This window comes from Sphingopyxis sp. NFH-91 (assembly GCF_021401285.1).
GTDB lineage: Bacteria > Pseudomonadota > Alphaproteobacteria > Sphingomonadales > Sphingomonadaceae > Sphingopyxis > Sphingopyxis terrae_A.
This window is the reverse complement of sequence record NZ_JACBGA010000013.1, coordinates 1-55,156: the sequence shown is the minus strand read 5'-3', so window position 1 is coordinate 55,156 and position 55,156 is coordinate 1. Positions and strand designations below refer to the sequence as shown.

The following is a 55,156-nucleotide window of genomic DNA, read 5'->3' as shown; positions in this document are numbered from 1 at the left end:
ATACGGGCCCGCAGCCTCCGATGCTGCATTGCAAGGCCGGACAGATGGCCGCATCCGACTACGTGCACTACCTCCAAAAATCGCTTGCGTCTTTTGGGGCGTCCACAGATGGGAAGCGGACATCTTTCTGTAAACCCTGAGCCACTAGTAAGAACCGCATGGCCCGAAACAAATTTCCTGCTGTCATGCTCTATGCCTTGACCTTACAATGGCATTGGGTGCCTTTCTTGTATGGGGTCTCAGTGCCCGGCCAAATCAGCGCGATTATCTTTGGCGCTTTGTGGTTGATCGCTGCGACGGTCACATATCGTCAGGCCGTGACGTTACCAAATTTCGTGGCCGCCTTCATAGTTCTCTATGCCGTCGATATCAGCGTCACATTATGGGTTTTTAGCGCAGACGTCGGCACTCATGCGCGAGATGTGCCTATCGAATGGCAACTCCTTCTCGGTCTAATTCAAAGCTCTATGTTCGCCGCCGCACTCGCGTTGCCAATTTTCGTTCGTCTAATTCGAAGGGTTTAAGCGAACGGCCGCAAACGGTCGTTTCCGGAAAGGTAGCTTTCCGAACGAACTGGCGGTTAGCTGCAGTCCCTGCGGCGTTGGAATTTGTCCGCGCGGCCTAGCGCTTGCCGCCGAAGGTGTAGCTCAGCGCGATCCCGAATGCTGGCTGGTTACGCGAACCGAAGGCGCGGGTGACGGGCGAGTCGGCAGCATCGCCGACGAGGCGGTCGTAGCGCGCAAAGGCCGCGACGCCCCAATTTCGCGTCAACTGGCGCATATAGCCCGCTGTGACGCCGACCGATTGCACGCCGCCCTTGGGATCATAAGCGGGCAGGCCCGAGGCGGCGACATCAGTAGGAGCGACGCCGAAATAGGCGCGGCTATATTTGCTGTCACCGAGCGAGACGCGCGGACCGATCGAAAACAGCCAGTCGTCGCCCTGGCGCGCGACATAATCGGCCCCGACATCGCCGACCCAGCCGCCATGACCGCCGAGGCCCTTGCGCGCTTCGACCCGCACGCGCAGCGCCGGCGCCACCCAGGCTTGGGCGAAGGCGCCCGCTTCGACGGTCAGTCCGACCTTGGGCAGGTTGCCGCCGACGGCTTCGGGCTTGCGCTTGCGGATTATGCTGGCGGTCGGGCCGAAGTCGAATTTCTTGTCGTCGACAAGGTCGAAGCCAAAGCTCTGGTCCGGGGCCTCGAAGGCGAAGTCCTCGCCGGGCTTGGCGCGCGAGAGGTCGACGAAGGGCCCGAGGACGAGCTTTTTCGATCCGGGCGTTTCGGGCCAGAATTGCGGCCCGGCGAAGACGCGGGTGCGCTTGCCGGTCGTTTCGCCTTCGTCCTGCGCGGCGGCCGGGACGGCGGTGAGCGCCGTGGCCGCGGCCAGGCAGAGCGAGAGAGGCGCGTGCAGGGCGCGGGACGCGTGGGGAGGCATGAGGAACTCCTTGTTGTTCCGCGATCAAATGCCCCGCGGACGCGTTTCGTTCCGCGCCGGCCGCCGCGACGTCAAAGCGGCGACCAAGCGCCTTCGTCGTCGGCGTCGTCGCGATGGTCGGCCGCGGGGGCGACCGGGCCGATGGCTTCGAGCAATTTGTCGAGCACCGCACCGACACCTTCGCCGCTGGCGCCCGACAGCGCCATGACCGGATAGCCGCTTGCTTCTTCGAGCTCGGCCTTGAGCGCGGCGATCAATTCCTCGTCGAGCGTATCGACCTTGTTGAGCGCGACGACGACCGGTTTGTCGGTCAACCCCGCGCCATAGGCGTCGAGTTCGTCGCGCACGATGTGATAGCTGGTCGCGACATCGGCATCATTGGCATCGACCAGATGCAGCAGCACGCGGCAGCGTTCGATATGCCCCAGAAAGCGGTCGCCGATCCCCGCGCCATCGGCGGCGCCTTCGATCAGGCCGGGAATATCGGCGATGACGAATTCGCGCCCCTTGTGGCTGACGACGCCGAGTTGCGGCCGCGTTGTCGTAAAGGCATAGGCGCCGACCTTGGCCTGCGCGTTGGAGACGGCGTTGATGAAGGTCGACTTGCCCGCATTGGGCAGCCCGACGAGCCCGGCGTTGGCGAGCAGCTTCAAGCGCAGCCACACCCACATCTCCTCGCCCGGCCAGCCGGGGCCGTGCTGACGCGGCGCGCGATTGGTCGAGCTTTTGTAGCTCGCATTGCCGCGCCCGCCGTCGCCGCCGCGCAGAAAGACGATGCGCTCGCCCTCCTTGGTCAGATCGGCGAGCAAGCTGCGATCTTCGTCGTCGGCCAGGATCTGCGTGCCGATCGGCACCTGGATCACCAGATCGTCGCCGCCCGCGCCGGTGCGATCGCGGCCGGCGCCGGGGGTGCCGCGGCGGGCCTTGAAATGCTGGGTATAGCGAAAGTCGATCAGCGTGTTGAGCCCGCTCACCGCCTCGAACACAATGTCGCCGCCCTTGCCGCCGTTGCCGCCGTCGGGGCCGCCATATTCGACATATTTCTCACGGCGAAACGAAACGGCGCCGGGGCCGCCGTCGCCGGACTTCACGAAAATCTTTGCCTGATCGAGGAAATGCATCGGCGCTCTTTAGGGCGAAGGGCGGCTTTTGGCTAGGTCGCGATGGCGTCGCTCAATATGCCTCTGCCTTTGCTGCGCGCCGCGATATTTTCCGGCCTATCGCGACGCCCAATAATCGAACGCAATCTGTTGCTGTTCGCGGATGAAACGCGCCGCGGCGGCGCCTTCCCACGGGCCGTCGTAGCCGAGCAACAGCGCCGTGCCGCCGACCCACCAGCCTTGACCGGGCAGCCGGTCGCTCTCGCGCACCACAAGTACGGCGAGATCGGGTTCGCCGTCGAGCGCGCACATCCGGTCGACCTCGCCCAGCGTCTTGCACAGCGCGCGCATCTTGGGCCGCGTGAATCGGAAGCCCAGGTCGCCGAGTATTTCGGAATAGCTGACGCTGCGTCCGTCGCGCGCCGCGGCGGTCAGGATCGCGCGAATGCGCGGCGCGTCGCCCAGCGCGCTCGCATCGGCGGCGGCCGTCTCTTCGCCTAGCCCCTGGTCTTTGGCGGCCATGGGAAAAAGCCCGAGGTGCGCTGGACATAGTCGGCATAGCCGGGTCGCGTCTTGTGCAGGCCCTTTTCGAGCAGCGCCTTGCCCGACCAGCGCGTCAGGGTGAAGGTCAGGAAAATGGGGCCGATGACGCTCGCCACGGCGGCCCACAGCCCGATGTCGGCGGCGATCAGCCAGATGCCCCACCAGGTCAGCGCATCGCCGAAATAATTGGGGTGCCGCGTATACCGCCACAGGCCGGTGTCGAGCACCTTGCCCTTGTTCGCCGGATTCTTGCGAAAGGCATCGAGCTGCGCGTCGCCGATGCTTTCGAACGCAATACCTATGAGCGCCGCGGCGACGCCCGCCCAGCCGATGACGCCAAGCGCCGGCACCGGATCGGCCACGCTGGCCCATATGCCGATCTGCGCGGGCAGGCAGGTGAGAAACAGGAGCGGTGCCTGCGTCAGAAAGACGGTTAGGAGCGCCGTCTGCGCCCAGCTCCAGCCGCGGCGTTCCATCGTGCGCGCCATGATCCGTGCGTAGCGTGGGTCTTCGCCATGCGCGCGCCAGCGCACGAAAAGATGGATCGAGAGGCGCAGCCCCCACAGCGCCGTGAGCGCGAGGATCGCCGCCGCGTGCACGCCTTCGATACCGACCTGCGCCGCGCTTGCGAGTGCCAGCAGCACCATGCCGAAGGCCCAGAAGGCATCGATGAACGAGACGTCGCGGATCGCCACCGCGATACCCCAGAGGACAAGGATCGCCGCGATCAGCGCCGCGAAATTGATCGCCAGAAGCGTCACCATGTCGGTCATCGGCCCCGTGCCTCCTCGCCCTCTGCCTCGGTGTCCTGCGCTTCCTCGTCGCGGCCGACGATATCGTCGATCGACCGGACGGCGCGCTCGGGTATTTTGGGAATACAGCTTTTATAGACGTCGAACACCTTCATCATGTCGGCGCGGAAATCGCCCGTCGGCCAGATCAGCGGCCCCAGGCCGCCGGTCTTGGTGCCATAATCCATCAGGCCGACGACCATCGGCACCTTCGCGGCGAGCGCAATCTGGTAAAAGCCGGTGCGCCACTTTTTCGCCTTGCCCCGCGTCCCTTCGGGCGCGACGGTCAGCATGAACTCGCGCCGCCGCGCAAATTCCTGCACCATCTGCCGTACGACATTGCTGCTGTTCCGGCGATCGACCGCAATCCCGCCCATCTGGCGCATGAAGCCGCCGAGCGGCCATTTGAACAGCGACAGCTTGCCCATGAAATGGGCGCGCACGCCTAGGTCGGCGGTCAGGCCGAGATAGTTGACGAAATCCCAGTTGCTGGTGTGCGGCGCCGCGATGATGATGAAGCGGCGCGGTTCGGGCACCTCGCCCACCGCGGTCCAGCCGCGCAGCCGGTACAGCAGCAATAGCAGGCGGCGCACCGCGCGCGCGACCGGCCCAGGCTGATCGTCTTCGATCGGCGTCACGTCTCTCTCCCCATCCTCAGCGCGACTTGCGCGAAAGCGGCGCCGCGCGCAAGCGGCTTGCAGCGCGCGGCGCTTTCTGCTCCTTTCGCGGCCTGTTCAGGGGAGGCCAACCAATGAAAATCTTGTCCGCCTTGCTGTCGTCGGCGCTGCTCGTCGCCGCGCCCGCCACCGCGCAGCAGACGGCGCCGCGCGCGGACCAGCTCGCCTTTCGCGATCTTTACAAGGAACTGGTCGAAACCGACACCACGCTGTCGGCGGGAAGCTGCACGCTCGCCGCCGAACGCATGGCGGCGCGCCTCAAGACAGCGGGCCTCGGTGACGAACAATTGACGCTGTTCGCGGACCCCGATCATCCGAAGGAGGGCGGCCTTGTCGCCGTCTATCCCGGCACGTCGAAGACCGCCAAGCCGATCCTGCTCATCGCGCATATCGACGTCGTCGAGGCGAAACGTGCGGACTGGGAACGCGACCCGTTCAAGATGGTCGAGGAAAACGGCTATTTCTATGGCCGCGGAACGCTCGACGACAAGGCGCAGGCGGCGATCTGGACCGACATGCTGATCCGCTTCCGCACGGAAGGGTACAAGCCGAAACGCACCGTCAAGCTGGCACTGACCTGCGGCGAGGAAACCAACGGCGCCTTCAACGGCGCCGAATGGCTGGCGGCGAACAAGCGCGATCTGATCGACGCCGAATTCGCGCTCAACGAAGGCGGCGGCGGCGACAGCGACGGCAAGGGCCATGTGATCGGCCAGTCGGTGCAGGTCGGCGAAAAGACCTTCGCCAACTTCCGCCTCGAAACCCGCAACGCGGGCGGCCACAGCTCGGTGCCGGTGCGCGACAATGCGATCTATCAGCTCGCGCGGGCGCTGACGCGGATCGACGAATATGAATTTCCGGTCGAAATGACCGACACGACGCGGCGCTTCTTCAGCGAAGCGGGCGCCGCGCGCGGCGACGAAACGGGCAAGGCGATGGCCGCGCTCGCCGCTGACCCCGACGATAAGGCGGCGGAGGCGATCGTCAACAAGGATCGGTTCCTCCACGGCAATATCCGCACGACCTGCGTCGCGACCCTGCTCGACGGCGGTCACGCCCCCAATGCGCTGCCGCAGCGGGCGGGCGCCAATATCAACTGCCGCATCTTCCCCGGTCATCCGATCGAGGAGATCAAGGCCGAGCTGGAAAAGGTGATCGGCGACCCCGGCGTCACCGTGACGCAGCTTCCGCCCAAGCGCCCTGCGCCGCCGGCACCGCCGCTCGATCCCAAGGTGATCGGCCCGATGGAAAAGCTCGTCGCGCGCTATTGGCCGGGACTGAAGGTCATCCCGTCGATGGCGAACGGCTATACCGATGCGACCTTCCTCGGCGCGGTGGGCATCCCGACCTATGGCATTCCCGGCATCTGGGGCGACCCCGACGGCAACGGCGTCCATGGCCTCAACGAAAGGGTCGAAGTGAAGGCGGTCTATGTCGGCCGCGACTTCATGCACGATCTGGTCAAGGCCTATGCCGACAAGCCTTAGGGCCCTGTCCCTACGCGATCCTCCCAAGCCCTTTGCGTTGATGCGCTAGGATTGCTATCGCGCCGCGACAATGGCCAGCACCACCGACGACCTTCCGCCTCCTGAACCCGGCAACATCGACACCCCCTTCGGCAGCGCGCTGTCGGAGCGCTATCTGGTATATGCGCTGTCGACGATCACGGCGCGGTCGCTGCCCGACCTGCGCGACGGGCTGAAACCCGTGCATCGCCGCCTCTTGTGGGCGATGCGCGCGATGCGGCTCGACCCGTCGCAGGGCTACAAGAAGTCGGCGCGCGTCGTCGGCGACGTCATCGGTAAATTTCACCCGCACGGCGACACTGCGGTCTATGATGCGATGGTCCGCCTCGCGCAGGATTTTTCGCTGCGCTATCCGCTGGTCGACGGGCAGGGCAATTTCGGCAACATCGACGGCGATAACGCCGCCGCCTATCGTTATACCGAGGCGCGGCTGACGCGCGTCGCGATCGACCTGATGCAGGGGCTCGACGAAGGCACGGTCGATTTCCGTCCCACCTATAACGGCGAAGACGAAGAGCCGGAGATCATGCCCGGCCTGTTCCCCAACCTGCTTGCCAATGGCGCGAGCGGCATTGCAGTGGGCATGGCGACCAACATCCCGCCGCACAACGCCGCCGAGGTGATCGACGCCGCGCTCGTCCTGCTCGATAATCCCAGGGCCGAGCTTGCCGAGCTGCTGACGCATGTGCGCGGCCCCGATTTCCCGACCGGCGGCGTCATCGTCGACAGCGCAGAGACGATTGCCCACGCCTATGAAACCGGACGCGGCAGTTTTCGCGTCCGCGCGCGCTTTTCGACCGGCAAGCAGGACGGCGCGTGGGAGGAGACGGGGATCGAGAAGCAGGCGGGCGGCACATGGCAGCTCGTCATCAGCGAGATTCCCTATGGCGTTTCCAAGGGCAAGCTGATCGAAGCGATCGCGCAGCTTATCGCCGACAAGAAGCTGCCGATCCTCGAAGATGTCCGCGACGAAAGCGCCGAGGATATCCGCATCGTGCTGGTGCCCAAGAGCCGCAACGTCGATCCCGACATCCTGAAGGAAAGCCTTTACCGGCTGACCGAGCTCGAAAGCCGCTTCGCGCTCAACCTCAACGTCCTCGATGCGACGCGCACGCCCAAGGTGATGGGGCTGCACCAACTGCTCACCGAATGGCTGCAGCATCAGATCATCGTCCTCGTTCGCCGCGCGGAGCATCGCATCGGCAAGATCGACGATCGGCTGGAACTGGTCGGCGGCTACCTCATCGCCTTCCTGAACCTCGACCGGGTGATCGAGATCATCCGCACCGAGGACGAGCCGAAGGCGGTGATGATGGCCGAATTCGAGCTGACCGACCGGCAGGCCGAGGCGATCCTCAACATGCGCCTGCGCAGCTTGCGCAAGCTTGAGGAAATGGAGCTGAAGCGCGAGCAGGCCGACCTGATCGCCGAGCGCGAAGAGCTGGCGAAGCTCGTCGCCAGCAAGGACCGCCAGAAGACGCGGCTGCGCAAGGATCTGGAAAAGCTGAAGGCCGTCTATGGCCTCGACACGCCGCTCGGCGCGCGGCGCACCGCGATCGCTGAAGCCGCGCCGGTGCGCGACATTCCGCTCGACGCGATGATCGAGAAGGAACCGGTGACGGTGATCCTGTCGAAGCGCGGGTGGATTCGCGCTCAGCGCGGCCATGTCGCGGCGGACCAATGGGGCGAGTTCAAGTTCAAGGAAGGCGACGAACTCGCCTTTGCGGTGCATGCCCAGACGACCGACAAGCTGCTTGTCGCCGCGAGCGACGGGCGCTTCTATACCGTAGGCGCCGACAAGCTGCCCGGGGGCCGCGGCTTCGGCGAGCCGCTGCGCCTGATGGTCGACATCGACCCCGACGCCCGTATCGTCGCGCTGATCCCCGCGAGCGCCGACGGCCGGCTGCTGCTCGCTTCGACGAGCGGGCACGGCTTCGTCGCGCAGATGGCCGATGTGATCGCCGAGACGCGCAAGGGCCGCAATGTCGTCAATCTGAAGCCCAGGGCGCACTTGTCGGTCGTTCGCACGATCGCGGCGGACCATGACAGCGTCGCGGTGATCGGCGAGAACCGCAAACTTGTCGTCTTCCCGATTGCCGAAGTGCCGGTGATGGCGCGCGGTCAGGGCGTGATGCTGCAGAAATATCGCGATGGCGGCCTGTCCGACGCGACGAGCTTCGTCTTTGCCGAGGGGCTGAGCTGGACGATGGGCGGCGAGACGGGGCGCGTGCGCACCGAAACCGACCTCGGGCCGTGGCGCGTCGCGCGCAGTGCGTCGGGGCGGATGCCGCCAACCGGTTTCCCGCGTAACAATCGCTTCGACTGATCGCAATTTACGTTGCCGTAAATAGCTTCTTTACCTCCGGTCACTTAGGCATCGACCAATGGGGAAAGGTCGCATCAAACCCTTTATTATGCCAATAGATAGAACCGGTGAAGACCGGCCATCCTTGTTTGTCGGCTGGATCGACGCCTTACCGGTCCCCGCCGCGCTTGTGCGGCCGCTGGCACGCGGCAATTTTCGCCTGCACGCCAGCAACGCCGCCTTCGACCGGCTCGACCTGTCCCCGGCGGGTGTCGAGGCGCCGATCGAACTGCGCCGCGCGATCGAAAAGGCCGCGCAGCATATTGGCGGCGTCCACGAATTTTCCTGCCGCCTGGGCGAAGGCCCGGCGGCGCGCGACCTGCGCGGATCGATCGGTCCGCTGTCGGACGAGAGCGGCGACGATTCGCTTTTCCTGCTGACCCTGATCGACCGGACGCAGGAAATGATGACCGAGCGCAATCTGCGCCGCGAACTTGTTTCCGACAGCCTGACGGGCCTCCCCAACCGCGCCGGATTCGAGGAGCTGGTCGAACAGCGCAGTGCCGAGCAGGAAGCGGGCGATCACGCCATCCTGTTGCTCGATCTCGCGCGGTTCAGCCGCATCAACGAACATATTGGTCCGCTCGCCGGCGACGAGCTGATCATCACCGTGGCGCGGCGCCTGAAATCGAGCCTGCGCAGCGGCGACATATTGGCGCGAACCGGCGGCGACGAATTCGCCATCTCGACGCGTATCGCTGGCGGCAAGGCCGACGTCCGCGAAATGGCGCGCCGCATCCGCGGCTGCTTCGACCACCCCTTCCGCATCGGCGAGCTGAAGGTCAGCGTCGATTGCGCGCTGGGGTGCGCCATTCAATCCGCGCCCGACACCGATGTCGCCGATCAGATCCGCCACGCGCAGATCGCGCTCAAGCGGGCGAAGCAGACCGACCGAATCGAAATCTACGAACCCGAGGCGGCGCTGCTCGCCGACAATCGCTTCGGGCTCGAAACCGAATTGCGCAACGCGATCGAGGAAGACCGGCTGCACCTCGACTTCCAGCCGCTCGTCGAACTGTCGACCGGCAAGGTGGCGGGCTTCGAGGCGCTGGCGCGCTGGAACAACAGCGCCGGCCGCGCGGTGTCGCCCTCCGAATTCATCCCGGTGGCAGAGGATTCGGGGCTGATCGTCCCGCTCGGCCAATGGGCAATCGCCAAGGCTGCCGAAACGCTCGCCGCGTGGGACCGCGAGAATGATGCCCCGGTCAATTGCTATATCTCGGTCAATGTCTCGGCGATCCAGCTCGTTCGTGATGATGTCGCGGCGGTGGTCCGCGAAGCGCTGGCGCGGCACGGCATTGGCGGCGACCGGCTGATGATCGAACTCACCGAAAGCGCGATCATCGGCGATCCCGACCTGGCGCTGTCGGTGCTGAGCGAACTCAAGGCGGTCGAGGCCCGGGTCGCGATGGACGATTTCGGCACCGGCTATTCGAACCTCGCCTATCTCCAGCGCCTGCCGCTTGACGTCCTCAAGATCGATCGCAGCTTCGTAGACCATATGGTCGAGGACCGCGACAAGGCGGCCATCGTCCGCACGATCCAGAGCCTTGCCGAAGTGCTCGGCATGCGTACCACGGCCGAGGGGGTGGAAACCGCCGACCAGGCGCGCCTGCTTTCGGCGCTCGGCTGCGATTTCGGTCAGGGCTTTCTGTTCGCGCGGCCGATGGATGCCCGCGCGGCGATCGCCTATTGGCGTCAGTCGCTGCTCCGCCCGATCATCTGATCGACCAGCTCCGCGACGCGCGCGGCGTCCGGATAATCCTCCGCCACCCATTGCGCCTCGACGCCTTGCAGGATGCGCGCAACCTCCGGCCCCGCCGCGATGCCGCGTGCAACGATGTCGCCGCCGCGCACCGGAAGCTGCGGCACGGTCCAGCCGTCGAGCGCCGCGACCGCAGCCGCTGCATAACCCTCATTCCCACCGAGCAGCCGCGCGTCGCGCGCCGCCTCGATCCCGATGGCATGGGCAAGCTGACGAACCGGCCGCGCGTCGTGGCGATACGCGCTGATCGCCGACAGATGCTTGCGTTGCCGCGTCGACAGGCGCAGCCGGCTCGCGACCTGATCGGCGATGCCGGCGTCGGCGGGCAACAGCGCGGCGAGCCGCCGCAGCGACGCGGGTGCAGCCGCCGCCGCGCTTTCATTGGCGAGCAAGCGGTCGAGCGCGGTCGCAAACCCCGGATCGAGTTCGGGCAGGATCACCGTGAAGATGCCGTCGGCTGCCATCTGGCCGACGATTGCGCGCGGATCGGGAAGCGACAATATCTTGGTCAACTCGTCGGCGATGCGCTCGCGCGACAGACTCTTGAGCGACTGGCGCGCGGCGGTCACCGCGGCGTGGCTGACGGGTTCGAGGTCGCCGTCCCCGAAACGCGCCGCAAAGCGATAGAAGCGCAGGATGCGCAGATGATCCTCGGCGATCCGGGTTGCTGCATCGCCGATGAAGCGGACGCAGCCGGCCTGCAGATCGGCAAGCCCGCCGAACCAGTCATCGACCGCGCCGGTCAGCGGATCGGCGTAGAGCGCATTGATCGTGAAGTCGCGCCGCGCCGCATCCTCGCGCCAGTCGTCGGCGAAAGCGATCGTGGCGCGGCGGCCGTCGGTTTCGACATCGCGGCGCAGCGTCGTGATCTCGTGATGATCGCCGCTCGCGATCGCGGTCACCGTGCCGTGCGCGATGCCGGTCGGAATGACCTTGATATCGACCGCCTCGAGCCGCCGCGTCACCTCTTGCGGCAACAGCGGGGTCGCAAGGTCGATGTCGGTCACGGGCAGGCCAAGCAGCGTATCGCGCACCGCCCCGCCGACGATCTTCACCGCATCGGCGCCGAGCGCGGCGACGATCCGGCGCAACCCGGCGCGGCCGCGCCACGCGGCATCGGGCAGCATCGTTACCCCCATCTCAGCGATGCCAGCCGGGCGGCAGCCGCCGCGCCAGATTGATGATGATATCCGCCGTCACGCCCCAGATCCGCCGTCCCTGCCAATGCATGTCATAATAGCGGCGCACCTGCCCTTGCCAATGCGCCTGCTGGCGTTCGTAATTGGCGGGATCGAACAGGATGTCGAGCGGCACTTCGAACCAGTCCTCGACCTCGTCGGGATTGGGATCGAGCGGCAGGTCGGGCGGGATGACGCCGAGGACCGGGGTGATGTGATAGCCGCTGCCCGAACGATAGGCGTCGGTCGTCCCGGCGACCGCGACATCGCGGCGGTGCAGGCCGATTTCCTCTTCGGCTTCGCGCAGCGCCGCATCGACCGCATCAGTATCGCCGGGATCGATCTTGCCGCCCGGAAAGGCGACCTGTCCCGCATGGCTGCGCAGCCATTGCGGCCGCTGGGTCAGGATGACGCCGGGGTCGGGCCGGTCGGTGAAGGCGATCAGCACTGCTGCGTCGCGCAGCGAATCGCCGCGATGGAGCAGATAGCCCTCATCTTCGCCATGATCGGGAAGCAGATTGTCGAGCGCATCGCGCAGCTTTGCCGAGAGCATCAGCGGCCCACCAGCGGAAAGCAGGCGCCGTTCGACCAGATGGCAGGCGGATCGCCGCCTTCGGCCAGCGCCATCTCGACAATCTCGTAATAGAGCGCGCGGTCGATGCGCGCCTCCAGCCCGTTGCCGATCGCGCCGCGCACATGGAGCCGCGGGTCGGGCCGGTCGGGGTCGTGTCCGAAGGACAGCGGATGATCGGCGCCCGCCATGACCAGATCGTCGGTGTCGAGACGGAACAGCAGCGTGCGCGCCGCGCCGTCGCCCTCGCTTTTCATCTCGACGGCGCGGAAGGCGGTATCCTCGACGGCAATCGCCAGTTTTTCGGCCGGGGTGACGAGGACATGGCCGCCATCGGGTTCGCGGCGCAGGATGGTCGAAAAAAGCTTCACCATCGCCGGGCGGTTGATCCGGCCGCCTTCATGATACCAGCTGCCATCGGCGCGGATTTCCATCGCGCTGTCGCCCGTACGCGTCGGATGCCAGCTTTCGACCGGCGGCAGTTTGCGCGCCGCGAGCAATTCGGCGGCCTCGGCCGGCGAAAGCTGCGCAAAGGATTTGGGAAGCGAGGGCGCGGGGCTGACCATCAAACCGACATAGGAAGGTGGATGGGCAAGTAAAGGGAGCAGTCTCGTGCGGGGTGCTGCGCTGCCAAGATAATGGCATTCCTCAGCCGCTTACCGCGGACGATTCATCACCCAGCTGAACGCCATCGCGTTGAAGATGGTGTAGAGGCCATAAAGCAGCATCGCGGTGAACCAGTTGCGCGTCGCGATCGCCATGGCGCCGACGAGGAGCAGGAATTCGAACACGTAGGTGATGTGCGGACCCACCTTGTCGGCGAGCGGCCGGACCATCTGCTGTACCAGCGGATCGTCGCTTTCCATGAAGGCGCGGTGCATTGCGAAATTGCCCACCCCGGCGCAGAAAATGGCGATGATCGCGATCCACATGCGCATCAAATGGGGCCTAATGGGTGGAAATGCCAGCGGCTTTGCGGTTAAGAGCGGCGGCACGGCTCTACGCCCGATCGGAAAACCGGTCCCGGGGACAATCACCCGGGGCATCCCCACAAGAAGGATCCCGTTCGATGAGACAGTTCGCGCCGCTGCCGGTTGCCATTCTCCTGACCGCTGTCGGCGCGCCGCCGGCGCATGCCGCCGTTACCGGTCCGGCGCTGCCCGCCGCGACGGTGCCGGCGGTCACGGCGGCGATGGAGGTGCGGCCCTTGCCCTTGCCCGATCCGGTGCGCGCGATGATTGGCGCCGCTATCGATAGCGGCGAGCGCAAGGATGTGGAAACCGTGGTGGCGCTCGCCAAGGCGACCAATCCGCGATCGCTCGATGAAATCGACGCGATCCTCTCGGCCTGGCGCGCGCGAACCAAGCGGGAGCCCGAGCGTGATCCGGTCCTCCAGATGCTGGCCGCCGCCATGGCGAGCAAGAAGGACGGCGATGTAGAAGCGGTGGGGGCGCTTGCCAAGAAGACCAGCCCCGCACAGGTCGCCGACATCGATGCGCTGCTGGTCGATTATCGCGCCAAGCGCGCGGCCGAGAAGCAGGCGGCGGCCGATGCGGCGCGAGCGCGGCTGGCGAGCGCGAAATTCTGGCAGCATTGGAAGGGCGAGGGGCAGATCGGTGCCTCGCACAGTTCGGGCAATTCGAGCTCGACGGGGCTCAGTGCGGGGATCGCACTGGCGCGCAAGGGGCTGGACTGGGATCAGCGCTTCCGCGTTCAGTCCGATTATCAGCGCACCAATGGCAAGACGACGATCGAGAAATATCTTGCCGAATATGAACCGCAAATCCGCATGGGCGACCGTGCCTTTGGCTTTGGCCTGGGCCGGTGGGAGCGCGACCGGATGCAGGGGTTCGATGCGCGCTGGAGCGCGTCGGGCGGGCTTGGCTACAAGCTGATCGACGGCAAGAAGATGACGCTCAACCTGAAAGCCGGCCCGGCGTGGCGGCAGACCGAACTGGTTGCGGGTGGGCATGAGAGCGAGCTCACCGGGCTCGCGGGGCTCGATTTCGGGTGGCAGATGTCGCCGAACCTGCGGCTGACGCAGGTCGCCTCGACGATCGTCGGCGATCGCACGACGACCACCAGCTCGCTGACCGCGCTCAATGCGAAGCTTTCGGGCGCGCTGTCGGCGCGGGTTTCCTATTCGGCCGACATCGACACCCATCCGCCGGCGGGAGTCAAGACGGTCGATACGCTGACCCGCTTCACCCTCGTTTACGGCTTTTAATCGAAGATTTCGGCGCCGCCCATCTCGCGGCCCGCTTCGAGCAGGCCGACGCCGGGGACGTGGTTGAATTCGATGCGGATGCCGTCGGGGTCTTCAAAGAGGATCGAATAATAGCCCGGCGCCCACGGCTCCTCCTGCGGGCCGTGGACGAAGACGATGTCGCTGCGGTCCTTCAAAAAGGCATAGAGGCGGTCGACCGCGTCCCGATCGCGCATCCGGAAACAGGCATGATGCAGCCCCGGCGCGCCCTGATCGAAGCGTTTTCCGGCATTTTCCGGGCTGCCGGTCCGGATGCCGATCGCGGTGCGGCCGCCGACGCCGTAAAGCATCGCGTCGCTGTCGAGTACGACCTTGAGCTCGAGATAGCCGATGAGGTCGCGCCAGAAAGCCGTCGAACGCGCGAAATCGCCGGCGGTCAGGATGACATGGGCGACCCCGTTGAGATCGCCGGTCATTTGATCGCGGCGAGAGTATAGAGAAATTCGGCGAAGCCCATCGTCGCATCGACCATGCCCGCGACCTTGGGATTGGTCGAATCGATCAGATAATATTCGTTCGGCGCGTGCGCGCCCGACCCGTGGCCAATGCCGAAATGGGCGGCGGGGATCGACACGGGCGGCGCGGTGAAGGTCGCGCCCGGCCAGCTTCCCGCCAGACGCGCGTTGATGTTCGCCTTGACGCCCAGCGCCTTGTAGGTGGCAAGCTCGGTACGGACGAGGCGGCTGTCCTCGGCGACTTCGGTCGGATCGTAACCGCCCGACACGTTCATCTCGACATCGGTGAAGCCATGCTTGTCGAGGTGGGCGCGCAGCTTCTTTTCGGCCTCGGCGCGCGTCTGGTTGGGGACGAGGCGCAGGTCGAGCTTCGCCACCGCGCGGCCGGGAAGGATCGTCTTGCCGCCGGGACCGGTGTAGCCCGCGACCAACCCTTCGATATTGACCGTCGGTTCCTGCGCGAGCCGGATCAGCGCATCGTCATATTTGAGGTTGTCGATCCAGACATTGACGCCGAGCGCCTGCTTTTCGGCCGCCTCGTCAGCGCCCTTTGCGGCTTCGCGGATCAGCATCTTTTCGCGCTCGGTAAGCGGACGGACATTTTCGAACCAGCCCTCGATCGCCGGCGTGTTACCGTCGGGCGTGACGAGCGTCTGGAGCGCCTGCACCAACCGCCACGCCGGCGAATCGAGCATCGCCTTCAGGCTGGAATGAACGTCGCCCTGGGGGCCCCGGCCCCATTTTTCACCGCTGGCGATCAGTTCAAGTTCGATGATGCCCTTCGACCCCAGATTGACATCGACTGCGCCGGTCTTGTCCTGCGAGGCGAAGGGGATGAAAATGCCGTCGCATTTCTTGAGCGCGGCGAGCACGTTCGGTTTGGTCGCGACCTGGCGGAAATGTGGCGATCCGATCTCCTCCTCGCCCTCGCAGATCAGGACGATGTTGACGGGCAATTTCGCCTTGGCAGCGCGGATCGCGTGAAGCGCCGCGAGGAAGGTCGCCTCGGGCCCCTTCTGGTTCACCGCGCCGCGCCCGACGATCGACAGACCAAAGCCCGGCTTGTCGACCATCTTGCCTTCGAGCGGCGGCGACGACCATTCGGCAGGGTCGAACTGTTTCACATCGTACATGAAATAGATGCCAAGGGTGCGCGGCGCGCCGACATCGATGGTGCCGAACACTCCGGGCTGGCCGTCGGTCGGAACGATCTCGACATTTGAAAAGCCCGCGTCCCTCGCAAGTTCGGCCATATAGGCCGCACCTTCGGCCATGTTGCGATTTTCCGCCGCGATCGAGGGCAGGCCGATCCAGTCGCGCAGCCGCTTGACCGACGCCTCCTTGCCGGCCTCGGCCGCCTTGCGGATCGCCGCCATCGGGCCGCTTGCGGCGAGCGTCGGCAGCGGCCGCATCATCATCGCACCCGCGCCCAGCATCGCAGTGCCGCGCAGCAATGCGCGGCGGTCCAATCGGTCAATCTCCCGGAAATCCATCACGCGTCCCCTATGCTGTGTATGCCGTGAGGGAGTGTTCTTCAAATTGGAGGGGATGGCAAGGATGCACCGGCGAGACCCCGATCTTTGCCGGGGTGACGGGAACGAAAGAGCAGCTTTTGATGGTTAGGCTTTCTCGAGCAGCCCTTCGTCCTTGATCCGCTTTTGCCAGATTTTCGGCGCGTTGACGTGGACATTCTGGCCTTCGCTGTCGACCGCGACGGTGACGGGGAAGTCCTTGACCTCGAATTCGTAGATCGCCTCCATGCCGAGGTCGGCGAAGCCGACGACCTTGCTGCCCTTGATCGCGCGCGCCACGAGATAGGCTGCGCCCCCGACCGCCATCAGATAGGCGCTCTTGTGCTTGGCGATCGCCTGCGTCGCGGCGGGGCCGCGTTCGGCCTTGCCGACGCAGGCGAGCAGCCCCTGATCGAGCATCATGTCCATGAACTTGTCCATGCGCGTCGCGGTGGTGGGGCCGGCGGGGCCGACGATTTCTTCGCCCACCGGATCGACCGGGCCGACATAATAGATGACGCGGCCCTTGAATTCGACGGGCAGCTCTTCGCCCTTGGCGAGCATGTCGGCGATGCGCTTGTGCGCGGCATCGCGGCCGGTGAGCATCTTGCCATTGAGAAGGATGCGGTCGCCCTGTTTCCAGCTGGCAACGACTTCGGGCGTCAGCGTGTCAAGGTCGACGCGTTTCGCGGCGCTGTCGGGAGCCCAGTCGATCTGCGGATAGTCGGCGAGCACCGGCTTTTCGAGATAGGCGGGGCCGCTGCCATCAAGCGTGACATGCGCGTGGCGGGTCGCGGCGCAATTGGGGATCATGGCGACCGGCTTAGACGCGGCGTGGGTCGGCCAATCCTTGATCTTGATGTCGAGCACGGTCGCGAGGCCGCCAAGCCCCTGCGCGCCGATGCCGAGCGCATTGACCTTTTCATACAGCTCGATGCGCAGTTCCTCGGTCGGATTGCTCGGCCCGCGCGCGAGCAATTCGGTCATGTCGATCGGGTCCATCAGCGACTGTTTGGCCAGCAGCATCGCCTTTTCGGCAGTGCCGCCGATGCCGATGCCGAGCATGCCGGGGGGGCACCAGCCGGCGCCCATCTGGGGCACCATTTCGAGCACCCAGTCGACGATCGAATCCGACGGGTTCATCATCTTGAACTTCGACTTGTTCTCGCTGCCGCCGCCCTTCGCCGCGACGTCGATATGCACCTTGTCGCCGGGGACCATTTCGACATTCAGCACCGACGGCGTGTTGTCCTTGGTATTGACGCGGCTGAACGCCGGGTCGGCGAGGATCGAGGCGCGCAGCTTGTTGTCGGGGTGGAGATAGGCACGGCGGACCCCTTCGTCGACGACCTGCTGCAGGCTGCGGGGGCTGTCGAGGCGGCAGTCCATGCCCCATTTGACGAACACGGTGACGATGCCCGTGTCCTGGCAGATAGGGCGGTGCCCCTCGGCGCACATGCGGCTGTTCGAGAGGATCTGCGCCATCGCGTCTTTCGCAGCGGGCGAAACTTCGCGCTCATAGGCAGCGCCCAGGGCGCGGATATAGTCCATCGGGTGAAAATAGCTGATGTACTGGAGCGCGTCGGCGACGGTTTCGATGAGGTCGTCCTCGCGGATGATGACGGTGTTCATGTGCAGCCCTTTGCCCGGTTTCGTGAGTCGCGGTTTCCCTAGACCCGCATCGCGGCAACGGAAAGGGGTCAGCGCCTGCGGCGCCCGAAACCGGTCGCGGGCGGGCTCGCCGGGCGGCGCGCGGACGGGCGGACGACAGGGCGAAGGGGTAGCTCGGTGGGTGCGACGAGGAGTGGACGGCCCCGCATTGCGGCGACGCGCCCGGCCTGCCGCGCGTCGCTATCGGGTCCGAAGATCGCGAGAAGATCGTCCTGCCCACCCGCGAACTCGAAGGCAAGCACCGGTGCACCGTAGCCCGGCTCGGCGGCGAAGCTGTCTTGCGGGAAGCTTTGGCTCAGCCAAAGGCCGACCGTTATGGTGCCGAACCGAGGAAAAGCGCCGCGAGCCACCAGCGTACCGCTGGCGGCGCGCCCGCATTCAATCTATTGGCACTCGGCGCATTTGCCGCGCACCTCGATCACCGGGCGCTCGGCGGCAAATCCGGTCGCGGCGGCGGCAGCGCGCACGCCGTCGGACAGCTTGTCATTATCGACATGGACGGCATTGCCGCAGCTGTCGCAGATCAGGAAGATGCAGTCGTGCAGGCAGCCGGGATGGCTGTTGGCTACAAAGGCATTGGCGCTTTCGACCCGGCGGACGAGATTGTTGGCAACGAACAGGTCGAGGATACGATAGACGCTGTTGGGCGCGACCCGCTTGCCGCGTTTTTGCGAGACGATGTCGGCGATTTCATAGGCGCTCGCTGGCTTGCCAATTTCGGCGACCGCATCGAAAATCTGCGCGCGCATGTCGGTCCACGCTTCGCCGGCCTTTTCGAGCGCGTCCTGCGCCGCATTGGCGAGCGAGGCGCCGCTGGCCTCGATATGCGCATGTTCGTGCTTGCCCATGGGGATAATGTAGGCGCTTTGGGGGGCGCCCGCAAGCTGCGGGCAATGCGTATCAGTGCGCCGCGCGGCGATTGAGATCGTGCCCGAGCGCGACGACCGCGACCCCGATCATCGTCGCGAGCACTTCGCTGCCGTCATGCGGCCTCGACAGAGCGCCCGCCATCATGCCCAGCCCGAAGCTGCCGACCGCGAAAGGCATCATATAGCCGTGGCTGAGCACCCCTGCGACGAGCGTCACCAGCGCAAAACCGATCGCGACGACCAGCCCGATCTCGTGAAAAGCGGGATGCAGCAAAGCGCCGCCGACCGAGGCGATCGAGGCAAAGAAGATCGTGCTGGCAAGGCAGTGGACGAGGCACAGGCCCGACAGGCCGATGGCGAGCTGATCGCCCGTCAAAGCGGTCAGCGGCCGCGAATCGCGCGCAGCCCGAACCAGCGCGCCAAGGCGCGTCAGAACAGGGGCATGGCTGGCGACGTGCGTCACCCGATTCTCCAAGGAAAGCAATTGCGGGCCTTGATATGGCATAACATGACAAAGGTTACAATATCACATTATGACATTTCTATCCTGCCGCTTCCGGTCACCCCCGCGAAGGCAGGGGCGAGGAGGGGCGGTTGTCATCCCCCCGTTTCGGCCCGCAAGGCCTTGCGGTCCAGTTTGCCAATCATCGTCTTGGGCAGATGATCGCGCACCTCGACGGCGCTCACGCGTTCATGCTTGCCGAGTTGCGGGTTGAGCCAGGCGGCGAGCGCGTCGCCCGAGACGTCATAGCCCTCTTCCAGCGTGACGAAGGCCTTGGGGTGTTCGCCGCGATAGGGATCGGGGACGCCGAGGACGATCGCCTCCTTCACCGCCGGATGCTGGTAGAGTTTGTGCTCGATCTCGCTCGGATAGACCTTGAAGCCGCCGACCGCGATCATGTCCTTCAGCCGGTCGACAATGCGGATATAGCCGTCGGCGTCGATCGTTGCTACGTCGCCGGTGCGCAGCCAGCCGTCGGCGGTGAAGCTGTCCTGGTCGGCATCGGGGCGGTTCCAGTAGCCGCGCATGATCTGCGGCCCTTTGACCGCGAGCTCGCCGGGCTCGCCCATCGGCGCGTCCTTGACCGGATCTTCCTTGTCGAGCAGGCGGATATGGGTCGCGGGGATCGGCTGGCCGATCGTCCCGGCCTTGACCGGTCCCTCATAGGGGTTGGTCGCGACGACCCCGGCGCTTTCGGTGAGGCCATAGCCTTCGACGAGCGACGCGCCGGTTGCTGCAACGAATTTCTCACGCAGCTCGGCGGGCATCGGCGCGCCCCCCGAAATGCAGACCCGCAAGCTGGAGAAATCGGTCTTGGCAAGGTCGGGATGGTCGAGCAGTGCCTGATACATGGTCGGTACGCCGGGCAGCGCCGTCGCCTTCGTCCGGGTGATCGTCTGCAGCGCCTGTTTCGCGTCGAAGCGGGGGAGCATCGCGATCATGCCGCCGTTCAGCACCGTCCGGTTGAGGACGCAGGTATTGGCGAAGACGTGGAAGAAAGGCAGCACGCCGAGGATGCGGTCGTCGGCGTCGCGGTCGGGGTCGATCGCATTGACCTGCCGCGCGTTGGCGGTCAGATTCTGGTGCGTCAGCATCGCGCCCTTCGGCGTGCCCGTGGTGCCACCGGTATACTGGATCAGCGCGACATCGCCTTCCGGGTCGATGGCGACCGGATCGGGGCGAGCATCATTGTCGGTCAGCGCCGAAAAACGGATGATGCGCGGATCGTCGGGCACCGCCGCCGTCTCCTTGCGCCGGAACAGGCGGTAGAGGATCGACTTGGCCGCGGGCAGCCCGCCGGCGATCGAGCCGACGACCAGCCGCTTCAGGCTCGACCCCTCGAGCACCGCGAGCGCGGTCGGCAACAGCGCCGAGGCGCTGATCGTGAACAGCGTGTCGGTTCCCGAATCCTCCACCTGCGCCTCGAGTTCGGCGACCGTGTAGAGCGGCGAGAAATTGACCACGGTCGCACCGGCGGCAAGCGCGCCATAATAGGCGGCGACATAATGCGGGACGTTGGGCAGGAACAGGCCGACCCGGCTGCCCTTGCCGATACCGCGCTTCTGCAGGCCGCGCGCGACGCGGGCGACCCCGTCCGCGACTTCGGCATAGCTGAAACGGCGCCCCATGAAGTCGAGCATCGGCGCTTCGCCGCGCCGCGCGACGCTGTCGGCGAGCATGGCAGGCAGCGAGAGGGGCGCGAACGACTGGTTCCATGGGGCGGGATGGCGATAATCGGTCGACCAGTCGTAGAGCGTGCCCATCGGGGGATGGCGTCCTTTCGCAAAATGAGGCGGGATTTCCTTACACTAGGGTCAGTAAGCCGATATCGCAATCGGCAGCGCGCTTGCGGGCCGACGCCGCGGCGGCTAGGCAGGGCCATCGTCTTTGCAGGGGGATTGTCATGTCGCAGCTTTCATCTCGGATCGTCGCGGCCGTTGCCGTCATGGGCTGTCTGGTCGTGACCCCGGCGTCTGCAAAGGACAAAGACAAGGCGGCGCCCCGCCCGGCGCAGATCGAACAGCTCTATGCTTGCCGCGACATCGCCGATCCGACGCAGCGTCTTGCCTGTTTCGACCGCGAGGTTGGGTCGCTTGCCAGTGCGGACGAGGCCCGCGAAATTGTCTTTACCGACCGCGAAACGGCCAAGAAGACGCGCCGTGGCCTGTTCGGGTTCAGCTTTCCCAAGCTCGGCGGCATTTTCGGCGGCGACGAGGATGAGGTGCGCGAGATCGATACGGTCATCAAATCGGTGAGCATGGACCGGTCGGGGAAATATACGATGACGATGGAAGACGGTGCCGTCTGGTCGCAGATCGATACGACGGTATTGCCGCGGCAACCTAAGCCCGGCCAGAAGATCCATATCAAGACCGCGACGATGGGCAGCTATTTTGCCAGCGTAGAGGGTGGGCGGTCGATCCGCATGAAGCGCGACCGCTGACCACCTGGCGCCTTTGACTGCCGTGCCATGACCACGACCGCGCGATTGAGCCGGCCGACGGCTGGCGCTTCGCCCTTTGTACTGCTCGACGACGCGCGGGCAGAGAATGCAGCGTGCGCGCGGCTGTTCCGCGATCCGATAGAAATCCTCTGCGCCCGCGCGGTGCGGGACGTGGCGGCTCTGCTCGATGGGCTGGCGGCCGCGCGCGCGCGCGGGCTGCACGCCGCTGGCTACCTCGCTTATGATGGAGGCAAGGCGCTGGCGCCCGCCTCGCGGCACCGCTCTGCCGCGCCGACGAACTTCGATGCGCCGCTCGGCTGGTTTGGCCTGTTCGAGCGTGTTGAGCGGATCGATGCCGACGCAGTTGCGTCGCTTCTACCCGACCCCGGTGCCGCCTGGATCGGCGCACCACGTCCGCGCGTGGCGCGTGCGGATTACGAAGCCGCTGTCGCGCGGGTTCTCGATTATATTCGCGCCGGCGACATTTATCAGGCCAATCTGACCTTTCGCGCCGACGTGCCCTTCGCGGGCGATCCTCTCGCCGTCTATGCGCGGCTGCGGCAGACGGCGCGCGCGGGATATGGCGGTTTCATCTGGACCGGCGAGCAGGCGATCGCGTCGCTGTCGCCCGAGCTTTTCTTTACGCTGCGCGGCGGCGCGGTGATGGCGCGGCCGATGAAGGGCACGGCCGCGCGCCGCGCCCATCCCGAAAGCGACGCGCGCGCGGCGCGGGCGCTCGCGCTGGATCCCAAGCAGCGTGCTGAAAATCTGATGATCGTCGATCTGCTCCGCAACGATCTGTCGCGCGTTGCCGAGGCCGGATCGGTCGCGGTGCCCGAACTGTTTCGCGTCGAGACCTATCCCACGATTCATCAGCTTGTCTCCGACGTCACCGCAGCGCTCCCTGCGGACAAGGGCGGCGCTGACGTGCTGCGCGCCGCCTTTCCATGCGGGTCGATCACCGGCGCACCCAAGGTGCGGGCGATGGAGATCATCGACGAACTGGAGGCCGAGCCGCGCGGGATTTACACTGGTTCGATCGGCTTCATCGCGCCCGATGGCGAGGCGGCGTTCAATGTCGCGATCCGCACGCTCGTCTTTCCGTCGCAGCGCGACTTGCGCGACGGAGCGCATTGCGCCACGCTGGGGCTGGGTTCCGGAATCGTCGCCGACAGCGAACCGGCTGAAGAATGGCGCGAATGTCTGGCCAAGGGGGAATTTGTGGTCGCTGCCGGGCAAAGCTTCGATCTGATCGAGACGATGCACTTCGATCCCGTGGACGGCGTCCAGCGGCTCGAGGGGCATCTGGCGCGCATGAAGGCGAGCGCCGAGGCACTGGGTTTTCATTTCGATCGCCACGGCGCGCGCAACAATCTGCAGTCGGCGACTTTTCGCCTGCGCAGCGCCGCGCGCGTGCGGATGCGGCTGGCGCCCTCGGGCGCGCTCGCGGTCGAGGTGTCGCCGCTGCCGCGGCTTGCCGAGCTGCCGGTACCGGTCGCCGTCGCGCCGGCGCCGCTCGCTCCGGGCGATTTCCGTCTGACCCACAAGACCAGCCTGCGCGGCGCCTATGATGCGGTGCGCGCGGCGCACGGCACCGCCGAAGTCGTGTTCGTCGACGAACCGGGATTCGTGACCGAAGGAAGCTGGAGCAACATCTTCGTCGAGCGCGACGGCCTGTTGCTCACACCGCCGCTGTCGCTCGGCCTCTTGCCCGGCGTGCTGCGCGCCGAACTCGTCGAAAAGGGACGGGCGGTCGAGTCGCATCTGCGCGTCGCCGATCTGGCGGAAGGCTTTTTCATCGGCAATTCGCTGCGCGGGCTGATTCCGGCACGGCTGGCGCAGCCCGCAGGCTGACTTTCGGCTTGCATAGCTAATTTATGGCGCCGCCGGCTTGCCTATTGCGGGCGGAGGCTTTAGGCGCGGCCCCGCGCAATTTCCTGTCATTTTGCAGCCTGTCCGCGCAAGCCACGGAAAGTATCGTCATGTCGCTGAAGCCGCACACCTCCGCCGCCCTCAATCGCATCCAGCCCTCGGCCACGCTCGCAATGACCGCGCGCGTCACCAAGCTGAAAGCGGACGGCGTCGACGTGATCGGCCTGTCGGCGGGCGAGCCCGATTTCGACACGCCCGATTTCGTCAAGGAAGCGGCGATCGAGGCGATCCGCGGCGGCCAGACCAAATATACGCTCGTCGACGGCACGGTCGCGCTCAAGGAAGCGATCCGTGGCAAGTTCCGCCGCGACAATGGGCTCGAGTTCGGGCTCGACCAGATCACGGTCAATGTCGGCGGCAAGCATACGCTCTTCAACGCGCTCGTCGCGACGGTCGATCCTGGTGATGAGGTGATCATCCCGGCGCCCTATTGGGTCAGCTATCCCGACATCGTCGCCTTTGCCGGCGGCACGCCGGTGACGATCGAGGCGTCGGCGGCGCAGCATTACAAGATCACGCCCGAACAGCTCGACGCCGCGATCACCGCGAAGACGCGCTGGATCATCTTCAATTCGCCGTCGAACCCGTCGGGCGCCGCCTATTCGCCCGGAGAGCTCGACGCGCTGGGCGAGGTCATCCGCCGCCATCCGCATGTGATGGTGATGACCGACGACATGTACGAACATGTCTGGTACGCCGATTTCGCCTTCTCGACGCTGGCGCAGCGCTGCCCCGACCTGATCGACCGTATCCTGACCGTCAACGGCTGTTCCAAGGCCTATGCGATGACCGGCTGGCGCATCGGCTATGCCGGCGGTCCCGCATGGCTGATCAAGGCGATGGGCAAGCTGCAGTCGCAGTCGACGTCGAACCCCTGTTCGGTGGCGCAGGCCGCCGCGGTGGCCGCGCTCGGCGGGCCGCAGCAGTTTCTCGAGGAGCGCAACGCCGCGTTCCGCAAGCGCCGCGACATGGTGGTCGCGATGCTCAATGACGCGCCAGGGCTGAACTGCCCGGTTCCCGACGGGGCCTTCTATGTCTATCCCGACGCGAGCGGCTGCATGGGCAAGACGACCCCCGACGGCAAGCCGATCGACAGCGACGAAGCGCTGATCGACTATTTCCTCGACACCGCGCGCGTCGCGGCGGTGCATGGCGCGGCCTTCGGTCTGTCGCCAGCCTTCCGCGTTTCCTATGCGACGTCGGAGGCGGTGCTCAAGGAAGCGTGCATCCGCATCCAGCAGGCCTGCGCCGCGCTGCGCTGACCGCGGCGCCGGACGGGCGCTGCCTGAACGCTGCCCCGCCATCCGGTTCACCGGATAGTAAGCCATCATCTTTATGGGTGATGGCGGTCACTGCACGGCGGCACGGGGCGCGCCATATCGTCGCTGTAACCGAGGGGGCCTCCCCCGCGAAAACGACAATATGACAAAAAGAGGCTTTTATGTTTTCGATGTTCCGCTCCGACTGGTTTCCGACCATGCTCGCCGGCTTCGCCATTGGCGCCTTGATCGTCGTGCTGAATCAGCCGGCGGTCGCCATGCCGATCTGACCGCGATGCGGCGCCCCTTCGCCGCGCTGATCGCTGCCGCGGTGCTGGCGCAGTGCGCGCCCGCGCAGGCGGAAGGCGTCGTCAAGCTCCCCGCGGCGGCCGTCGATCCCGCAGTGAAGGCGAAGCGCGCCGTTGCGGTGCTCGCGGGCGGATGCTTCTGGGGCGTCGAAGGTGTCTTTTCCAATGTGAAGGGCGTCGTGTCGGTCGAATCGGGCTATCATGGCGGTAGCAAGGCCACCGCCGAATATGACCAGACCTCGTCCGGCACGACCGGACACGCCGAGTCGGTTCGCATCGTCTATGACCCGTCGGTGGTCAGCTATGGCACCTTGCTGCGCATCCTGTTTTCCGTGGTCGCCGATCCGACGCTGAAAAACCGCCAGGGGCCCGACAGCGGCACCCAATATCGTGCCGCGATCGTGCCGATGGATGCCGCGCAGCGGCAGGTTGCGACAGCGTATCTCGCGCAGATCGGCAAGGGCCATTATTTCAAGGCGCCGATCGTGGTCCCGGTCGAAAGCTACAAAGGCTTTTACCGCGCCGAAGCCTATCATCAGGATTTCATGCGCCTGCATCCCGACAATGGCTATATCCGCCGCTGGGATGCGCCCAAGCTGGCGGCGCTGAAACGCCTCTATCCCGAATGGGTGCGGGCAACCCCGGCGCCCTGAACGGCGCCGCACGCGGCAAGCCGTTCAGCGTTCCGCCATTTATCGCGCGATAGGAATCATTCACCGCAAATCGCTGGTCCGCGCAGGCGGAGTGCGGGACGCATGGTGCCGGCCAAAAGGTCGGGCGATAAACTGGTCGCGGGTTGCGGGGTTATGATGGCGTTGGGATTTTCGAGCAGGCGGCTGCTCGGTATGGCGATCGGCGGAATGGCGCTGGCGGGCTGTGTCAGCGGTGCGGCACTGGTGCCGACGCCGCGGCAGGCGCAAACGGCGCCGCGCGGAGCGGTCAGCGTGCCCATCGGGCCGCCGGTCAGCACCGCAACGCCGGCGCGCGCCGTGAATGCGCCCCCCAAGGACGTCGTCGATCCGGGCTTCCGGCGCCCGCCGAGTGGCCTGAGCGACCGGATTTCGCAGCTTTGGCGGACTTTCCCCGGCAAGACCGGCATCGCCGTCCAGCGCATCGACGGCGAATGGTCCTTTTCGGAACGCGGCGGGGAATTATTCCCGCAGCAGAGCGTGTCGAAACTGTGGGTGGCGATGACCGTGCTCGATGCGGTCGACCAGGGCAAGCTCAGCCTCGACCGCCGGGTGGACATTGGCCCCAACGACCTCACCCTGTTCCATCAGCCGCTCGCGGCGCGCGTGCGGTCGGAAGGCAAGGTGACGATGAGCGTGCGCGAGCTTATCGAAACCGCGATCACGCACAGCGACAACACCGCCAACGACAGCCTGCTGCGCACCGTGGGTGGTCCCGAGGCGGTCCGGCGCTTCATCGCGAAGAAGGATCTGGGATCGATCCGTTTCGGTCCCGGCGAGCGCCTGTTGCAGAGCGCGACCGCCGGCCTTGCGTGGCAGCAGAGCTATTCGCGTGGCAACGCCTTTCAGCAGGCGCGCGCCGCGCTTCCCGATTCGACGCGCAAGTCGGCACGCGAGGCCTATCTTGCCAATCCGATGGACGGCGCCGCGCCGGCGGCGATCGCGAGCGCCTTGACCCGGCTGGCGCGCGGGGCGCTGCTGTCGCCCGAATCGACGCAGTATCTGATGAGCGTGATGAGCCGGACGCGCAGCGGGCCGAAGCGGCTGAAGGCCGGGCTCCCCTCGGGCTGGGACTTCATGCACAAGACCGGCACCGGCCAGGATTACAAAGGCGAGACGGCAGGCTATAACGATATCGGCATCGCCACCGCGCCTGACGGCACGCGCTATGCCATCGTCGTGATGCTGGGCGACACATCGGCGTCGATACCCGCGCGCATGGCGCTGATGCAGGCGGTCTCCGGCGCGGTGGCCGAATTTCACGGAAAGTAGGCTTCGATGAAACGGGTGATGGTTCCGCTGCTGGCGCTGCCGCTGGTCCTGTCCGCCTGCGCGACGCCCGAGACGCGGCTGCGCAGCGGACTCCAGAATGCGGGTCTGTCGAAGACGATGGCGACGTGCATGGCGGGGCGCATGGTCGACCGGCTGTCGCTCGTCCAGCTTCGCCGCCTGTCGGCGCTGGGCAGCCTGAAGGACCGTGAAATCACCGACCTGACGCTCGACCAGTTCTTCCGCAAGGTCCGCGCGCTCAAGGATCCGGAGATATTGGCGGTGACGACCAGCTCCGCCGCGGTGTGTGCGCTGCGCTGATCAGGCCGCCGCTTTGGTCCGTGTCAAGAATTTCTGGGCGCGGCAGGGGTAGCCTTGCCGCGCAACTTGTGCTTATGCGGCGCCGCATATCTCCCCGCTTACAGAGTCGAAAGGCCCGGCAGAGCTCATGAACATCCACGAATATCAGGCCAAGGAACTGCTCGCGAAATTTGGCGTCGCGGTGCCCAAGGGCATTCCCGCGATGAGTGTCGAGGAAGCCGTCGCGGCGGCAAAGCAGCTCCCCGGACCGCTTTACGTCGTCAAGACACAGATCCACGCGGGCGGCCGCGGCAAGGGCAAGTTCAAGGAACTCGGCCCCGATGCCAAGGGCGGCGTTCGCCTCGCCAAGAGCATCGAGGAAGTCGAAGCGCACGCCAAGGACATGCTGGGCAACACGCTGGTGACGATCCAGACCGGCGAGGCCGGCAAGCAGGTCAACCGCCTGTACATCACCGACGGCGTCGACATCGGCAAGGAATTCTACCTCGCGCTGCTCGTCGATCGCGCCACCAGCCGCATCGCGGTCGTTGCGTCGACCGAAGGCGGGATGGACATCGAGGAAGTCGCGCACTCGGCGCCTGAAAAGATCCACACCATCACCATCGATCCCGCCACCGGCCTGATGCCGCACCACGGCCGTGCGGTGGCCAAGGCGCTCGACCTGTCGGGCGATCTTGCCAAGCAGGCGGCAAAGATCCTCGAGGGCCTCTATGCCGCGTTCCTCGGCACCGATGCTTCGCAGATCGAAATCAACCCGCTCGCCATCTGTCCGACCGACGAGGGCGACAAGCTCTATGTCCTCGACGCGAAGGTCGGCTTCGATTCGAACGCGATGTTCCGTCACAAGGATCTCGCCGAGCTGCGCGATCTGACCGAAGAAGATCCGGCCGAAGTCGAGGCGAGCGAATATGACCTCGCCTACATCAAGCTCGACGGCAATATCGGCTGCATGGTCAATGGCGCCGGCCTTGCGATGGCGACGATGGACATCATCAAGCTCAACGGCGCTTTCCCGGCCAACTTCCTCGACGTCGGCGGCGGCGCGAACAAGGAAAAGGTCACCGCGGCGTTCAAGATCATCCTCAAGGATCCCGCCGTTCAGGGCATCCTCGTCAACATCTTCGGCGGCATCATGAAATGCGACATCATCGCCGAAGGCATCGTTGCCGCGGCGAAGGAAGTGAATCTGTCGGTGCCGCTCGTCGTCCGCCTGGAAGGCACCAACGTCGAAAAGGGCAAGGAAATCCTGGCAAACTCGGGTCTCGCAATCGTTCCCGCGAACGATCTGGGCGACGCGGCGAAGAAGATCGTCGCCGAGGTTGCCAAGGCGGCCTGACCGGTTTTCCCCTTCCGCTCTTGGGGCGGAAGGGGGCGCCAACAGGTTGACGTTTACGTAAACGCCAATTATGGCGCACTGCACAATTTTTCGAGAGGAGCTGAAAAGCCATGAAAATCCTCGTCCCCGTGAAGCGGGTGCTCGATTACAACGTGAAGCCGCGGGTCAAGGCGGACGGCACGGGCGTTGACCTTGCCAACGTCAAGATGTCGATGAACCCGTTCGACGAAATCGCGGTCGAAGAGGCGATCCGCCTCAAGGAAAAGGGCGTCGCGACCGAGATCGTCGCCGTCAGCGTCGGCCCGGCGAAGGCGCAGGAAACGCTGCGCACCGCGCTCGCGATGGGTGCCGACCGCGCGATCCTCGTCCAGACCGACGATGAAGCCGAACCGCTCGCGATCGCGAAGATATTGAAGGCGATTGCCGATGCCGAAACGCCGGGTCTCGTGATCCTCGGCAAGCAGGCGATCGACGGCGACAACAACCAGACCGGCCAGATGCTCGCCGCGCTCACCGGCTGGGCGCAGGGCACTTTCGCCAGCGCGGTCAATGTCGAGGGCGATCATGTCAGCGTGACGCGCGAAGTCGACGGCGGTCTCGAAACGGTGAAGCTGAAGCTTCCCGCGATCGTCACCACCGACCTGCGTCTGAATGAGCCGCGCTATGCGTCGCTGCCGAACATCATGAAGGCGAAGTCGAAGCCGCTCGATACCAAGGCGCCCGCCGATTACGGCGTCGACACGACGCCGCGCGTCAAGACGGTCAAGGTGTCGGAGCCGCCCGTCCGCCAGGCCGGGATCAAGGTCGCCGATGTCGATGAACTGGTTGCCAAGCTCAAGGCGATGGGAGTGCACTCATGAAAACGCTCGTTTGGGTCGAACATGACGGTAGCGCCGTCAAGGATGCCACGCTCGCCGCAGTAACCGCGGCTTCGAAGCTTGGCGAAGTCCATCTTCTCGTCGCCGGCGAAGGTGTTGATGGCGTTGCCAAGGCGGCGTCGGAAATCGCGGGCGTCGGCAAGGTGCATGTCGCCGACAACGCAGCCTTCGGTCACAATCTGCCCGAAAATATCGCGCCGCTCGTCGCCGACCTCATGGGGTCGCACGACGCGTTCGTCGCGCCTGCGACGACGACCGGCAAGAATATCGCGCCGCGCGTTGCCGCGCTGCTCGACGTGATGCAGATTTCGGAAATCCTGTCGGTCGAAGGTCCCAAGACCTTCACACGTCCGATCTACGCCGGCAACGCGATCGCGACCGTCGAAAGCTCGGACGCGAAGCTCGTCATCACCGTGCGCGGCACTGCGTTCGAGAAGGCAGCGGCGACCGGCGGTTCGGGCGCGATCGAAGCCGTCTCGGCTGGCGGCGACGCCGGCATTTCGAGCTTCGTCGGCGCCGAAATCGCCAAGCAGGATCGTCCCGAACTCACCTCGGCGAAGATCATCGTGTCGGGCGGCCGTGCACTGGGTTCGAGCGAGAAATATCAGGAAGTCATCGTGCCGCTAGCCGACAAGCTCGGCGCCGCGCTCGGCGCTTCGCGTGCTGCGGTCGACGCAGGCTATGTCCCCAACGACTATCAGGTGGGCCAGACCGGCAAGATCGTCGCGCCGGAAGTCTATTTCGCGATCGGCATCTCGGGCGCGATCCAACACCTTGCGGGGATGAAGGATTCGAAGACGATCGTCGCGATCAACAAGGACGAAGACGCTCCGATCTTCCAGGTCGCCGATCTCGGCCTCGTCGCTGATCTGTTCAGCGCGGTGCCCGAACTGACCGGCAAGATCTAACCCGCCCGACCATATGGCCGGCAATCATCCCGGAGTGCCCGGACTGGGCGACGCGCCGTTCAACGCCGGCGGTCGCCGGTCCGCGCGGCCGGGGCCGGGACGCGAAATCGACGATGATGACCGCGCGGGCGACGACGAGGAAGCCGTTCACGGCCGCGCGCTGATTTTGGCCAGTGTCGCGCGCGACGCGCGGCTCAACCAGAAATTCCTGTTGCTGATCACGCTGTCGGCGGCGATCGCCACGCTCGGCCTGCTTCAAGGATCTGCGGCGGTGGTGATCGGCGCGATGCTGGTATCGCCGCTGCTCGGCCCGATCATGGGCGTCGGCTTTGGCCTCGCGACGCTCGAATCCAATCTCATCAAGCGTTCGCTCGTCACCATGGCGGCGGGGATGGCGGTCGCGGTGCTCGTCGCGATGCTGATCATCTGGCTGTCGCCGATCAAGGACGTTACCCCCGAGCTGCGCGCGCGGACGCAGCCGACGCTGCTCGACCTCGGTGTAGCGGTCGTGGGCGGCATTGCCGGCGTCTATGCGATCCTGCGCAAGCTGTCGGGCGTCATGGTCGGCGTCGCGATCGCGACGGCGCTGGTTCCGCCGCTGTCGACGATCGGTTTTGGCCTGGCCACCGGCCGCCCCGACTTCGCGCTCGGTTCGGCGCTGCTCTTCCTGACCAACACGCTTGCCATCGCCTTTGCTGCGACGATCGTCGCACGGGTCAACAAATTCGGCCCCTCGCTGACCCCGCAGCATACAGCGATGCAGATAACCGGAATCATCGTCACGCTGGGCGTGCTGTCGATCCCGCTGGCGCTGTCGCTCAACAATATCGCGCGCGAGATCCGCGCACGCTCGGCGGTCCAGTCCGAACTCAATCGCCTCCTCGGTGACGGCGATCGCATCGACAGCCTGAATGTGCGCACCGAGGGCGAGGAGGTGGCGGTCGACGGCGTCGTCCTCGTCGATCAATATTCGGCGCAGCTCAACGATCAACTCGCCACCAAGGTGCGCGGCGATCTCGACCGCGATGTCAGCGTCAACCTCGTCCAGCTCAAGCAGCAGACCAACGCCGCGGTGCAGTTCGAGGAGCGGCTGAACCAGCGGCTCGCCACGCTCGAACAGCGTGACGCCGACAGCATGGGGATCATCGCCGGGCTGACCATTGGCGAACTCATCCCGCGCGCGCGGGTGCTGGTCGATGCGCAGGCGCGCCGCGTCGTCGTCCAGCGCGACCGCGAGGGCGAAGGCGAACAGGTCGCCGCGGCGATCGACCGCATCATGGCCGACATCCAGGGCCGCTACCCGCAATGGCTGATCGAAAACGGCAGCTTCACCCCCGCCGAACCGCCGAAGGAGCCGGCGGACGGCGCGACCGGGGAAGAGCCTGCGGCGGCGCGCCGGTAAACCCGGCGTCTTGATACCGACGCATTCGCGATCATAGGGTGGGCGCTGCCCCCTTTGGAGTCGTTCGATGCCCCATCCCGACAAGCGCCTTATCCTCGCCGACGGGCTGGCCGCGGGCGACGATGATGCGGCGCTGCATGCGCGGCTGATCGCCGCGGGCGTGTCGGCGGCTTCGGCGAAATATGAGGTCGAGCGGCTGGCCAAAGACCCGATGGCGCTTGCGTTGCGGCGGCAGGCGTCGCGCAGCGCCAAGCAGCAATGGCTGTTCGCCAATCAGGCGCGGCTTGCGCGCGAGAGCGAAGGCGGCTTCGTGCTCGATACCGCCGACCGCATCGCCACTCGAGACTTCTATCGCGGCTATTATGATGCGAACCGTCCGGTGAAACTGACCGGCCTCGTCGATCATTGGCCCGCCCTGTCGCGCTGGTCGCTCGATCATTTTGCGGCGGTCGCAGGCGGAGCGGCGGTCGAGGCGCAGGTGGGGCGCGACGGCGACCCCGATTATGAACTCGCCAAGGACGCCCATCGGCGGATGCTGCGGTTCGGCGAGCTGATCGACTGGCTGCGGGGGGCACGAGGCAAGCAACGATATTTATCTCACCGCCTATAACAGCGGCACCAACGCGGCGGCGCTCGCGGCGCTGTGGGACGATCTGGCGCCGATCGACCTCCTGGAGCCGCGCGAGGTCCGCGACGGCTTTTTCTGGCTCGGTCCCAAAGGGACGCTGACGCCCTGGCACCATGATCTGACGAACAATCTGCTCGTACAGGTCATGGGCCGCAAGCGAGTCCGCATGGCGCCGCCCTGGGCCTTTGCGCGGATGCGCAACAGCCGCCATTGCTTTTCCGACCGGGGCAACGAAGCGCTGCCGGCGGGCGATGGCACCGCCGAAACGCCGCCGGTTCTCGAATGCGTGATCGGGCCGGGCGAGGCGATCTTCCTGCCCGTCGGTTGGTGGCATCAGGTCGAGGCGCTCGACCTGTCGGCGAGCATGAGCTTTACCAGCTTCCGCCGTGCCAACGCGCATGTCGACGATTATCAGTCGTGGGGTGCGCTCTGAAAGACTTGCCTTGGCCAGCTTCTTCGCCGACATTCCGGCCATGGAGAGAGTGACTTACCGCAGTTCGTCCGTCGTCGCCGTCGCGATGCTTTCGCTGCTGACGGCTCCAAACGCAGGCGCCAAGCCGAAAGAGCCGATGCATCTTCAGCCCAGTTCGAAGTGGCTTCTGAATTATGCGGACGACAGTTGCCGCCTGGCGCGCCAGTTCGGCGAGGGCGACGACAAGGTGATGCTGGTCATGGACCGCTTCGAACCCGGCGACGGGATGCGGATGAGCTTTTTCGGCAAACCGGCGCGTACGAGCCGGATGGACGGCGATGCGAAAATTCGCTTCGGCCCGAACCAGGCGGAGCAGGCGATCGGATTCTACCCGGGCAAGGGCGATGGCAAGACCCTGGCCCTCGTGCTGCGCAGCGAAGTGAGAATTGCACCGCGCAGCGAAGCCGAAAGCGCAGCTCATGACGCCGCGCACGACGCGGGCGATTTCAGCTTCCGCTGGTCGACGGTTACGCCTGCCGAAGAAGCCGCGGTCACATGGATTGAAGTGGGCGTCCCAGCCGGTCGGAACTTCGTCCTGGAGACGGGTTCGATGGGCAACGCCTTTGCGGCGCTGAGCAAATGCACCGACGAACTGCTCGACCATTGGGGCGTTGACGTCGCGCGGCATGCAACGATGACGCGTCCGGTCACCCCGAAGAGCGATCCTCGCCAATGGATCCGGTCGGATGAATATCCCAAGGAGATGCTTTGGCAGGGGCAGCGCGCGCTGGTGCAGTTCCGGCTCGATGTCGATGCGTCCGGAAACCCCACCGCATGTCACATCCAGCAAACGACGCGCGCCAAAGAATTCGACGACGCGGTTTGCAAATCGATCATGCGCCGTGCCGAATTCCTTCCCGCGCTCGACGCCGAAGGCAAGCCGATGGCATCCTATTGGCTCAACAGCGTCAATTTCCATGTGGGATTGTAAAGGGGCTTCCTCATGTCGCTGATCCGCCTCGAATGCCAGGATGCCGTCGCCACGGTGACCCTGAACCGCCCCGAGGCGATGAATGCGCTCTCGCGGGCGCTGCGCGCCGAGCTTGCGGCGGTGATGCGGCAGCTTGCCGCCGACGACAGCGTGCGCGCGATCGTGCTGACGGGGGCGGGCGAGCGCGCCTTCACCGCCGGGCTCGACCTCAAGGAACTGGGGGCCGACACCAGCAATCTGGGCGCGGCCAATGCCACCGACGCCGACGACAATCCGGTCAAGGCGATCGAGCTCTGCCCGCAGCCGGTGATCGGCGCGATCAACGGCGTCGCGATCACCGGCGGGTTCGAGCTTGCGCTCGCCTGCGACATATTGATCGCATCGACGGCAGCGCGCTTCGCCGACACACATGCGCGCGTCGGCGTCATGCCCGGCTGGGGCCTGTCGCAGAAATTGTCGCGGCTGATCGGTATCGGCCGCGCCAAGGAATTGTCGCTGACCGGCAATTTCCTGGGCGCCGAGGCGGCGCGCGACTGGGGCCTCGTCAATCGCGTCGTTACCCCAGAAGAGCTGGTCCCCGCGGCGCAGGCGCTCGCGCGCGATATCGCCAGCGCCGATCCGGCGATGGTGCGAAGCTACAAGCGGCTGATCGACGATGGCTATGCGCTGCCCTTCGGTGATGCGATGGCGCTTGAACATGCGCGGTCGTCGGCGGCGAACCGCGCCGTTCGCGCCGAAGAGGTCGAGGCGCGGCGGATGGCGGTGATCCAGCGGGGGCGCGCGAACATCTGACGCGCCGCCGCGCCCACCTGTCACGATTACGGGCTTGCGGAGCCCGAAAATACTTAGCAAGGGGAAGTAATGTCCGATCTGTCGACCTTGCTGCCACCCTTCATGATGCGCGTTGCCGGTGCCGGCGACCTGTCGAACCTGACCCGCCTTTCGGGCGGCGCCAATATGGAAAGCTGGGCGTTCGACTGGGGCGGCGGCGCCTATGTGCTGCGCCGTGCGCCCTCGGCCGAATATATGGAAGGGCGGCCTTATGGCCATCCGGTCGAGGCTGCGCTGGTCCGCGCGGCGCACGCTGGCGGGGTCAAGGCGCCCGAGGTGATCGGGGTGCTGTCCGATGCCGACGGCATGGGGACGGGCTATGTCATGCGGCGCGTCATCGCCGAAGTCAGCCCGGCGAAGATATTGGCCGCGCCGCCGCCGTCGCTCGTCGCCGACCTGGGGCGCGAACTGGCGTTGATCCACGCGCTACCTCGCGCCGCGATTCCGGCCGAAATTCCGGTGATGGATACCGCCGCAGCGCTCGCGGAGCTCAAGGCGCGCTTCCTTTCCTATGGCGGCGACCGGCCGGCGATCGCGCTCGCGGTCAAATGGTGCGAGGATCATCTGCCCGAACCCGCCGACCCGGTGCTCGTCCATGGCGACTATCGCATGGGCAATGTCATGGTCGACGCGGATGGTCTTGCCGCTGTGCTCGACTGGGAACTCGCGCATCTCGGCGACGCGCATGAGGATCTGGCCTTCGGCTGCATGACCGTGTGGCGCTTCGGCATGCTCGACAAGCCGGCGTTCGGGGTCGGCAGCCTCGACGATTATTTTGCCGCCTATGAGGCCGCGGGTGGGCGCCCGGTCGACCGCGACCGCTTCAAATATTGGCTCGTCTATCGCACCCTGTGGTGGGCGCTCGGCTGTTTGCAGATGGGGCAGGCGTGGCGGAGCGGCGCCGATACGACGGTCGAACGCGTGGTCGTGGGGCGGCGCACTGCCGAACAGGAACTCGACATCATCCGGCTGCTCGAAGATGGGGCGCCTGCGGCCGAGCGCGGGGCGCCGCTGCCGCCTTCGCCCGCCGCCGCGGCGGCGCCGGTCGGCGAACCGACGACGCAGGAAATGGTGCAGGCGGTGCGCGATTGGCTGGGGGAGGCGATCAAGCCCCAGGCCGAGGGGCACGGCAAATTTCAGGTCGCGGTCGCGATGAACGCGCTTGGCATCGTGATGCGCGATCTTGGCGCGGGCATCCGTGCCGAGGACAAGGCGCTGGCCGGGGACATACTGGCCGGGCGGGTGACGCTTGCCGAACCCGGCCTGCTCGCGCGCCTGCGCCGCGCCGTGCTCGACAAATGCGCGGTCGACAGTCCCAAATATGCGGCGCTCGCCGCGGCGCGGGCCGCCTGGAACGGATAGAGACAAGGGGAGAGAAACGATGGATTTTGCGGTTCCGGCCGATTTGCAGGCCTATCTCGACGAACTCGACGCCTTCATCGCGGCGGAGATCAAGCCGCTTGAGGATGCGGACGACAATATCCGCTTCTTCGACCATCGCCGCGAACATGCGCGCACCGACTGGGACAATCAGGGATTGCCGCGCCACGAGTGGGAAGAGCTGCTGAAGCAGGCGACCCGCAAAGCCGATGCCGCGGGCCACTGGCGCTTTTCGGCGCCGAAGAAATATGGCGGCAAGGACGGATCGAACCTGTGGATGGCGGTGATCCGCGAGCATTTTGCCGCCAAGGGTCTCGGTCTCCACAATGATCTGCAGAACGAACACAGCATCGTCGGCAATTTCCCCTTCGTCGAGATGTTCGAACAATTCGGCACCAGCGACGAGCAGAAGCAGGAATTCATCCTCGGCGGCTTCGAAGGCAAGCGGCGCACCGCCTTTGGCCTCACCGAACCCGATCACGGCAGCGACGCGACGCATATGGAAACGCGCGCGGTACGCGAAACCCGCGACGGGGTTGAAGGCTGGCTGATCAACGGCGAGAAGATGTGGACGACGGGGATGCATGTCGCGACCCACTGCGCGACCTTCTGCCGCACCAGCGGCAATGACGGCGATGCCAGGGGGATCACCTGCCTGCTCGTCCCCAACCCGTCGCCGGGCCTCGTGATCGAGGAATATCTTTGGACCTTCAACATGCCCACCGATCACCCGCGTGTCAGCTTTACCGACGTATGGGTGCCGGACAGCGCGCGGCTCGGCCCGGTCGACGGCGGCCTGTCGATCGCGCAGAGTTTCGTCCACCAGAACCGCATCCGTCAGGCGGCCTCATCGCTCGGCGCGGCGGTTTACTGCATCGAGGAAAGCGTGCGCTATGCGCGCGAGCGCAAGCCTTTTGGCGAGGCGCTGGCGAAGAATCAGGCGATCCAGTTTCCGCTCGTCGAGCTGGCGACGCAGGCCGAAATGCTGCGCCTCCTCATCCGCAAGACGGCATGGGAAATGGACAATATGCCGCACAAGGAGGTCGAGCGCAGCCTCTCCGACAAGGTGAGCATGTGCAATTACTGGGCGAACCGCCTCGTCTGTCAGGCGGCCGATCGCGCGATGCAGGTGCATGGCGGCATCGGCTATTCGCGCCACAAGCCGTTCGAGCATATCTATCGCCACCACCGCCGCTACCGGATCACCGAAGGGGCCGAGGAGATTCAGATGCGCAAGGTCGCGGCCTATCTGTTTGGCTATCTCGGCCCGCGCAGGGAGACGCTGGGGAAGATTTGAGGTCGCCAATCGGGAGGCTGAGCGGGCTTCACCGCTTCCGCACGAACTCCGTTCGCAGCACCAGGCCCCTGATCCCTTCGTAGCGGCAGTCGATCTCGTCGGGATCGGCGGTCAGCCGGATCGACTTGATGACGGTGCCGACCTTCAGCGTCTGGCCCGCGCCCTTCACCGGCAGATCCTTGATGAGGACGACCGAGTCGCCGTCGCTCAGCACATTGCCGACCGCGTCCTTCGCTTGCGGAAGCGCATTGGCCGCCGCCGCCCGCTCGCGCGCTTCGCTGGCGGGCAGCCATTCGCCGCTCGCCTCGTCATATACATAGTCGTCGTCGTTGCTACTCATCGGGGCGCTCTATCCATCTATTCCGGCTTGCGAAAGCGCAGCGTGAACTGATCGGTCTTGCCGCGAATGGCAGGGTCGAAGACATTGGCGGTGCGCGGGTCTTCGGGGCGCTTGTAAAGGTCGCTCTCGGCCTCAAGCATAAAGCCCGCCTTGGTCAGCGCCGCGACGACCGCGGCCTTGTCGATGCGGTGCAGGCTGTCCGACAGCGTCGTGCCGCTGCCGTCCGCCGCGCTGTGATCGACCACCACCAGCGTGCCGCCGGGCTTGAGCGCGGCGAAGAGTGCGGCGCTGGCCTTGTCGCCCGTCCCTTCGGGGAAGGGCTTCAAATAGAGATCGTGAAAATTCTGCACCGTCACGATCGCGTCGAGCGGCACCGGAAAAGCCGGAGCGGCGAAGGCGCCCCCGACCGCATCGACATTGGCATAGGCCGCCGCGACCGCACTCTGGTCGTCGCCATATTGCTTGCGAAAGGCGATGAACTCGGCGGGCTGAAAAGCATAGACATGCCCCGCGGCGCCGACGGCTCCGGACAGGATGCGCGTCAGATAGCCGCCGCCCATCACATAATCCCCGACGCTCTGGCCCGGTTCGATGCCGGCGAAGGCGAGCAATTCGGCGGGCTTGCGGGCGGCGTCGCGGTCGCGGTCGGCGGCCGGGCGTGCCGGATCGGCAAGCGCTGCAGCATAATCGGCGGCGGGCGCGTCGGCGGCGATGGCCGGAACGGCAGCTGCGGCAAGAGCAAGCGCCGCGGCGGCGGCGACAAGGGTAAAGGGACGGATCATGGCATCGACTCCCGTTGGTTTGTCGCACGGCTATAGCCGTTCGCCGCACACCGTGCGCGCTTATTTGCACTGTCCTGAATTGATGATAGGTTTCGCACTGAAACCAAATAACGGGAGAGCGAGATGTACGATCTGGTGATTCGCGGCGGCACCGTCGTCGATGGCACGGGCGGTCCGTCGATGGTGGCCGATGTGGCGGTCGAGGGCGACCGCATCGTTGCGGTCGGCACCGACCTCGGCGCAGGGCGCGAGGAAATTGACGCGCGCGGCAAGATCGTCACACCCGGCTTCGTCGATGTTCACACTCATTATGACGGTCAGGCGACGTGGGACCAGGAAATGGCGCCGTCGAGCTGGCACGGCGTCACCACCGTCGTCATGGGCAATTGCGGCGTCGGCTTTGCGCCCGCCCGGCCCGACCGCCACGACTGGCTGATCGGCCTGATGGAAGGTGTCGAGGATATTCCCGGTACCGCGCTTGCAGAAGGGATGAGCTGGGAGTGGGAAACCTTCCCCGAATATATGGATGCGCTCGAAAAGCTGCCGCGCACCATTGATGTCGCCTGTCATGTCCCGCACGGCGCGGTGCGCGCCTATGTGCTGGGCGACCGCGAACAGCCGGGCGCGGTGCCGACGGCCGAGGACATCGCCGAAATGTCGCGCATCGTCGAAGAGGGGGTGCGCGCCGGTGCGCTCGGCTTTTCGACGAGCCGCACCGTCATCCACAAATCGGTCGACGGTGAAGTCGTCCCCGGCACGACCGCGACCGCCGAGGAACTGATCGAGATCGGCCGTGCGATGGGCCGCGTCGGTTACGGCGTGTTCGAAATGGCGAGCGACCTCAACCGCGAATGGAACGAGTTCGACTGGATGGGCAAGCTGAGCCGCGAAACCGGCCTGCCCGTGACCTTTGCGGCGCTCCAGTCGATCGCCAAGGAATTGCCGCTCGACGAACAGATCGAAACGATGCGCGCCGAAAATGCGAAGGGCGCCAATATCGTCGCGCAGATCGCGCTGCGCGGCAACGGCATCATCATGGCGTGGCGCGGCACCGTCCATCCCTTCCGCTTCCGCCCGTCATGGCGCGCCATCGAAGGCCTGTCGTGGGAGGAGCAAAAGGCGAAGCTGCTCGACCCCGCGTTCAAGGCGCAGCTCCTTTCCGAAGACAATGACTTCAGCGAAGCGCCGCAGGACATCATGGGGCTGTTGATGGTCGTTGCCGGCGGCTGGACGATGCAGTTCGAGATGGACGATGATTTCGACTATGAACCCGGCGCCGATGCCAGCATCGCGGCGCGCGCCGCGGCGGCGGGTGTCGATCCGGCCGAATATGCCTATGATCTGCTGTGCCGCGACGGTGCGACCGGTTTCGCCTATCTGCCGATCCTCAACTATGCCGACGGCAATCTCGACTTCCTCGAGGCGCTGCAGGACAGCGATGATACGGTGAACAGCCTGTCGGACGGCGGCGCGCATTGCGGTACGATCTGCGACGCCGCATCGCCCACCTTCATGCTTCAGCATTGGGTGCGCGATCGCAAGCGCGGCGGGCGCGTGCCGCTGGAACGCGCGATCAAGCGCCAGTGCCGCGACACGGCGCTGCTCTATGGGCTCGAAGACCGCGGACTGGTGGCACCGGGCTATCTCGCCGATCTCAATGTCATCGATATGGAAGCGATCAAGCTCGGCAAGCCTTGGCTCGCTTTCGATCTGCCCGCGGGCGGCAAGCGTCTGCTGCAAAGGGCCGACGGCTATGTCGCGACGGTCAAGTCGGGCGTCATCACCTTCAGGGGAGGCGAAGCGCAGGGCGTTTATCCGGGCGGCGTGATCCGCGGTCCGCAGCGCGTCGAGCTCGCGATGGCGGCGGAATGATGCGGGCCGTCCGGCTTCGCGCTCCCGCTTCGCTCGACAATCTGACGCTCGCCGATCTCGCCGATCCCGGGCAACCGGGGCCGGGGGAGATCCGGGTGCGGCTGGCGGCGTCGTCGCTCAACTTCCACGACTATGCGGTGGTGGCGGGCATGATCCCCGCTGCCGACGGGCGTATCCCGATGTCCGACGGTGCCGGCGTGGTGGAAGCGGTGGGCGAGGGGGTGACGCAGTTCGCGGTGGGCGATCCGGTCGTCTCGATCTTCTTTCCCGACTGGATCGACGGCGCGCCGCCGACGAGTGCTTTCACGCGGGTGCCGGGCGACGGCATCGACGGCTATGCCCGCGAGGTCGTCGTGACGCCCGATCATTGGTTCACGCGCGTCCCGGCGGGCTATTCGGCAGCGGAGGCCGCTACGCTGACCTGCGCCGGGCTGACCGCCTGGCGCGCACTGTTCGTTGATGACGCGATCCGGCCGGGTTCGACCGTGCTGGTGCAGGGATCGGGCGGGGTGTCGATCTTTGCGCTGCAGTTCGCCAGGGCCGCAGGCGCGCGGGTGATCGCGACCAGCTCGTCCGACGACAAGCTCGCAAGGCTCAAGGATCTCGGTGCCGACGAGCTGATCAATTACAAGGCGGTTCCCGCCTGGGGCGCGAAAGCGATGGAACTGACCGGCGGGCGCGGGGTCGATTGCGTTGTCGAGATCGGGGGTGCCGGTACGCTCGACCAGTCGATGATCGCGACGCGCGTCGGCGGCCATGTCGCGCTGATCGGCGTGCTCGCTGGCTTTGCCGGGCCGGTGCAGACCGCGCTGCTGATGGCGAAAAATCTGCGCGTTCAGGGATTGACCGTGGGGAGCCGCCAGCAGCAGCTCGACATGATCGCCGGGATCGAGGCGAATGCGATCCGGCCGGTGATCAGCGATCATTTCCCCCTCGAAGGCCTTGCCGATGCGTTCCGCCATCAGGCGGCGAACAAGCATTTCGGCAAGATCGTCGTCGACATCTGATACGAAAAAGGACCGGCCTGTGGGATTTGCCGAATATGAAAGCTACGACGCGCTCGGCCTTGCCGACCTCGTCGCAAAGGGCGCGGTATCGCCGCTCGAGCTGGTCGATAGCGCGATCGAACGGATCGAGGCGCTCAACCCCCGCCTGAACGCGGTGATCTTCACCGATTATGATGGCGCCCGGGCGCGCGCGAAGGCACCGCTTCCCGACGGGCCGTTCCGGGGCGTTCCCTTCCTGCTCAAGGACATATTGGGCGATCTCGCCGGGTGGCCGACGCGCAACGGATCGCGCATCTCGCCGCCCGTTCCGATGCCCTTTACCGCGACGTTGGTGCAGCGCTTCCTGGCGGGCGGACTGATCCCGATCGGCAAGACCAATGTGCCCGAATTCGGCGTCGTCGCGACGACCGAGAGCAAGCTGTACGGGCCCGCCTGCAACCCCTGGAACCCGGCGCATTCGACCGGCGGCTCGTCGGGCGGATCGGGCGCGGCGGTGGCGAGCGGCATGGTGCCCGTCGCGCACGCCAACGACGGCGGCGGATCGATCCGCATCCCTGCAAGCTGCAACGGCCTGGTCGGGCTGAAGCCGACGCGCGGGCGCAACCCCTTGGGGCCGCTGCTCGGCGACGTCATGGGCGGCCTCGCCGCCGAACATATCGTCAGCCGCAGCGTGCGCGACACCGCGGCGATGCTCGATGTTACCGCGGGCGCCGAGCCCGGCGATCCCTATGCGGCGCCGCCCGCTCCGCCGAGCTGGCGCCGGGCCGCCGAGGCGCCATGCCCCAAACTGCGCATTGCGTTTGCGCGCGCTGCTCCGGGTGGTCGGGCGCTCGATCCTCAGGCGGTCGCCGCGGCCGAACATGCGGCAAAATTGTGCGAGAGCCTGGGTCATCATGTCGAGGAAGCATCGCCCCCGGTCGACAATGATGCGATGGTCCCGGCCTTCATGGCGATCTGGTCGAGCGGCGCGGCGATGCAGATCGACGGCATCGCGATGATGACCGGGCAGACCCCCGGTCCCGACAATCTGGAGGGGCTGACGCGCGGCCTTTACGCGATGGGCAAGGCGATCAGCGCGCCGCAGCTGTGGGGCGCGATCTTCCAGCTGCAGCAGATGGCGCGCGCGGTCGCGGCGTGGCACGCCGACCATGACGTCTGGCTGACCCCGACGCTCGGGGCCCCGCCGCCGCGCAACGGCAGTTTTCCGCTCGACAGCGAAGACGTAGCCGCCGGTTTTGGCGCGATGACCGACTATGTTCCCTTCACCGCGATCCAGAATGCGACGGGGCAGCCCGCGATCAACGTCCCCCTGTGGTGGACGCCCGAGGGACTGCCGATGGGAACGCAGTTCGTCGGTCGTTTCGGCGAAGAGGCGCTGCTGCTCCAGCTCGCGGCGCAGCTCGAAGAAGCACAGCCCTGGTTCGGCCGGCGACCGGCGCTCTAGGGGCGATCCTCAGACGAGCGCGCGAACGGCCGCTTCGGCGTCGTCGGCACCATTATAAGCGTGAAACGACAGCCGGACGGTGGTGCCGCGGAAGTCGGCGCTGATTGCATTCGCGGTGAGCGCAGCGGCGACGCGCGGCTGGTCGGTGCCGGTGTCGATGCACAGCGTCCCGCCGATGTCGCCTTTGGGCCAGCACCACTGCGGGGTCGAGGGTTCAAGCGCGGCGCGGAGGATCGTCTGGAGCGCGCGATTATGCGCGCGGATCCGCTCGACGCCGATCGCGGCGATGGCTTCGATGCCCGCGGTCGACAGGACGAAGGGGGCGACATCGGGGGTGCCCCCCCACCAGCGGCGCGCGTCGGGGGCATAGCGGAAGCTTTCGATATCCATCTCGAACGGATTGTCGTGGCTCCACCAGCCGCGCTCCATCGGATCGAGCGCGGTGCGGTCGTGCGGCGCGACCCACAGCCACGCGGCGCCCGGTCCGCCGCACAGCCATTTGACGCTCGTGCCGATCACCGCATCGACGCCCCATAGGGCGGGCGCGACGGGAACAACGCCGACCGATTGCGCGCAATCGGCGATGCAGCGTGCGCCCGCGGCGTGCGCGGCCGCGGCGACGGCGGCGATGTCGGTCAGCGCGCCGCTGTTCGAGCTGACGTGCATGGCAACGACTAGCGCGACATCGTCGTCCAGCGCCGACGCCCACTGCGCCGGATCGCGCACATCGGCGGCGGCAGGCAGATAGCGCGTCGTCCACCCCGCGGCGGCGAGCCCGCTTGCGACATAGCCGATCGTCGGAAAGGCGCTCGGCGCGAGCAGGATGGTGCGCCGCGTCGTCGCGGTGCCCAGCGCCGAAAGGTAGCGAGACAGCGCTGCGCTGACATTGGTGGCGGGGCACAGATCGCGCGCTTCGACGCCGATCAGCTTCGCCAGCGCGGCGCGCCAGCCGTCGATCGCCTCCAGCCAGTGCGGCCAGGCTTCGCCCGTCTCGCGCCACGGCGTCAGCATCCGGTCGCGCAGCAGCGCCTCGGCGCTGCGCGGCTGGCAACCGACGCTGTGGCTTTTCAGATAGACCGCGCCGGGCGGCAGGAAAAAGCGCCCGGCCACCGCGGCCGGCAGCAGTGCGCCGCTCACAGGCCGCTGCCGTGCCCGGCCGGCGCATTGCCGCTGATGCTGTCGCGCTTGACGCCATATTCGGCGCCCCAGCGGTCGGTCATCGCGGCGCGAATGTCCCACAGTTCGGGGAAGAAGCGATGCCGTGCGCCGGCATTGAGCAGTTCGACCGGACGCCCTTTGAGCGACTTCGATCCCATGCCGATCGACCGGTGGATGAGATAGATGTGATGGGCGCGAAAGATCTGGAACAGCTCGTCGAATTCGATCAGCGCCTCGGCAACCATATAGGCCTCGTCGTGCCGGTAGCCGGTGTCATAGACGTCGGCGACGCTGCGCCCGGCAGGATCGAGATAGGCCGATTTGTAGCGCGCCCACAGCGGCTGCGGCAGGGTGAGCAGCAGCTGGAAGCCGGGGCTTTCCTGCCCCGATCCGTTGCCGAGCTGAAGCCGGATCGCCTGATAGTCGAACGGACTCATCGTCTCCAAGAGCGCCAGCTGATCGGTCATCAGCCGCATGATCCGGTTGACGCGGTCGAAGAGCGACAGGACGCGCATCGTCTCGTCCGCCGCCATATGACCGTCGATTTCGGCGAGGGTGAAGGCCATCAGCTTCATCCACAATTCCTCGACCTGATGGACGATCTGGAACTGCAATTCGTCGGGGGTGCAAAGCTCGGCGAGCGGCTTCTGGCAATCGAGCAGACGGTCGACCGCCAGATAGACGCCATAATCTTTCATGACCGGCGCTTCGATGCGCTGGTGAATATCCTGTTTGTCGAGGTGCATGGGAAATCCTTGCGATTGATGGAACCGAAAGGGCGCGCCGGGTTTGGCGCACCGACGGATCAATCGCGCGGAGCCACTCCCGCGGGCGGACGCCGCGGCGATCCCGCCTGGCCGAGCCAGAGGAGGGCGACCGCGGGGGTCATTGCGCGGCAAGATCCGCGGGTAGGGTGGGTTCGCCGAGAAGGCCGAGGAAGCGGCGCCACATCATGTCGCGGGACGGCCCGCCGCGTTCGACATAGTCGCGCACCATCGCTTCGCCGAGCCCGTAGTTGATGACGTAACTGCGATATTTTTCGGTGAAATCTGTCATCTGCTCGGCGCGCGGTCGCGACACGAGCCCATATTTCTGCGTCAGCGCCACCGCCGTCGGCCGGTCGATCGCGCCGTCGAGATATTGCTGGGCAATCGTCAGCCGGGCGCCCGACAGCGCTTTCATCGCATCGAGAAGCTGCCAATAGCGTTCGTCGGCGGGCGGTTCCATGCCCGCCAGCGGCATGATCGTGCCGCGCTCGACGGCGATGCGTTCGTCCCCCGGAAAGGCAAGGTCGATGCCGTAATTGGCACTCCCTTCGGCAAGGAAGCTTTGCGGGCTGTAGAGTGGATAGACGCTATATTCGATCCAGTTGCGGTCGCGGACCAGCTTCGCTTCGATTTGCAGATTGAACAGATGGTGGCCCGGATAGCCTTCGTGGCAGCCGAGATCGAGCGCGCGCGACAGGCGGATCGGCAGGTCGGTGTTGACCTGGATGATGCTGCGATAGCCGCCCATGTAGAAATTATAGCCGCTCCAGCTCTTTCCAGTGACGAACTGCAGGTCGAAATTCTCGCCCTCGGGCATCGCCACCTGCGCGGCGGTGCGCGCGCGGCACTGGGCGATCGCTGCGTCGAAGGTCGGCTTCAGCCGGGCGGCGGGAATGGTGAAGCGGTTGAAATAGGCATCGACGCGATCGGCCAATTCGCCGTCGCCGGGGACGAGCTGCGCGATCGCGGCCAGCGCGGCGTCATAAGCGGACAGCGGTTCGAGCTTCGGGCGCACGCCGAAAAGCCGCTCGGCCTCGTCGGCAAAGGCCAGCCGCTTGCCCTGCAACATTTCGCTGCGCGTCTCGGCAGCGAGCAGCATCGCCTTCAGCGCGCGCAAGCGCCGTTGATCGGCGGCGGCGGTCAGGTGCGGCGTAACGTCGTCGAGCGATGCCGAGAGCTGGCGCGCGGCTTCGCCCAACATCGCAAGGCTGCGCGGATCGGTCACGGCCGCCGCCATCAGCGCCTTCGGTCCGTAATAGGCGTCGATATCGCTCTTGTTATGCGTACCCAGTTCGAGAACCAGCCCGACATAATCATGCGCGACGCTGTCGAGCGTGTGGCGAGCGACCGCGGCCACGGCGGGATCGAGCGCGGCGTCTGCTCCGGCGGGCGCCGGCATCGGCGGCGGCAGCACCGTCTGCGGCAGGATGGTGACGGCCATTGCCGGCTCCGCGGGCGCCTGTTCGGTTGGCGCGTCCTTTGCAGCGCGTTCGGCCGCCTTGCGCTGCGCCACCACCCGTCGCATCTCGGGGTCGAGCGCATAGCATCCCGACAGGGTCATGCCTGCAAGGACCGCAAGGGTCAGAAGCGCGCTGCGGCGGGGCATCAGCCAGCCGTCGCGGGCCGCACTTCGGAGGTGTCGCTGACATCGCCGTCGCGGGCGATTTCCGCGTCCGAACTCGTCTCGATCCCCGAATGGTCGGGATGGAGCGGGGCGAAGCGCAGCACGGCAAAACCGGTCAGCGCGGCGACGAGCGATCCCATCAGGATACCGATCTTGGCCTCCTCGATCAGCAGCGCGTTGCCCGGGAAAGCAAGGCCGCCGATGAACAGGCTCATCGTGAAGCCGATCCCGCACAGCACCGACACGCCATAGATCTGCAGCCAGGTCGCACCGCGCAGCTTGCCCGCGATCCCCAGCTTTACGGCCAGCCAGACGCTGCCGAAAATGCCGACCTGCTTGCCGAAGAACAGCCCGGCTGCGATGCCGAGCGGCAGCGGGGCGAAAATCTGGTCGACCCCCAGTCCGCGCACGTCGACACCGGCATTGGCGAAGCCGAACAGCGGCACGATCGCAAAGGCGACCCACGGGTGCAGACCATGTTCGAGGCGGTGAAGCGGCGAGGTTTCGCTGTCGGGCGCACCCGGCGTGCGTTCGAAGGGGATCGCCATCGCCGCGAGGACGCCGGCGATCGTCGCATGAACGCCCGAGAGCAGCATTGCGTACCAGAGCAGCGCAAAGAGCAGCAGATAGACAGCGAGATGCTTCACTCCGGCGCGGTTGACCGCGAACATCACGCCGAGCAGCAGCGCCGCAGCGCCGAGCGCCAGCATGTTGATTTCGGCCGTATAGAAAAGCGCGATGATCGCGACCGCACCCATGTCATCGACGATCGCGACGGTCACCAGAAACAGCTTGAGCGACGTCGGCGCGCGCTTGCCGAGCAGCGCGAGCACGCCGATCGCAAAGGCGATGTCGGTCGCAGCGGGAATCGCCCAGCCTTGCGCAAGGCCCGCCGTGCCCCCCGCAAGCAGTATGTAGATGACCGCAGGAACCGCCATGCCCGCTGCAGCGGCGATCATCGGCAGCCGCCGCCGGTCCCAGCTCGCAAGGCGTCCGTCAACGAACTCGCGCTTGATCTCGAGCCCGACGAGCAGGAAGAAGATCGCCATCAGCCCATCGTTCACCCACAGGTGAACGGTCATCGGACCCAGCTTGTCGGTCAGCGTCGGCCCCGTCACCGCATGGATTGCGTGGTGATAATCGGCGCCCAGCGCTGAATTGGCGATAATCATTGCCAAAGCGGCCGCGAAAATCAGCAACATCCCGCCGGCGCTCTCGCTTTCAAGAAAGTCGCGGAGAGCCGAGCGTGGCGACGAACTGCGGGTCACGAAATTACACCTCTTTTGTCTGGGGGCCATTTGGGGGACGTCGTAGCGCGCTCGAACGGCCGCGTCACGCTTTACAAACCGATTGTGCCGATCAGCCATTACCATATGGGACGCCAAGACGTCACGAACAGGGGCGGGGCAGGCGGGTGGAAGCGGTGACCGCATGGCTGGGCTGTCTGGTACAGGGCGCCGGCCATGATTTTGCTATCTTCACCGCCGCCCGGGGCGCGGCGGCGTTGCCCATTTCAGGCCTTGGAACAGGGCGTCCGGGGACCGGCGTCTGCCGCCAGCACAGGCCGCATAGGGGATTCGCCCCTTGCGCGCTTCTCCCGCTAGTCAGGTGGTTCCACCTGCGCTGAAAAGCCTCTAGGGTCGCCGGAATCGGTGCTGGTTTTGCGCCGCTGACGTGCATACGGGGCCCATGGATCTTTACCTTCCTGTCGCCAATCTGTCGGTCAACGCGCTGGTCATCGTGCTGTTGGGCGGCGGGGTCGGCTTTCTGTCGGGCATGTTCGGCGTCGGCGGCGGCTTTCTGACGACGCCGCTGCTGATCTTCTATGGGATCCCGCCCACGGTCGCTGCGGCTTCGGCCGCGACGCAGGTGACGGGGGCCAGCGTCTCGGGCGCACTCGCCCATTTCGAGCGCGGCGGAGTCGATTTGCGGATGGGCGCGGTGCTGATCGCCGGGGGGCTGCTCGGATCGCTGATCGGCGCCGGATTGTTCGAACTGCTCACCGCATGGGGGCAGATCGATACGACGATCAACATCCTCTATGTTGTGCTGCTGGGATCGGTCGGCGGGTTGATGGCGCGCGAAGCATGGGGCGCGCTGCGCGCGCTGCAGGCCGGGCTTCCGGCGCCGGCGCGCAAGCGCCGCCACCATCCGATGGTCGCGAACCTGCCGATGCGCTGGCGCTTCTATCGCTCGGGCCTCTATATTTCGCCACTCGCGCCGCTAATCCTCGGGGCGCTCGTCGGCATATTGACGATGTTGCTCGGCGTCGGCGGCGGTTTCATCATGGTCCCGGCAATGATCTTCCTGCTCGGCATGGGAGCGCAGGTGGTCGTCGGCACCTCGCTGTTCCAGATCCTGTTTGTCACCATCGCGACGACGATGGTCCATGCGATGACGACGGGCGCGGTCGATATCGTCCTTGCCGGCCTGCTGCTGCTCGGCAGCGTGACGGGCGCACAGATCGGTGCGCGTTTCGCGCAAAAGGTCCGCCCCGAATATCTGCGCATGGCGCTGGCGATCATCGTGCTGCTCGTCGCACTGCGCATGGCGGTCGGCCTCTTCATCCGTCCCGACGAAATCTACACCGTCCAGTGACGCGGATCGGCGCCTCGATCGCAGCGCTGCTGCTGTTGCTGCTGCCCGCCGCGGCGCAGGCGGTCGATCCGCGCCTGGTGCCCGACGTGTCGAGCCGCTCGATCGAAATCCAGTACAGCTTCACCGGCGAGGAATTGCTGCTGTTCGGCGCCATTCTCTATCCCGGTCAGCGCCTGCCCGACGACCGCGCCGATATCGTCGTCGTTCTGAAGGGCCCGGTGCGGCCGGTGGTGCTGCGCGAAAAGCAGCGCATCGCGGGCATGTGGGTCAACGCCAGCAGCATCCGGCTGCGCACCTCACCCGGTTTCTACGCGATCGGGTCGTCGCGCCCGGTCGACAAGCTGGTCGACGAACGCACCGCGGCGATCTTCGAGCTTGGCCTTAAAAATCTGTCGATGTCGCCGACAGGCTTTTCGGAGGCGAAGAAACTCGAGCGGTTCGAGGCGGGGCTGGTCGATCTTTATCGCCGCATGGGGCTCTTCTACGAAAACCCTTCGGCGGTCGAGATTACCGAAGGCGTGTTGTATCGGGCGCGAATCCCCGTGCCGGCGCGCGTTCCCGTGGGCACCTACCGCGCCGAAACCTATCTGATCAGCAAGGGACGCGTGCTGGCGGTCGCCTCGCGCGACGTCCAGATCCGCAAGGCGGGCTTCGAACGCTTCGTCGCGCTCGCGGCGCAGCGGCACGGGTTCCTGTACGGCCTTGCCGCGGTCGCGCTGTCGCTGCTGCTCGGCTATGCCGCATCGGCGCTTTTCCGCCGCCGCTGATCTATCATAAGCGCTTTGTTTACCCTCGCCTGCGATAGTCGACGCGGGACAAACATATGGCGGGGCTGAATATGGATATGCATGGGGGCGGTTTTGGTACCGGCGACGCGACGGCTGCGCAGCATGTCAGGCTGGCGGGCGGCGGAACGGCGGCGCCGATTGCGGCGGTGCAGGCGCACCACCGCGACGACCTTCTGATCGGCGAAGTGATCGACATTGCCGGCTCGGCCTCGCGCATCCTGCTCGATGCTTCGGCGTTGCAGGGCTTGTCGACATCCAACGACCCTTCGGTCGCGATGGCGGGCCAGGTGGGCGCGCAGGTCAAGGTCCGCGTCGGCAATGTCTGGCTGCTCGCCAGCGTGCGCGACCAGCAGCTTTACGAGCGCGGCGAGGGGCTAATCGTTGCGGCGATCGATTTCCTTGGCGAAGGCGAAGAAGAAAAGCTGACCGGCCGCATCCATAATTTCCGCCGCGGCGTGACGCGCTATCCGATTCCGGGTAGCCAAGTCTATGCCGCGACCAGCGCCGACCTCAAGCAGATCTACGCCGCCGACGAGCGGGCGCATGTCGAGATCGGGACCGTCTATCCGACGCGCGACATTCGTGGTTCGCTGTATGTCGACGCGATGCTCGGCAAGCATTTTGCGCTGCTTGGATCGACGGGTACGGGTAAGTCGACGAGCGCCGCGCTGATCCTGCACAAGATCTGCGAGCTGGCGCCGCAAGGCCATATCGTGATGATCGACCCGCACGGCGAATATTCGGCGGCGTTCAAGGGCACCGGCGCGTTGTTCGACGTCGATAACCTCGCGATGCCCTATTGGCTGATGAACTTCGAGGAACATTGCGAGGTTTTCGTCACCAGCGAGGGGCGCGACCGCCAGGGCGATTGCGACGTGCTCGCCAAATGTCTGCTCCAGGCGCGGCTCAAGAACCGTCTGGCCGAGGGCATGACCAAGATCACGGTCGATTCGCCGATCCCCTATCTGCTGTCGGATCTGCTCAACATCCTGCAGAACGAGATGGGCAAGCTCGACAAGGCCACCTCGTCGGCGCCCTTCATGCGCATCAAGGGCAAGATCGAGGAAATGCGCGCCGACCCGCGCTATAATTTCATGTTCTCCGGCATGCTCGTCGCCGACACGATGGCAAACTTCCTCGGCAAGATCTTCCGCCTGCCGTCGGACGGCCGGCCGATCTCGATCATCGACGTGTCGGGGGTGCCGTCGGACATCACGGGTGTCGTCGTCGCGGTGCTGTCGCGCCTGACCTTCGACTATGCGATCTGGTCGCGCGGCGAGCCGCAGCGCCCGATCCTGCTCGTCTGCGAAGAAGCCCACCGCTACATCCCGTCGAAGGATAGCGGGCAGGGGCAGGCGGTGCGCAAGATCCTCGAACGCATCGCCAAGGAAGGCCGTAAATACGGCGTGTCGCTGGGCCTCATCACCCAGCGCCCGTCCGACCTTGCCGAAGGCGTGCTGTCACAGTGCGGCACGATCATCTCGATGCGCCTCAACAACGAACGCGACCAGCATTTCGTCAAGGCGGCGATGCCAGAGGGCGCGCGCGGCTTCATCGATTCGATCCCGGCGCTGCGCAACCGCGAATGCATCATCTGCGGCGAGGGCGTGTCGATCCCGATTCGCGTTCACCTCGACACGCTTGAGGAAGACAAGCGCCCCGCGTCGAGCGATCCGCTCTTCTCGCAGCTTTGGCGCGAAACCGGCGGCGAGCCCGAAATATTGGAGCGCGTCGTCAAGCGCTGGCGCAGCCAGGGCAGGTAAGGCTTCCGTCGTCCCGGCTTTCGCCGGGACGGCGATCTAGCCCGCTTGCGCCGGCTCCCACAATTCGATCGGATTGCCTTCGGGGTCGTGGACGCGCGCGAAGCGGCCGACTGACGGATCGTCCCACTCCTTCTTGGTGATCACCTCCTCGCCGGCGGCGCGGAACGGCGCGAGCACCGCGTCGAGATCGTCGACGCGCAGGTTGATCATGAACTGGCGGTCGGCCGGGAAATAGTCGGTGTCGGCCTTGAAAGGCGAAAAGACCAGCGGTCCGCCGGTCACCGTCCACACCCATTGATTGACCGGCGCGCTGTCGTCGGCGCTGCATCCGCCGCCGACGCCGAGACGGTCGCGATACCAGTCGCTGAGCGCGGCAGGATCGCGCGCGCGGAAGAACAGGCCGCCGATGCCTTTGACATGCCCCATGGAAACGCCTCCTTCGCCTTGTGAGCAGAAGAAGCTAGCGCGCCACGCCTAGCGAATCCACTCGCCGCTCTTCTGATATTCCTCGCGGATCTGACCCGACTGGTTGAGCCGCGGATCGCTGTAGGCCGGCGGCGTGGGCGCCGCGGGCGCCGAAGGGGACGGTGCCGCGGTCTGTGCGGGCGCGCTCAGCGTGCCGGGCAGCGGTGCGGGGCCGCCCGCGGGCAAGGGATCGACCGCGGCGGCGGGCAACAGGGGGGCGCCCGGGATCGGCCCCTTCTTCAGGATCGCAAGCTGCTGCGCGACCGGAAGATAGGGGCCAGGCACCGGCTCGCGGCCCAGATAGGGCGCGCGGAACGCGTCGGGCATGCCCCAGCGGCCGCGCCAGCGGTGGAAGATATGGGCGCCGACGATGTTGGTCATCACCAGGCTCTTGCCCCAGCGCGGCCAGATTGCGGTGGTGTGATAATGGGTGGCGAGCCCGACGCCGGGAAACACGGCGCCGTTCAGAGCCGCCGATGCAATGCGGCTCGCACGCAGCCAGTTGTCGCGGCTCGGCGCGCGCGCCATCGCGCCGTCGCACGAGAAGGTGAACTGGCACACGCCGGCGCGTTCGGAACCCTGAAAGACGACGCCGCACACCGTGCCCGGAAAGCTCGGGTGGCGCACGCGATTGAGTATCGTCTGCGCCACGCCGCGCATCCCGTCATCGCTTTCGGAGGCCGCCTCGTAATAGAGGGCGGAGGTCAGGCAATAATGCGCGCGTTCGCGGTCGAGCGCGGTGACGCCGCGAAAGACATAGGATTTAGCCGCTGGGCCGACGAAGGCTTCGTCGCGAAGCTGCGCCGGATCGGCGGGCGGCAGTGCGGTCGCATCCGCATAGCCGACGCTGCTGGGATCGGGCAGCGTCGGGTCGATCTTGAGTGCGTCGGCATAGCTGTCCGAATTCATCACCGCCCAGCGCGTCGGGTCATAGGGTTTGAAGGTCAGCGGCACTGACACGCTGTAGGGGCCGAAGCCGCGCGGGCGGAACTGCCCGCTCGACAGCGCGAGCGCTACGCTGGCGACAAGCACCGCGGCGAGCAGGCCGATCCAGAAGTTGCGCCCGGGACCCGCCGCCGCAGCGGCCGCGCGCGGCGCACCGCGCCAGGCGGCGCGGGCATCGGCATAGCCAGGGGCGTCGAGGTTGAGTTCGGGTTTCATGCGCGCGTCAAAATCCGGTGCCCCGCCCGATCGGCCGATTCGCCCGGGCGGCTGCGATCCCTGCTTATGCCGCGAGGTGCGAATAAAAGATTGCTCCGTCTGTGCGCTGTCCCGCAGCGGGACAGGAGGAGAAAGCGGCGGCGGTCAGGGGTGGATATCGGCCTGATACCAGCCGTGCCGCTCTGTCACCGTCATCGGCAGGCCGAACAGGCGCGTCAGGCTGTCGCCGGTCAGCAGATCGGCCTTCGCGCCGTCGCGGTCGAGGCGGCCGCCGCGCAGCATCACGATGCGGTCGATCTCGGGCAATATCTCCTCGATATGATGGGTAATCAGCAGCAACGCGACCCCGCTGCGCGCGACGCCGCGCAGCATGTCGAGGAAATGATGCCGCGCCGCGGGGTCGAGCCCGGCGCACGGCTCGTCGAGCAGCAGCGCGCGAGGGCGGTGCGCAAGCGCGCGGGCGATGAGGACGCGGCGGGCCTCGCCCGTGGACAGGCTCGCCATGCTGCGCCCGATCAGATGCTGCGCGCCGACATCGCCGAGCGCCGCCACTGACACATCGACCATCGCCTGCGTATAGCTTTGATGCGCCCACAGCCCGCGCGAGGCGAAAAAGCCCGAGACGACGCAGTCAAGCACCTCCAGCGGCGGCTCGGCGTCGAAGTCGAGCTGCATCGTCGACGACACAATGCCGAGCAGCTTGCGCAGTTCGAAGACGTTCCAGCTGTCCTGCCCGAAGATGCGGACGTCGGCACCCCAGGCGGGATAGAGCTGGCGCGCGATCAGCTTGACCAAGGTCGATTTGCCCGACCCGTTGGCGCCAAGGATCGCGGCGCTCTCGCCCGCCGGAATGGTCAGCGCAGGCAGATCGAGAATGCACGCCTCGTCGGCCATGACGCGGACGTTCGACAGCGCAAGCAGGGGAGAATCGTCAACCATGCCGGCGCGTTGAGCATGACCGTGCGAGCGAGGGAAGGGGAAAGGAGAGGGAGAGGCCGCTTTGAGGGCGGGGAGTCCCCGCCAACGCTATTTTCAGTTCGATCTCATGCAATTCCGTGTTCGGCGACCTTGATTAGCAGGTCGGCACCTTCTTCGCGGTTCGCTGTTTCGGGCATTCCCTTGTTTACGAGATCGCCGAGCTTCTCTGCGAAAGGACTGCATTGTTGAAAGCGATACAGGTTCGCTTCACCGTGCGCAGGTTCAATATCGGTGGACCGCCAACCCGCTCTTTCCATGTCGCTTTTTAGGTACTGCCAATGGACTTCGTATGCCTCAAACACGAGGAAGTTGCTTTGCTGCATTCTTTGGCCCGCAATATGGTCAAATAGTGGTCTAGCAAGCCAGGCAACCCCGACTGCCAGCACTAGCGCCAATGCTACTACCAGTTCGATCCAGTCGAGTAACAGTTCCATCGCATCGAGGCCTCTGGTTAGGCCGTGTTGACAAAAGGGATTCCCAAGCCCGCCTCCTTCTGATTCAAGACTGCTTTTTGAGGAGCAGTCATGGGTCGCGGGGATTTGTCGGATGCGGAGTGGGAACTGATCGGGCCACTGCTGCCGCCTGAGCGCGGCCGTTGGGCGCGGCCCGCGGGCGATAACCGGCTCTTCCTCAATGGAATGCTTCACGTGCTGCGGGTCGGCTGCCCCTGGCGCGACATGCACGAGCGGTACGGCAAATGGAACTCGGTCTATGTGCGCTTCCGCCGCTGGGCCGAACAGGGTGTCTGGGATGCCTTGCTGCAAACGCTGGTCGATCTGGGTCTAACCGACGACTGGCAACACATGATCGACAGCACCAGCGTTCGCGGCCACGTCTCGGCAGCGGGCGGAAAAGGGGGGCTTGTGCGAACGCTCTTGGTCGATCACGCGGCGGCTTT

Annotated in this window: 53 protein-coding genes and 1 pseudogene; 28 read left to right on the top strand and 26 right to left on the bottom strand. The window is 65.9% G+C overall.

Annotated elements, in window-relative coordinates:
* Positions 1 to 158: 158 nt before the first annotated feature.
* Positions 159 to 524, top strand: coding sequence for a hypothetical protein (locus L0963_RS18475; RefSeq protein ID WP_186401160.1), 366 nt, complete (start codon positions 159 to 161; stop codon positions 522 to 524).
* Positions 525 to 621: 97 nt separating this feature from the next.
* On the opposite strand, the gene L0963_RS18470 is transcribed toward L0963_RS18475, so the two are convergent.
* The 5 genes from L0963_RS18470 to L0963_RS18450 form a co-directional block, all read right to left on the bottom strand.
* A complete protein-coding gene (locus L0963_RS18470) occupies positions 622 to 1,437 on the bottom strand; it encodes a MipA/OmpV family protein (protein WP_062901029.1) in 816 nt (271 codons plus the stop codon).
* Positions 1,438 to 1,508: 71 nt separating this feature from the next.
* Positions 1,509 to 2,558, bottom strand: a complete 1,050-nt coding sequence (gene obgE, locus L0963_RS18465; RefSeq protein ID WP_234181104.1) for a GTPase ObgE — start codon at positions 2,556 to 2,558, stop codon at positions 1,509 to 1,511.
* A gap of 96 nt (positions 2,559 to 2,654) precedes the next feature.
* Entirely contained in the window at positions 2,655 to 3,059 is a 405-nt protein-coding gene (locus tag L0963_RS18460; protein ID WP_062901028.1) for a hypothetical protein, read from the bottom strand.
* Positions 3,035 to 3,853, bottom strand: a complete 819-nt coding sequence (locus L0963_RS18455; RefSeq protein WP_062901027.1) for a DUF1295 domain-containing protein — start codon at positions 3,851 to 3,853, stop codon at positions 3,035 to 3,037. Before L0963_RS18455 ends, L0963_RS18460 begins: the two co-directional genes overlap by 25 nt.
* The gene (locus tag L0963_RS18450) at positions 3,850 to 4,509 is read right to left on the bottom strand and encodes a lysophospholipid acyltransferase family protein (protein ID WP_234181101.1); all 660 of its coding nucleotides are present in this window, start codon (positions 4,507 to 4,509) and stop codon (positions 3,850 to 3,852) included. The genes L0963_RS18455 and L0963_RS18450 overlap by 4 nt, the downstream gene beginning before the upstream one ends.
* A gap of 113 nt (positions 4,510 to 4,622) precedes the next feature.
* On the opposite strand from L0963_RS18450, the gene L0963_RS18445 reads away from it, so the two are divergent.
* From L0963_RS18445 to L0963_RS18435, 3 genes are all read left to right on the top strand, one after another.
* A complete protein-coding gene (locus tag L0963_RS18445) occupies positions 4,623 to 6,035 on the top strand; it encodes a M20/M25/M40 family metallo-hydrolase (protein ID WP_234181098.1) in 1,413 nt (470 codons plus the stop codon).
* A 70-nt stretch (positions 6,036 to 6,105) separates the two neighbouring features.
* Positions 6,106 to 8,400, top strand: coding sequence for a DNA topoisomerase IV subunit A (gene parC, locus L0963_RS18440; protein WP_062901024.1), 2,295 nt, complete (start codon positions 6,106 to 6,108; stop codon positions 8,398 to 8,400).
* Positions 8,401 to 8,524: 124 nt separating this feature from the next.
* The gene (locus L0963_RS18435; RefSeq protein ID WP_062901023.1) at positions 8,525 to 10,165 is read left to right on the top strand and encodes a putative bifunctional diguanylate cyclase/phosphodiesterase; all 1,641 of its coding nucleotides are present in this window, start codon (positions 8,525 to 8,527) and stop codon (positions 10,163 to 10,165) included.
* On the opposite strand, the gene L0963_RS18430 is transcribed toward L0963_RS18435, so the two are convergent.
* From L0963_RS18430 to L0963_RS18415, 4 genes are all read right to left on the bottom strand, one after another.
* Complete coding sequence (locus tag L0963_RS18430; protein WP_234181096.1) at positions 10,138 to 11,331, bottom strand: CCA tRNA nucleotidyltransferase; 1,194 nt, start codon at positions 11,329 to 11,331, stop codon at positions 10,138 to 10,140. The two genes, L0963_RS18435 and L0963_RS18430, sit on opposite strands and share 28 nt — an antisense overlap.
* A 13-nt stretch (positions 11,332 to 11,344) precedes the next feature.
* On the bottom strand, positions 11,345 to 11,935 hold the full coding sequence (locus L0963_RS18425) for a CoA pyrophosphatase (RefSeq protein ID WP_186401155.1): 591 nt from the start codon (positions 11,933 to 11,935) through the stop codon (positions 11,345 to 11,347).
* Positions 11,935 to 12,519, bottom strand: coding sequence for a DUF1285 domain-containing protein (locus L0963_RS18420; RefSeq protein ID WP_062901020.1), 585 nt, complete (start codon positions 12,517 to 12,519; stop codon positions 11,935 to 11,937). The genes L0963_RS18425 and L0963_RS18420 overlap by 1 nt, the downstream gene beginning before the upstream one ends.
* 90 nt (positions 12,520 to 12,609) lie before the next feature.
* Positions 12,610 to 12,891 (bottom strand): hypothetical protein, encoded by a 282-nt coding sequence (locus tag L0963_RS18415; protein WP_003042843.1) that lies wholly within the window; start codon positions 12,889 to 12,891, stop codon positions 12,610 to 12,612.
* 131 nt (positions 12,892 to 13,022) lie between these two features.
* Here L0963_RS18415 and L0963_RS18410 point away from each other — a divergent pair, with 131 nt between their 5' ends.
* Complete coding sequence (locus tag L0963_RS18410) at positions 13,023 to 14,180, top strand: DUF481 domain-containing protein (protein ID WP_234181094.1); 1,158 nt, start codon at positions 13,023 to 13,025, stop codon at positions 14,178 to 14,180.
* On the opposite strand, the gene L0963_RS18405 is transcribed toward L0963_RS18410, so the two are convergent.
* The 7 genes from L0963_RS18405 to L0963_RS18375 all read right to left on the bottom strand — a co-directional run bounded on the left by L0963_RS18405 (position 14,177) and on the right by L0963_RS18375 (position 20,990).
* Positions 14,177 to 14,635, bottom strand: a complete 459-nt coding sequence (locus tag L0963_RS18405) for a VOC family protein (protein WP_234181092.1) — start codon at positions 14,633 to 14,635, stop codon at positions 14,177 to 14,179. The genes L0963_RS18410 and L0963_RS18405 overlap by 4 nt on opposite strands.
* Positions 14,632 to 16,167 (bottom strand): M20/M25/M40 family metallo-hydrolase, encoded by a 1,536-nt coding sequence (locus tag L0963_RS18400; RefSeq protein WP_234181090.1) that lies wholly within the window; start codon positions 16,165 to 16,167, stop codon positions 14,632 to 14,634. Before L0963_RS18400 ends, L0963_RS18405 begins: the two co-directional genes overlap by 4 nt.
* Positions 16,168 to 16,293: 126 nt before the next feature.
* Positions 16,294 to 17,817: a fumarate hydratase gene (locus tag L0963_RS18395; RefSeq protein WP_062901017.1), complete on the bottom strand. Its 1,524-nt coding sequence runs from the start codon at positions 17,815 to 17,817 to the stop codon at positions 16,294 to 16,296.
* A gap of 68 nt (positions 17,818 to 17,885) precedes the next feature.
* Positions 17,886 to 18,206: a hypothetical protein gene (locus tag L0963_RS18390; protein ID WP_062901016.1), complete on the bottom strand. Its 321-nt coding sequence runs from the start codon at positions 18,204 to 18,206 to the stop codon at positions 17,886 to 17,888.
* A 33-nt stretch (positions 18,207 to 18,239) separates the two neighbouring features.
* Positions 18,240 to 18,704, bottom strand: a complete 465-nt coding sequence (locus L0963_RS18385; RefSeq protein WP_003042824.1) for a Fur family transcriptional regulator — start codon at positions 18,702 to 18,704, stop codon at positions 18,240 to 18,242.
* A 52-nt stretch (positions 18,705 to 18,756) separates the two neighbouring features.
* On the bottom strand, positions 18,757 to 19,188 hold the full coding sequence (locus L0963_RS18380; protein WP_082819829.1) for a MerC domain-containing protein: 432 nt from the start codon (positions 19,186 to 19,188) through the stop codon (positions 18,757 to 18,759).
* 134 nt (positions 19,189 to 19,322) lie between these two features.
* The gene (locus L0963_RS18375) at positions 19,323 to 20,990 is read right to left on the bottom strand and encodes a long-chain-fatty-acid--CoA ligase (RefSeq protein ID WP_234181089.1); all 1,668 of its coding nucleotides are present in this window, start codon (positions 20,988 to 20,990) and stop codon (positions 19,323 to 19,325) included.
* Between the two features lie 140 nt (positions 20,991 to 21,130).
* Between L0963_RS18375 and L0963_RS18370 the strand changes: the two genes are divergently transcribed.
* The 16 genes from L0963_RS18370 to L0963_RS18295 all read left to right on the top strand — a co-directional run bounded on the left by L0963_RS18370 (position 21,131) and on the right by L0963_RS18295 (position 37,511).
* The gene (locus L0963_RS18370) at positions 21,131 to 21,670 is read left to right on the top strand and encodes a hypothetical protein (RefSeq protein WP_234181087.1); all 540 of its coding nucleotides are present in this window, start codon (positions 21,131 to 21,133) and stop codon (positions 21,668 to 21,670) included.
* Between the two features lie 27 nt (positions 21,671 to 21,697).
* Positions 21,698 to 23,524: an aminodeoxychorismate synthase component I gene (pabB, locus tag L0963_RS18365; protein ID WP_234181084.1), complete on the top strand. Its 1,827-nt coding sequence runs from the start codon at positions 21,698 to 21,700 to the stop codon at positions 23,522 to 23,524.
* Between the two features lie 128 nt (positions 23,525 to 23,652).
* Positions 23,653 to 24,864, top strand: a complete 1,212-nt coding sequence (locus L0963_RS18360) for a pyridoxal phosphate-dependent aminotransferase (RefSeq protein ID WP_234181082.1) — start codon at positions 23,653 to 23,655, stop codon at positions 24,862 to 24,864.
* A 292-nt stretch (positions 24,865 to 25,156) separates the two neighbouring features.
* Entirely contained in the window at positions 25,157 to 25,822 is a 666-nt protein-coding gene (msrA, locus tag L0963_RS18355; protein WP_217373134.1) for a peptide-methionine (S)-S-oxide reductase MsrA, read from the top strand.
* Between the two features lie 192 nt (positions 25,823 to 26,014).
* Complete coding sequence (gene bla, locus L0963_RS18350; RefSeq protein WP_234181080.1) at positions 26,015 to 27,130, top strand: class A beta-lactamase; 1,116 nt, start codon at positions 26,015 to 26,017, stop codon at positions 27,128 to 27,130.
* Between the two features lie 6 nt (positions 27,131 to 27,136).
* Positions 27,137 to 27,448, top strand: a complete 312-nt coding sequence (locus L0963_RS18345) for a hypothetical protein (protein ID WP_062901011.1) — start codon at positions 27,137 to 27,139, stop codon at positions 27,446 to 27,448.
* Positions 27,449 to 27,575: 127 nt separating this feature from the next.
* Complete coding sequence (gene sucC, locus L0963_RS18340; protein WP_234181078.1) at positions 27,576 to 28,784, top strand: ADP-forming succinate--CoA ligase subunit beta; 1,209 nt, start codon at positions 27,576 to 27,578, stop codon at positions 28,782 to 28,784.
* Between the two features lie 110 nt (positions 28,785 to 28,894).
* Positions 28,895 to 29,644 (top strand): electron transfer flavoprotein subunit beta/FixA family protein, encoded by a 750-nt coding sequence (locus L0963_RS18335; protein WP_186401147.1) that lies wholly within the window; start codon positions 28,895 to 28,897, stop codon positions 29,642 to 29,644.
* Positions 29,641 to 30,570: an electron transfer flavoprotein subunit alpha/FixB family protein gene (locus L0963_RS18330; RefSeq protein WP_186401146.1), complete on the top strand. Its 930-nt coding sequence runs from the start codon at positions 29,641 to 29,643 to the stop codon at positions 30,568 to 30,570. Before L0963_RS18335 ends, L0963_RS18330 begins: the two co-directional genes overlap by 4 nt.
* Positions 30,571 to 30,583: 13 nt before the next feature.
* The gene (locus tag L0963_RS18325) at positions 30,584 to 31,972 is read left to right on the top strand and encodes a DUF389 domain-containing protein (protein WP_186401145.1); all 1,389 of its coding nucleotides are present in this window, start codon (positions 30,584 to 30,586) and stop codon (positions 31,970 to 31,972) included.
* Between the two features lie 67 nt (positions 31,973 to 32,039).
* Positions 32,040 to 32,582, top strand: coding sequence for a cupin-like domain-containing protein (locus tag L0963_RS18320; protein WP_234181077.1), 543 nt, complete (start codon positions 32,040 to 32,042; stop codon positions 32,580 to 32,582).
* Entirely contained in the window at positions 32,563 to 33,033 is a 471-nt protein-coding gene (locus L0963_RS18315; RefSeq protein ID WP_326490204.1) for a cupin-like domain-containing protein, read from the top strand. The genes L0963_RS18320 and L0963_RS18315 overlap by 20 nt, the downstream gene beginning before the upstream one ends.
* Positions 33,034 to 33,073: 40 nt before the next feature.
* On the top strand, positions 33,074 to 34,003 hold the full coding sequence (locus tag L0963_RS18310; protein ID WP_234181075.1) for an energy transducer TonB: 930 nt from the start codon (positions 33,074 to 33,076) through the stop codon (positions 34,001 to 34,003).
* Between the two features lie 12 nt (positions 34,004 to 34,015).
* Positions 34,016 to 34,795, top strand: coding sequence for an enoyl-CoA hydratase (locus L0963_RS18305; RefSeq protein WP_234181073.1), 780 nt, complete (start codon positions 34,016 to 34,018; stop codon positions 34,793 to 34,795).
* A gap of 69 nt (positions 34,796 to 34,864) precedes the next feature.
* Positions 34,865 to 36,196 (top strand): phosphotransferase family protein, encoded by a 1,332-nt coding sequence (locus tag L0963_RS18300; RefSeq protein WP_186401141.1) that lies wholly within the window; start codon positions 34,865 to 34,867, stop codon positions 36,194 to 36,196.
* 19 nt (positions 36,197 to 36,215) lie between these two features.
* Positions 36,216 to 37,511, top strand: a complete 1,296-nt coding sequence (locus L0963_RS18295; RefSeq protein ID WP_062901004.1) for an acyl-CoA dehydrogenase family protein — start codon at positions 36,216 to 36,218, stop codon at positions 37,509 to 37,511.
* Between the two features lie 28 nt (positions 37,512 to 37,539).
* Here the strand turns inward: L0963_RS18295 and L0963_RS18290 are convergent, their stop codons facing one another.
* Both L0963_RS18290 and L0963_RS18285 read right to left on the bottom strand, forming a co-directional pair.
* Positions 37,540 to 37,851 (bottom strand): alkylphosphonate utilization protein, encoded by a 312-nt coding sequence (locus L0963_RS18290; RefSeq protein WP_234181071.1) that lies wholly within the window; start codon positions 37,849 to 37,851, stop codon positions 37,540 to 37,542.
* A gap of 17 nt (positions 37,852 to 37,868) precedes the next feature.
* On the bottom strand, positions 37,869 to 38,633 hold the full coding sequence (locus L0963_RS18285) for a class I SAM-dependent methyltransferase (RefSeq protein ID WP_062901002.1): 765 nt from the start codon (positions 38,631 to 38,633) through the stop codon (positions 37,869 to 37,871).
* Positions 38,634 to 38,756: 123 nt separating this feature from the next.
* On the opposite strand from L0963_RS18285, the gene L0963_RS18280 reads away from it, so the two are divergent.
* The 3 genes from L0963_RS18280 to L0963_RS18270 are packed head-to-tail and all read left to right on the top strand — an operon-like array spanning position 38,757 to position 42,956.
* Positions 38,757 to 40,505: an N-acyl-D-amino-acid deacylase family protein gene (locus L0963_RS18280; RefSeq protein WP_234181069.1), complete on the top strand. Its 1,749-nt coding sequence runs from the start codon at positions 38,757 to 38,759 to the stop codon at positions 40,503 to 40,505.
* Complete coding sequence (locus L0963_RS18275) at positions 40,505 to 41,512, top strand: zinc-dependent alcohol dehydrogenase family protein (protein ID WP_234181105.1); 1,008 nt, start codon at positions 40,505 to 40,507, stop codon at positions 41,510 to 41,512. The genes L0963_RS18280 and L0963_RS18275 overlap by 1 nt, the downstream gene beginning before the upstream one ends.
* A 19-nt stretch (positions 41,513 to 41,531) precedes the next feature.
* Complete coding sequence (locus L0963_RS18270) at positions 41,532 to 42,956, top strand: amidase (RefSeq protein WP_234181067.1); 1,425 nt, start codon at positions 41,532 to 41,534, stop codon at positions 42,954 to 42,956.
* Positions 42,957 to 42,965: 9 nt separating this feature from the next.
* Here L0963_RS18270 and L0963_RS18265 read toward each other — a convergent pair whose 3' ends face one another.
* From L0963_RS18265 to nhaA, 4 genes are all read right to left on the bottom strand, one after another.
* On the bottom strand, positions 42,966 to 44,093 hold the full coding sequence (locus L0963_RS18265; RefSeq protein WP_234181065.1) for an aminotransferase class V-fold PLP-dependent enzyme: 1,128 nt from the start codon (positions 44,091 to 44,093) through the stop codon (positions 42,966 to 42,968).
* Complete coding sequence (locus tag L0963_RS18260) at positions 44,090 to 44,860, bottom strand: tryptophan 2,3-dioxygenase family protein (RefSeq protein WP_234181063.1); 771 nt, start codon at positions 44,858 to 44,860, stop codon at positions 44,090 to 44,092. Before L0963_RS18260 ends, L0963_RS18265 begins: the two co-directional genes overlap by 4 nt.
* 139 nt (positions 44,861 to 44,999) lie before the next feature.
* Positions 45,000 to 46,487, bottom strand: coding sequence for a hypothetical protein (locus tag L0963_RS18255; RefSeq protein WP_217373146.1), 1,488 nt, complete (start codon positions 46,485 to 46,487; stop codon positions 45,000 to 45,002).
* Positions 46,487 to 47,773 (bottom strand): Na+/H+ antiporter NhaA, encoded by a 1,287-nt coding sequence (nhaA, locus tag L0963_RS18250; RefSeq protein WP_186401133.1) that lies wholly within the window; start codon positions 47,771 to 47,773, stop codon positions 46,487 to 46,489. Before nhaA ends, L0963_RS18255 begins: the two co-directional genes overlap by 1 nt.
* A gap of 421 nt (positions 47,774 to 48,194) precedes the next feature.
* Here nhaA and L0963_RS18245 point away from each other — a divergent pair, with 421 nt between their 5' ends.
* The 3 genes from L0963_RS18245 to L0963_RS18235 all read left to right on the top strand — a co-directional run bounded on the left by L0963_RS18245 (position 48,195) and on the right by L0963_RS18235 (position 51,654).
* A complete protein-coding gene (locus L0963_RS18245; protein ID WP_003042748.1) occupies positions 48,195 to 49,103 on the top strand; it encodes a sulfite exporter TauE/SafE family protein in 909 nt (302 codons plus the stop codon).
* The gene (locus L0963_RS18240; protein WP_003042747.1) at positions 49,100 to 49,870 is read left to right on the top strand and encodes a TIGR02186 family protein; all 771 of its coding nucleotides are present in this window, start codon (positions 49,100 to 49,102) and stop codon (positions 49,868 to 49,870) included. The genes L0963_RS18245 and L0963_RS18240 overlap by 4 nt, the downstream gene beginning before the upstream one ends.
* A gap of 71 nt (positions 49,871 to 49,941) precedes the next feature.
* Positions 49,942 to 51,654 carry an ATP-binding protein gene (locus L0963_RS18235; protein WP_186401633.1) on the top strand — a complete coding sequence of 571 codons (1,713 nt, stop codon included), beginning with the start codon at positions 49,942 to 49,944 and terminating at the stop codon, positions 51,652 to 51,654.
* Positions 51,655 to 51,690: 36 nt separating this feature from the next.
* Here the strand turns inward: L0963_RS18235 and L0963_RS18230 are convergent, their stop codons facing one another.
* From L0963_RS18230 to L0963_RS18215, 4 genes are all read right to left on the bottom strand, one after another.
* Entirely contained in the window at positions 51,691 to 52,080 is a 390-nt protein-coding gene (locus L0963_RS18230) for a VOC family protein (RefSeq protein ID WP_003042741.1), read from the bottom strand.
* Between the two features lie 48 nt (positions 52,081 to 52,128).
* Positions 52,129 to 53,280 carry a cell wall hydrolase gene (locus L0963_RS18225; RefSeq protein WP_062900996.1) on the bottom strand — a complete coding sequence of 384 codons (1,152 nt, stop codon included), beginning with the start codon at positions 53,278 to 53,280 and terminating at the stop codon, positions 52,129 to 52,131.
* A 144-nt stretch (positions 53,281 to 53,424) separates the two neighbouring features.
* A complete protein-coding gene (locus L0963_RS18220; RefSeq protein WP_234181061.1) occupies positions 53,425 to 54,219 on the bottom strand; it encodes an ABC transporter ATP-binding protein in 795 nt (264 codons plus the stop codon).
* Positions 54,220 to 54,323: 104 nt separating this feature from the next.
* Positions 54,324 to 54,692 carry a hypothetical protein gene (locus tag L0963_RS18215; protein WP_234181059.1) on the bottom strand — a complete coding sequence of 123 codons (369 nt, stop codon included), beginning with the start codon at positions 54,690 to 54,692 and terminating at the stop codon, positions 54,324 to 54,326.
* Positions 54,693 to 54,782: 90 nt separating this feature from the next.
* Here L0963_RS18215 and L0963_RS18210 point away from each other — a divergent pair.
* Positions 54,783 to 55,156: pseudogene (locus tag L0963_RS18210) on the top strand (IS5 family transposase); the annotation flags it as partial.

Bases quoted from the DNA above. Each gene is read 5' to 3' on its own strand.
- L0963_RS18475 (WP_186401160.1), top strand. From the start codon at position 159: ATGGCCCGAAACAAATTTCCTGCTGTCATGCTCTATGCCTTGACCTTA.
- L0963_RS18470 (WP_062901029.1), bottom strand. From the start codon at position 1,437: ATGCCTCCCCACGCGTCCCGCGCCCTGCACGCGCCTCTCTCGCTCTGC.
- obgE (WP_234181104.1), bottom strand. From the start codon at position 2,558: ATGCATTTCCTCGATCAGGCAAAGATTTTCGTGAAGTCCGGCGACGGC.
- L0963_RS18460 (WP_062901028.1), bottom strand. From the start codon at position 3,059: ATGGCCGCCAAAGACCAGGGGCTAGGCGAAGAGACGGCCGCCGCCGAT.
- L0963_RS18455 (WP_062901027.1), bottom strand. From the start codon at position 3,853: ATGACCGACATGGTGACGCTTCTGGCGATCAATTTCGCGGCGCTGATC.
- L0963_RS18445 (WP_234181098.1), top strand. From the start codon at position 4,623: ATGAAAATCTTGTCCGCCTTGCTGTCGTCGGCGCTGCTCGTCGCCGCG.
- parC (WP_062901024.1), top strand. From the start codon at position 6,106: ATGGCCAGCACCACCGACGACCTTCCGCCTCCTGAACCCGGCAACATC.
- L0963_RS18430 (WP_234181096.1), bottom strand. From the start codon at position 11,331: ATGCTGCCCGATGCCGCGTGGCGCGGCCGCGCCGGGTTGCGCCGGATC.
- L0963_RS18425 (WP_186401155.1), bottom strand. From the start codon at position 11,935: ATGCTCTCGGCAAAGCTGCGCGATGCGCTCGACAATCTGCTTCCCGAT.
- L0963_RS18420 (WP_062901020.1), bottom strand. From the start codon at position 12,519: ATGGTCAGCCCCGCGCCCTCGCTTCCCAAATCCTTTGCGCAGCTTTCG.
- L0963_RS18415 (WP_003042843.1), bottom strand. From the start codon at position 12,891: ATGCGCATGTGGATCGCGATCATCGCCATTTTCTGCGCCGGGGTGGGC.
- L0963_RS18410 (WP_234181094.1), top strand. From the start codon at position 13,023: ATGAGACAGTTCGCGCCGCTGCCGGTTGCCATTCTCCTGACCGCTGTC.
- L0963_RS18405 (WP_234181092.1), bottom strand. From the start codon at position 14,635: ATGACCGGCGATCTCAACGGGGTCGCCCATGTCATCCTGACCGCCGGC.
- L0963_RS18400 (WP_234181090.1), bottom strand. From the start codon at position 16,167: ATGGATTTCCGGGAGATTGACCGATTGGACCGCCGCGCATTGCTGCGC.
- L0963_RS18395 (WP_062901017.1), bottom strand. From the start codon at position 17,817: ATGAACACCGTCATCATCCGCGAGGACGACCTCATCGAAACCGTCGCC.
- L0963_RS18385 (WP_003042824.1), bottom strand. From the start codon at position 18,704: ATGGGCAAGCACGAACATGCGCATATCGAGGCCAGCGGCGCCTCGCTC.
- L0963_RS18375 (WP_234181089.1), bottom strand. From the start codon at position 20,990: ATGGGCACGCTCTACGACTGGTCGACCGATTATCGCCATCCCGCCCCA.
- L0963_RS18370 (WP_234181087.1), top strand. From the start codon at position 21,131: ATGTCGCAGCTTTCATCTCGGATCGTCGCGGCCGTTGCCGTCATGGGC.
- pabB (WP_234181084.1), top strand. From the start codon at position 21,698: ATGACCACGACCGCGCGATTGAGCCGGCCGACGGCTGGCGCTTCGCCC.
- L0963_RS18360 (WP_234181082.1), top strand. From the start codon at position 23,653: ATGTCGCTGAAGCCGCACACCTCCGCCGCCCTCAATCGCATCCAGCCC.
- msrA (WP_217373134.1), top strand. From the start codon at position 25,157: ATGCGGCGCCCCTTCGCCGCGCTGATCGCTGCCGCGGTGCTGGCGCAG.
- bla (WP_234181080.1), top strand. From the start codon at position 26,015: ATGGCGATCGGCGGAATGGCGCTGGCGGGCTGTGTCAGCGGTGCGGCA.
- L0963_RS18345 (WP_062901011.1), top strand. From the start codon at position 27,137: ATGAAACGGGTGATGGTTCCGCTGCTGGCGCTGCCGCTGGTCCTGTCC.
- sucC (WP_234181078.1), top strand. From the start codon at position 27,576: ATGAACATCCACGAATATCAGGCCAAGGAACTGCTCGCGAAATTTGGC.
- L0963_RS18335 (WP_186401147.1), top strand. From the start codon at position 28,895: ATGAAAATCCTCGTCCCCGTGAAGCGGGTGCTCGATTACAACGTGAAG.
- L0963_RS18330 (WP_186401146.1), top strand. From the start codon at position 29,641: ATGAAAACGCTCGTTTGGGTCGAACATGACGGTAGCGCCGTCAAGGAT.
- L0963_RS18325 (WP_186401145.1), top strand. From the start codon at position 30,584: ATGGCCGGCAATCATCCCGGAGTGCCCGGACTGGGCGACGCGCCGTTC.
- L0963_RS18320 (WP_234181077.1), top strand. From the start codon at position 32,040: ATGCCCCATCCCGACAAGCGCCTTATCCTCGCCGACGGGCTGGCCGCG.
- L0963_RS18310 (WP_234181075.1), top strand. From the start codon at position 33,074: ATGGAGAGAGTGACTTACCGCAGTTCGTCCGTCGTCGCCGTCGCGATG.
- L0963_RS18305 (WP_234181073.1), top strand. From the start codon at position 34,016: ATGTCGCTGATCCGCCTCGAATGCCAGGATGCCGTCGCCACGGTGACC.
- L0963_RS18300 (WP_186401141.1), top strand. From the start codon at position 34,865: ATGTCCGATCTGTCGACCTTGCTGCCACCCTTCATGATGCGCGTTGCC.
- L0963_RS18295 (WP_062901004.1), top strand. From the start codon at position 36,216: ATGGATTTTGCGGTTCCGGCCGATTTGCAGGCCTATCTCGACGAACTC.
- L0963_RS18290 (WP_234181071.1), bottom strand. From the start codon at position 37,851: ATGAGTAGCAACGACGACGACTATGTATATGACGAGGCGAGCGGCGAA.
- L0963_RS18285 (WP_062901002.1), bottom strand. From the start codon at position 38,633: ATGATCCGTCCCTTTACCCTTGTCGCCGCCGCCGCGGCGCTTGCTCTT.
- L0963_RS18280 (WP_234181069.1), top strand. From the start codon at position 38,757: ATGTACGATCTGGTGATTCGCGGCGGCACCGTCGTCGATGGCACGGGC.
- L0963_RS18275 (WP_234181105.1), top strand. From the start codon at position 40,505: ATGCGGGCCGTCCGGCTTCGCGCTCCCGCTTCGCTCGACAATCTGACG.
- L0963_RS18260 (WP_234181063.1), bottom strand. From the start codon at position 44,860: ATGCACCTCGACAAACAGGATATTCACCAGCGCATCGAAGCGCCGGTC.
- L0963_RS18255 (WP_217373146.1), bottom strand. From the start codon at position 46,487: ATGCCCCGCCGCAGCGCGCTTCTGACCCTTGCGGTCCTTGCAGGCATG.
- L0963_RS18245 (WP_003042748.1), top strand. From the start codon at position 48,195: ATGGATCTTTACCTTCCTGTCGCCAATCTGTCGGTCAACGCGCTGGTC.
- L0963_RS18235 (WP_186401633.1), top strand. From the start codon at position 49,942: ATGGATATGCATGGGGGCGGTTTTGGTACCGGCGACGCGACGGCTGCG.
- L0963_RS18230 (WP_003042741.1), bottom strand. From the start codon at position 52,080: ATGGGGCATGTCAAAGGCATCGGCGGCCTGTTCTTCCGCGCGCGCGAT.
- L0963_RS18225 (WP_062900996.1), bottom strand. From the start codon at position 53,280: ATGAAACCCGAACTCAACCTCGACGCCCCTGGCTATGCCGATGCCCGC.
- L0963_RS18220 (WP_234181061.1), bottom strand. From the start codon at position 54,219: ATGGTTGACGATTCTCCCCTGCTTGCGCTGTCGAACGTCCGCGTCATG.
- L0963_RS18215 (WP_234181059.1), bottom strand. From the start codon at position 54,692: ATGGAACTGTTACTCGACTGGATCGAACTGGTAGTAGCATTGGCGCTA.